We start from the raw sequence: 49,195 nt of genomic DNA, 5'->3' as shown, positions 1-49,195 counted from the left end.
GACCAGGGCTACGGTCAGCCCGGCGGCGGATACCCCCAGTCCGGCGGTTTCCCCGACCAGGGCTACGGCCAACAACCCCCCGGCTACGGCCAACCCCCCGGCTACGAGCAGGCCTACGCACAACCCCCCGGCTACGGGCAGCCGGGTGGCGGATACCCGCAGTCCGGTGGGTTCCCCGACCAGGGCTACGGCCAGCCCGGATACGACCAGGGCTACGGCCAGCAGCCCCCCGGCTACGGCCAACCCGGGTACCCACCGCCGGGAGCGCCGGGCGGTTATCCGCCGGACGCGGCTCCCAGGCAGTTGACCGCCACCCTCCAGCTCGACGACGGTTCCAACCGCTCGTACACCCTGCAGCACGGCAGCAACGTGATCGGGCGTGGCCAGGAAGGCCAGTTCCGACTGCCGGACACGGGGGTCTCCCGCAAGCACATCGAGATCCAGTGGGACGGTCAGGCGGCGATGCTCGCCGACCTGGGGTCGACGAACGGCACCACGGTCAACGGCACGCCGGTGCAGACCTGGCAGCTGGCCGATGGCGACGTCATTCGCGTCGGTCACTCGTCCCTGGTTTTCCGGGCTCAGGGCTGAGTCCTGCCCTACCAGCACGAGCCGACCAGCAAGCTAGGAGCGTCCCCAACAAGTGTCCGAGCTGGTGATTCAGCTGACCAGAGCAGGGTTTCTCGCCCTGCTCTGGTTGTTCGTACTCGTAGCGCTGCGTGTGGTGCGCTCCGACCTGCAGTCGGCTTCCGGACTGCGCATGTCGGTTCCGGGAGCGGGCAAGAAGTCCGGCAAGCAGTCACGCCCGAAAACGAAGTCACCACGGCAGCTCGTGGTCACCGGAGGGGCGCTGTCGGGAACCCGAATAACACTGGAGGGGCGTCCCATAATGATCGGTCGCGCCGATGACTCCACACTCGTCCTGGACGACGACTATGCTTCGACCCGACACGCGAAGCTGTCGATACGGGGCCAGGACTGGTACGTGGAAGATCTGGGCTCCACCAACGGCACATACCTCGATCGGACGAAGGTTACGGGGCCGACCAAGGTCCCGCTCGGAGCTCCGATCAAAATCGGCAAAACGGTGATCGAGCTGCGCTCATGACCCTCGTCCTGCACTACGCGGCCCGCAGTGATCGCGGCCTGGTCCGTTCCAACAACCAGGACTCGGTCTACGCCGGCCCCAGACTTCTCGCCCTCGCGGACGGCATGGGCGGCCACGCCGCCGGCGAGGTGGCAAGCAAGGTCGTCATAGCGGCGTTGTCCGCGCTCGACGACGACGAACCCGGTGACGACCTGCTGGGCCAGCTGCACGAAGCGATGCTGTCCGGCAACAACGCGATCTCGGAACTGGTCGCCAGCGACCCGGATCTGGACGGCATGGGCACCACGCTGACGGCCATGCTGTTCGCGGGAAGCAAACTCGGCCTGGTCCACATCGGTGACTCCCGGGCGTACCAGGTGCGCAACGGCGAGCTCTCCCAGATCACGCACGACGACACCTTCGTGCAGTCGCTGATCGACGAGGGAAGGATCACCGAGGAGGAGGCCGCCAACCACCCGCAGCGCTCGTTGCTGCTGCGCGCGCTGACCGGCCACGAGGTTGAACCCAGCCTCGCGGTGCGGGAAGCCAGAGCGGGCGATCGCTACCTGCTGTGCTCGGACGGTCTGTCCAGTGTGGTCAGCGAGGAGACGATAGCCGAGGCACTCGGGATATCCGATCCCCAGCAGTCCGCCGACCGGCTGATCGAGCTCGCCCTCAAGGGCGGTGGGCCGGACAACGTCACCGTGATCGTCGCCGACGTCGTCGACGTCGAATTCGGCGACGACGCGCCGATAGTCGCCGGAGCGGCCGGGTTCGACGACCAGGATCCCCGTCCACAGCCCGACTCCGCCGCGGCTCGCGCCTCGGCTGCCACCCGGAGCCGGCCGGCGCCGCAACAGCAGGAGTTCACGGCCCCACCCCCCGACCCACCACGCCGGAGACGCTGGTTACGAGGAATGCTCGTCGGCTTCGGCGTGCTGGTGGTGCTTGCGGGGCTGGTCTTCGCGGGGCGCTGGTGGCTGTTCAACCAGTACTACATCGGGGTGAACGGCTCCCAGAAAGTCGCGATCTTCCAGGGTGTGCAGGGCAGTGTGCTGGGGATGAGCATGCACCGGCAGCTGGAGCTGTCCTGCCCTCCCGGCGCGGCGGAGGGATGCACACCGATCGAGGTACAGGATCTCAAGGAAGCCCAGCGCGCCGACGTGCGCGACGGGATAACGCAGGTTTCCGATCTCGACGAGGCGCGGGAGACGATCCACCGACTGCGCCTGAGCGCGCTGCTGCCGATCTGCGACGACACGGAGCGGAACTCCGAGAACAACAGCCAGGGCGACACCGGCAACGACGGTTCCGGCAGCGGCAACACCCGTAACAACGGTTCCGGCAACGACGACGGAGAGCGGTCCCCCGCCACCGGCGCCTCCGCGCGGAACGATCCCGCCGACTCCAGCACCGGGCCGAGCGCGACGAACCAGAACTCGCAGCCCTCGCAGTCGTCCAGCGAAGGAACACCGCTGAGTTCTCCCGAGCAGGAACCGGGTGTCAACTGCCGGACGGTGAGTTGATGGCGGCCACCTCGACCAACCCGGACAACCGCGAGGCCCCGGGAGGACCGGGCAAGGGGACAGGCGCCGCGACCACCACACCGACCCGACGCGGTACGGAACTGGTGCTGCTGGCATTCGCCGCCGTGATCGTCACCTGCGCACTCACACTCGTCAATCTCAACCTGGAATCACAGCCCCCGAGCCAGATCCTCTACTACGGGCTGGCGTTCCTCGCGCTGTTCGGACTGGCACACCTGGCGGTGCGCCGTTGGGCCCCCTACGCCGATCCGCTGATCCTGCCGCTGGTCGCGTTCCTCAACGGGCTCGGCCTGGTGCTGATCCACCGGATAGACATCGGCAACGCCGCCGAGGCCGAACGCGCCGGAGACGCCTTCAGCCCCGCGGCGCCCTCGCAGGTGCTCTACACCGCGCTCGGTCTGGTGCTGCTGGCGCTGGTGCTGGTGTTCGTCAGGGACCACCGCACGCTGGCCAAGTACAGCTACACCTGCGGCCTGGTGGGCCTGGTGGCGTTGGCGCTGCCCGCCGTGCTGCCCAGCGTGATCGCGCCGAACATCAACGGGGCCAAGCTTTGGATCAAGCTCGGTCCGCTGTCGTTCCAGCCCGCCGAGCTGGCCAAGATCCTGCTGCTGATCTTCTTCGCCTCCTTCCTGGTGTCGAAGCGGGAGCTGTTCACCACGGCGGGACGCAGATTCCTCGGCATCGACCTCCCTCGCGCGCGGGATCTGGCTCCGGTGCTGGTCGCGTGGGCGGCCTCGATCGGGATCGTGGTGCTGGAACGCGATCTGGGGACCTCGCTGCTGTTCTTCGGCATCGTGCTGGTGATGATCTACATCGCCACCGAGCGGGCGGTGTGGATCGCGATCGGGATCTCGCTGTTCGCGGCTGGTTGCCTGGCCGCCTACTCGCTGTTCGGCCACGTGCAGCAGCGGGTCGACGCGTGGCTGAATCCCATGACCAGCGACTCCGGCTACCAGCTGAGCGAAGCGCTGTTCGGCATGGCCACCGGTGGCATCGGCGGTTCCGGCCTCGGCGGCGGACGTCCCGCGATCGTGCCCTACGCCAAGAACGACTTCATCCTCGCGGCCGCGGCCGAGGAGCTGGGGCTGCTCGGGCTCGCCGCGCTGCTGCTGGTGTACCTGTTGCTGACCGCGCGTGGGCTGCGGGCGGCGCTGGCGGTGCGGGACTCCTTCGGCAAGTTGCTGGCAGGCGGGCTGGGATTCGCGATGCTGCTGCAGGTCTTCGTCATCGCGGGCGGCGTGACCGGCCTGATCCCGCTGACGGGACTGACCACACCGTTCCTGGCGGCGGGTGGTTCGTCGCTGGTCGGCAACTACGTGCTGGTGGGACTGCTGCTTCGCATATCGGACGCCTCCAGACGCCCGCAGCAACCGAGTAAACCGCAGCCGCAACAGCCCCCGATCGCCGAAGCACATACCGAGCTGGTGGAGCGTCCACGATGAACAAGCCACTACGACGAGTGGCCATGGCCATGATGGCGATGATCGTGCTACTGCTGGCCAACGCTACTTATGTGCAGGTCATCAGGGCCGACGCGCTGCGCAACCACTCCGGCAACAGCAGAACGCTGTACCAGCAGTACTCCACGCCGCGCGGTCAGATCATCGCGAACGGCAAGCTGCTCGCCAGTTCCGAGGCCACCGACAGCGAACGGTTCAAGTACAAGCGCGAGTACGCCAACGGACCGGCCTTCGCACCCGCCACCGGCTACTTCTCGTTCGTCTACGGACGCGGCGGGATCGAGCGGGCCGAGAACGAGGTGCTCAGCGGTACCGCCGACTCGCTGGCGCTGAACCGGCTGCAGCGCATGTTCAGCGGCCAGAAGCAGCAGGGCGGCAACGTGGAGCTGACCCTGAACCCCGCCATGCAGCAGACCGCCTACGACCAGCTCGCGGGCAGCGGCGTGCGCGGTTCCGTGGTCGCGTTGAACCCGCAGGACGGCTCGATCCTGGCGATGGCCAACTCGCCCTCCTACGACCCGAACCGGCTGGCCAGCCTGTCATCGGACGAGCAGCAGAAGGCGTGGAACGAACTCAGCGAAGCACCTGACGACCCCCTGGTCGACCGGGCCACCTCGACGCTGTACCCGCCGGGCTCCACGTTCAAGCTGATCACCGCGGCCGCCGCGCTGGAGACCGGCAAGTACGACTACAACAGCGAGGTGACCGCGAAGTCTTCCATCAAGCTGCCGAAGGTCGACGCCCAGCTGCCCAACTACGGCGGCGCCACGTGCGGAACGATGCCCACGGCCCCGCTGTGGGAGGCGATGGCACGCTCGTGCAACACCGCCTTCGCCGAGGTCGCCGGTGACATCGGGGAGAAGAAGCTGCGGGAGACCGCGCGGAGCTTCGGGTTCGGCCAGGATCTCGACATCCCGATGGGCGTGGAACCGTCCTCGATCGGCGACATCGAGAACCAGGCGCAGCTCTACCAGAGCGGTATCGGGCAGTTCAACGTGCGCATGACCCCGATGCAGAACGCGATGGTGGCGGCGGCGATCGCCAACGACGGCAAGGTGATGAAGCCGCACCTGGTGGAGAAGACGCTGGCCCCGGACATGTCGGTGCTCGACCGCACCGACTCCGAGGAGCTGGGCCAGGCGGTCTCGCCCGATATCGCGCACACCATCCGGGACATGATGATCAAGGCCGAGCAGTACGCGGGCGACGAGGGCAAGATCAGCGGCGTGCAGATCGCCTCCAAGACCGGCACCGCCGAGCACGGCGAGGGCAAGGATCCGCACGGCTGGTACGTGGCCTTCGCACCGGCGGAGAACCCCCGGATCGCGGTCGCGGCCGTCGTGGAGGACGGCGGCAACGTGGGGGCGGACGCCACCGGCAGCAAGATCGCCGCACCGGTGGCGCGAGCCGTTATCCGCGCCGGCCTGCAGGGGGGTGGCTGACGGGTGCCCAACTCCGGCCAAACGCTCGCCGAGCGCTACCGGCTCGCCACGCGCATAGCCGTCGGCGGTATGGGCGAGGTGTGGCAGGCCGTGGACGTGCGGTTGGACCGCACGGTCGCGGTCAAGGTCCTCAAGCCCGAACTGTGCGGCGACGCCGAGTTCCTGCACCGGTTCCGCACCGAGGCACGCACCACTGCCTCGCTGAACCATCCGGGAATCGCCGCGGTGCACGACTACGGCGAGGCGGCGGCCGTCTCGGACGGACCGGAGGACACCGCCTACCTGGTGATGGAGCACGTCGAGGGCGAACCCCTCGCCGCCATTCTCGCCAGGGAGGGACGCATCACGGCCGAGCACACGCTGGAGATGCTCGAACAGGCCGGCAACGCGCTGCACGCCGCGCACGAACGCGGCTTGGTACATCGCGACGTCAAACCGGGAAACATCCTGGTCACACCGAACGGAACCATCAAGCTGACCGACTTCGGCATCGCCAAGGCAGCGGACGCGGCACCGGTGACCCGTTCGGGAATGGTGATGGGGACGGCGCACTACATCTCGCCCGAACAGGCTCTCGGCGGCGAGGCGACCCCGGCCAGCGATGTTTATTCGTTGGCGGTGGTGGGGTACGAGTGCCTGCGTGGCCACCGTCCCTTCCTCTCCGACAACGCCGTGACCGTCGCCATGATGCACATCCGCGACGTGGCGCAGCCGCTGCCGCCGGACGTTCCGCCGGGAGCCCGGGCCCTGATCGAAGCGACCCTGGTGAAGGACCCCCGCAGGCGTTACTCCGAGGGCGGCGAGTTCGCGAACGCGGTGGCCAGCGTGCGCGCGGGCAGACCCCTGCCCACCCCGGTGGCACTGACGGTTCCGCAGCAGCCGCCCCACACGTCCGGCCACGCTCCGGTACAGCAGTATCCGGGGCAGCCGACGACGGGACAGCCTGCGACGGGACAGGGGACAGCGGGCCAGGGTTCAACGGGACAGCACCCTCCCGTACCGCAACCGCCGCCCCCACAGCCACCGACCGGAGGCCAGCCACCCCACGGAGGACAGCAGAACGCCCCGCCGCCGACCGGGGGACACCTGACACCCACCACGTACGGCGCCAACCGACCACCGGGAAACCACCACGCGCCACCCGGGGGGACACCGCACCCGACGGGCAGCACCGTCCCCCCGGGTGTGATCCCGCCACAACCGGCACCACCCCCCGGCATCACGGGTGGCGGGAACAACGGCCCGGGGCACGTCCACCCACTTGGACATCCGGCATCGCGGCGCCTCCCGGGGCGACGGACCGCTCTGTTGGTGGTGCTCGGGGTGCTCGTGGTGCTGATACTGATCGCCGGTGGTTTCGCGTTGCTGCTGACGTACGATCGTTCGGCAGGCACGCGCGGCGCCGGACAGACCGCCCCGGAAGTCGCACCGAGTGTCCGCTCGGACGCCGACAGTCGTGTGAGATTGGCCGATTTCGCCTCTCCGGAGGCATTCAACGGCGGATCGATACGGCATCCTGAGGGACGGCTTTCGTCGATTCCGAGGCCGGTGGCGGAACGGGCGCCCGGCACGCGGGGAATCGACACACCGCGGCAGTACGCACTGCCACCGCGAATCGAAGGCACCGACACGATCTCGTCGATCGTGGACGAGACGCGTGGAGCCGGTAAGAACGAAGTCGGGGGAACCGCGCACCGCGCCCGGAACCGGTCGGCGACAGCCGTCACGACTTTCCGGGGCAACTTGATGGGACGCTCGTGGACACAGATCGGGACGACGCAGCGATGAGCTCACCGCGACTTCTCTCCAACCGCTACGAGATCGAGGACGCCCTCGGCTACGGGGGCATGTCCGAGGTACACCGTGGCCGTGACGTCCGGCTCAGCCGGGACGTCGCAGTGAAGGTGCTGCGCGCGGACCTCGCTCGGGATCCCACTTTCCAGTTGCGGTTCCGCAGGGAGGCACAGAACGCCGCCGCACTGAACCACCCGGCCATCGTCGCCGTCTACGACACCGGCGAGACCGACTCCGAGAACGGGCCGCTGCCGTACATCGTCATGGAGTACGTCAACGGCCGCACGCTTCGGGACATCGTCAAGACAGAGGGCCCCCTGGCACCGCGCCGCGCGATGGAGGTCATGGCCGACGCGTCCGCCGCGCTGGACTTCAGCCATCGGCACGGCATCGTGCACCGCGACGTGAAACCGGCCAACATCATGATCACCGACTCCGGCGCGGTGAAGGTGATGGACTTCGGGATCGCGCGGGCGGTGGCCGACGGGCAGGCGGCCGTCACGCAGACCGCCGCGGTCATCGGCACGGCGCAGTACCTCTCCCCCGAGCAGGCCCGCGGCGAGACCGTGGACGCCCGCAGCGACGTCTACGCGTCGGGCTGCGTGCTCTACGAGCTGCTGTGCGGGGAACCGCCGTTCACCGGTGACTCTCCGGTGGCCGTGGCCTACCAGCACGTCCGGGAACAGCCCGGCAAACCCTCCGACGTCAACCAGCAGGTCCCCGCCGAGCTGGACGCGGTGATCCTCAAGGCGCTGAGCAAGAACCCGGAGAACCGCTACGAGTCGGCGGCCGAGATGCGTACCGACCTGGTGCGGGTGCTCTCCGGTCAGCGCCCCAGGGCGCCGCTGGTGATGTCCGAGGAGGAGCAGAACGAACTCACCGCCGGAGAGACCGAAACCACCCGGGTGAGCAACGAACGCGAGCCCCGCACGGCGGCGGCTATGCCGCCGGACTACGACGGCGACGACGAGGATTACGACCGCAGACGGCGCAGGCGGTGGACGATCGGGTTGGTCACCGCCGCCTGCGTGGCGGTGTTCGCCCTGCTGGCCGGGCTGGCTCTGGTGATGTTCAACGGCGGCGGTTCCGAGGGGCCGAAACAGCTCCGGCTGAATGATCTGACCGGGATGGAGGTTTCGGAGGCCAAGCGGGAGATCAAGGCTGCCGGGTTCGAGAACGTCTCGTACCCGACTAGGGCGTCCTCCGCCAGCAGAGAGGGCACCATCATCGACCAGACTCCCGGGGCCGGGATGTACCCGCCCGACCAGAGGATAGAGCTGATTAAGGGGACCGGCCCCGACTCGGTGAAGGTCCCCGACCTGCGCGGGATGACGATCAGAGAGGCCCGGGCCGCGCTGGAGCAGAAGAACCTGGAGCTCGGGACCCGGCAGGAACGGGAAGTGCAGGACCAGTCGGACGTCGGCAAGATCATCGAACAGGACACCACCGGCCGGACCGAAGAGGACAGCGCGATCAACGTCGTGGTGGGCAAGGCCATCCCGAAGCAGCCGTTGTCCGACGTGACCGGGCTCCAGGTCCAAAAGGCCAAACAACTCCTGAGTTCGGCGGGCTTCGACGTTTCGACCGAGGAGGTCGCCTCGGCCGAGGACCAGGGCACCGTGGTCAGCCAGAACCCCTCCGGCGGGTCGAGCGTGGCCAAGGGCACCGAGGTCACGCTCTCCGTCTCGGACGGCTCGCAGATGTCGATGCCGGACCTGATCGGTTTCGACGAGTCCGAGGCCAAGTCCGCGCTGCGCGAGGCGGGCTTCAAGGGCACGGTCAGGACCGGCGAGAAGGCCGTTTCGGAATCCGCCAAGGAGGACACGGTGGTGGCCACCTCCCCCTCGGCCGGATCGAAGCTGGACCGCAACGGTGAGGTGACGCTGCGGATCGGCGTCGAGCGGAGCGAGGAGAATCCCTCCGGCACACCGTCCACGGATCCTCCCGGGGGAGGAGGCATCTTCGACTGAGCGTCGCGGCCCCGGCGCCCGTAATGAGTGGGAGCCACCGTCCCGGACGAATCGCACACGTCCGGGACCGGGCAACGCCCGTGACGTCTCGTGTCAGGCCCACCCAGGTGCGGGGCCCGGCGGAGGGTCAGCGCAGCGCGTTCGCGGCGAGTTCCCGCATGCCGCGTTCCAGCTTCTCGACCAGGTCCCAGTCCGGCGCGTACCCGGCGAGGTCCATCCAGTTGGCCAGCATGCGGTGCCCGCCCTCGGTCAGCACCGACTCGGGGTGGAACTGCACGCCCTCCAACGGCAACTCACGGTGCCGTAGCCCCATCACCACCCCGTCGGCGGTGCGTGCGGTGACGTCGAGCTCAGCGGGCACGCTGTCCGGGCGCAGTGTCAACGAGTGGTAGCGAGTCGCCACGAGCGGATGCGGCAACCCGGCGAACACACCGACTTCGCCGTGCTCGATCTCGCTGGTCTTGCCGTGCAGCAGCTCCGGTGCCCGCTCGACGACGCCCCCCAGCGCGGCCCCCAAGGCCTGGTGGCCGAGGCACACCCCCAGCAGCGGCCTGCTCTCGCGCACGCAGCCGGTGACGAGCTCCAGGGAACGCCCGGCACCCTCGGGTTTGCCCGGCCCGGGACTGAGCAGTACACCGTCGGACCATCGGACGTCCTCGTCGGTCACGACGTCGTTGCGACGAACCACGCACTCCACCCCGAGCTGAGCGAGGTACTGCACGAGGTTGTAAACGAAGCTGTCGTAGTTGTCGACCACCAGAACCCGCACGCCGGTCAGCCTACTTCGCCGGTCCCGTGCACGGCGAGCCCCGGGAGGACTCCGTCCCGGGGCGTGTCACCCGAATCACCCGATTCGCCCGCTGTACTGCGAAGACGCGGCGGGTCGCTCGTGATGGGCGAGGACGATGCGATAGCCTCCGCGTCTCGTGGACACGCCTAGCTCCTCGGCGCCGGGACCAGCGGTGGCGCCGTGACGACCAGCGGGAGACCGAACGGGATGCTGACCGCCGTGGTACGGCGGCCGGCGGCGTTGCTGCGACTGTTCCTCCGGGCCAGTCACCCGGCCAGGATGGTGGTCATCGGCTTCGCACTGGCCGTGCTCGTGGGAGCCGGACTGCTGATGCTGCCGCTCTCGACGGAGCAGGGCGGCACGACGGACTGGGTGACCGCACTGTTCACCGCGACCTCCGCGGTGTGCGTGACCGGCCTGGTGGTGGTCGACACCGCCGCGCACTGGTCCACCTTCGGCGAGGTGGTGATCCTCGGGCTCATCCAGGTGGGTGGCCTCGGCATCATGACGCTGGCGTCCCTGCTGGGCATGCTCGTGGTGCGCAGGCTGGGACTGCGAATGCGCCGCAGCGCCCAGACCGAGACGAAGAGCCTCGGCCTCGGTGATGTCCGCTCGGTGATCGCGGGAGTGATCACGCTGAGCCTCGCGATGGAGGCGATCACCGCGCTCGCGCTGACCCTCCGGTTCGTGCTCGGGTACGGCCAGCCGTGGGGGGAGGGCGCCTACTTCGGGGTGTTCCACGCCGTCTCCGCGTTCAACAACGCCGGATTCGCGCTGTATCCCGACAGCCTGCAGCGCTACGCCACCGATCCGCTGGTGTGCCTGCCGGTGCTGTTCGCCGTCGTGGTCGGCGGACTGGGGTTCCCGGTGCTGTTCGAGATCGGCCGCAGACTGCGCGGCAAACGACGCCGCTGGTCGCTGCACGCGCGGGTGACGCTGCTGGCCTACTCCGCACTGCTGCTGGTCGGCGTGCTGGCCTTCGGCGTGTTCGAGTGGAACAATCCGGAGACCCTGGGGCCGCTGAGCGTCGGGGGCAAACTGCTGGTCGGACTGTTCCACGGGACGACCCCGCGCACCGCGGGATTCACCACAGTGGACATCGGCGAGATCAACCCGACCACGATGCTGGTCAACGACGTGCTCATGTTCGTCGGCGGCGGCAGCGCGGGCACCGCTGGCGGTATCAAGGTCACCACCTTCGCGCTGCTGGCGTTCGTGATATTCACCGAGGTGCGGGGCGAAGCACAGGTACACGTGCTGGGGCGCAAACTACCGGTGGGGCTGCAGCGCCAGGCGCTTACCGTGGTGCTGGTGGCGGTGGGCATGGTGTTCACCGCGACGCTGCTGCTGCTCGTCATCACCCCCTTCGAACTGGACGTGACCCTGTTCGAATCGATCTCGGCCTTCGGCACCGTCGGTCTTTCCACCGGCATCACCGAACAGCTGCCGCGAGCGGGTGAGCTCGTACTGATCGTGCTGATGTTCACCGGCAGGCTGGGCCCGATCACCATGGCCTCCGCTCTGGCGTTGCGGGAGCGTGGCCGCCGTTACGACTTGCCGGAGGAGCGACCGATCGTTGGGTAGACAGAATCACGGTGCACGCCCGTCCCGCGTGGTGGTGATCGGACTGGGCCGCTTCGGCGGTTCACTCGCGATGGAGCTCGTCGAGGGCGGTTCGGAGGTACTCGCGCTGGACAACCGGCCCTACCTGGTCCAGCAGTTCTCGGATGTGGTCACCCACGCCGCGGTGGCCGACACCACCGACCCCGAGGTGCTGCGCCAACTCGACGTGCCCGACTTCCGGCGTGCCGTGGTGGCGATCGGGGACGACCTGGAGGCCAGCATCCTGACCACCTCGCTGCTGGCCGACTTCGAGATCCCCCACATCTGGGCGAAGGCGATCAGCAGGCAGCACGGCCGCATCCTCGAACGGGTCGGGGCCCACCGGGTCGTCCTACCGGAGCACGACATGGGTGAACGGGTGGCGCACCTGGTGACCGGCCGGATGCTGGACTACATCCAGTTCGAGGACGACTACGCGATCGTCAAGACCCGCGCCCCGGCGGTAGCGGTGGAACGCCCGCTGAGCGAGACCAAGGTGCGCAGCAAGTACGGGGTGACCGTGGTGGGGATCAAGCGCCCCGGTGAGGGGTTCACCTACGCCACGCAGGAAACCGTGCTGCACCACGGCGACATCCTGATCGTGTCCGGACGGTCCAGCGACGTCGAGCGGTTCGCCGACCTCACTTGACGGAAGCCTGAGCACCCAGGCTTGGCAGGGTGGTCACCTCGCGGAACCTCTCGGTGGGCTCTCGCTCCGGGAGACCCGACATCGGGTAGTTAACACAACGTCGGGCCTTCCGCGCGAGAGCCCGCCGAGAGAACCCGCGGTCGGTACCGCTGCGAGGGCGGTGGGAGCTCGGCCCGCGTCGAAGCCGCCCGGCGATTTCGCGAGAAATCGACGCCGGGGTGGGAGTGGTTCGGCACCGGGAACGCGGGCCGGAATGGGTGGGGCCACTGAGTCCCGCGAGGGTTCATTCCAGGGTGGGGTCGCCGAACGGCAGCAGCGGCTCGACCGCGGGAAAGACCACGAACAGCAGCAGCGCGATCACCCCGACCACCAGCAGCAGCGCCGTTACCGCCCGCACCGCGAGCGGCCCGGGAAGCCGGCGCCAGATCCATGCGTACATTCCACAACCCGCTCTCGTGTCGCGGTGCTCAGCCGCCCAGTTCCGGTGGCCGGAGATCCGGCCGGTCCGCCACCTTCGGATAACGCTTGGTCAGTACGCCGTGCACGATCATCCGCTTCTCGGCCGAGTAGCGCGGATGGCAGGTGGTGAGCGTGATCAGCCTGCTGCGCCACTGCTCCGGCACCGTCCCACGGGACACGCCGGGCACGGGGTGGATGACCTCGCGGCGTTGTGGCTCGACGATGTTCCTGCCGAAGACCTCGCGGTAGGGCCCCCCGATCGGTGCCGCACCGGCACAGCGTTCCGGAGCGGCTTCCGGGGCCCAGTCGGCGGCCTCGCCCCGCAGCGGGAGCACGCGGTAGACGTACCACTCGGTGGCCGTTTCGACGACCATCGCGTCGCAGGAGCCGAGCCGGTCGAGATCCCCGAACGGGGCCATGCGTCCGGAGCGGTGTCCGGCCAGGGCGAAGTTGCCCCGCTCCCCGGGAAGCGCCGTACCGGTGTAGTGCCCCGGTCCGGCGGCCAGGGTGTCCTGGTCGGTGCCCTCCAGGACGGTGAACGGGAAGCCCGAGTCGAGGGCCGGCACGTAGAGCCGGGCGAAGCCACGCCCGGGGATGGGCTCCGGTGCCCGATCCTCGGGGGAGACCTCCCGCCAGCGGTCACGCAACCGCTGCGTGGCATCGGCCTGCTGGCGTGCCGAGAACCAGCTGGTCACCTGCACCTCGTAGAACACGAAGAGCAGCACCACCAGCCCCAGTGTGATGAGCCCCTCCCCGAAGCCGCGCAGCACCGCGCGCGGCCGACCCGGCCGTCGCTCCGGCGGCGGTGCCTGCGGCGGCGTGTCGAGACTCACCATGACGCCCTCCCCGATCCCGATCGAGGGATATCGACAGCAGCATACGGGTTGTTCGGAAAATCGGGACATTGCGTTAACGTGTGAGTGGAGACAAGTCGCCTCGGGGCGGTTCGCCCGCAGCCGGTCGCCGGGCACCGACGGTGCCGGTCCGGTCGAACGTGCGGATCACCTCGCTGGGCGGCGTGTGGAACGTGTCGAGGAAGGTCCGTCTCACCGGGCGAGCAGCACGGTCGGGGCGGCCGAACCCACCTGGCGAGGACACCATGCCCAAGTCAAAGGTCCGCAAGAAGACCTCCTCACCCCCGCCAGTAGATCGCCGCACACCGGTGAAGGCGAAGTCAGCCGGACCCTCCCACCCCATCTACGTCGGCGTGATGCTCGGCATGATGGTGCTGGGCCTGCTGTGGCTGGTGGTCAACTATCTGGCGGGCCCCAAGATCCCGTTCATGGCCGATCTCGGGCCGTGGAACTTCGCCGTCGGCTTCGGATTCATGATCATCGGGTTGTTGATGACCATGAAATGGCGGTGAGAGCTGTCTGGGCCGGGACGCCGAATAACACGAATGTAAGTCATCCCCATGTGGACAACTCCTGTGGACAACTTCGTTCGGATAGCCGTTGAGCTGCGATGACGACTCCGGCGTTCCCGGCGCGGCGCGATCCCGAATCTGGTCCACACCGGTAGGCGCACTGGTGCTCTGCTGGGTGGTGGCCGTGGGACTGGTACCCGTGGTGTGGCTGGCCGGGAGCAGCCTCGACCGCGTCTTCCTCGGCGCCGCCCTGGCGGTGCTCGTGGTGGTCGCGGGATGTCTGACCTACCTGCGCCCCAGGCTCCGTGCCGACCCCGACGGGATAACCGTGCGCACGCTCGGTGGCAGCCACCGCTGGCCCTGGGCACGGCTCTCGCACCGCGTCACCACCAGCAGCCGGTTCGGTCGCACCGTACCGGTGCTGGAGATCGAGGTTCCCGAAGCGGATCTGACCGGTGGACTGCTGCTGTTGGGGCGGTTCGATCTGGGCGCGGAACCGGCCGAGGTGGCCGAGGATCTCGAAGCACTGCGGGACCGGGGAACGCTGCAGAGCTGAGGAACGCTGCGGCGCTGAGGATTCCACGGCTGATGTCACCGACATCCGACACCGCGCTCCCAGCACTCCCGAAGCGACGCTCGGCGCCCACGAACTCACACGGCTCCCGCCACGGGTGAGTCCCGTGCGGGGACGGGAGTCCGGATCAGTTCGTCCGCACGCAGAACTGCCTGCCCTGCAGCACGTCGCACACCGTGCCGCCGAGCATCACGTCGCGGGTGAACATCGCGGCCACGATCACCAGGAACACCGCGACCAGCCCGCCGGCCTGCCAGCGGTTGCGGCGCGCGGCGGGCGCGTAAAGCAGCGCGGCGGTGGACAGCGCACCCAGCACGAGTCCACCGAGGTGCCCGAACAGCGAGATGTTCGGGATGGTGATGGTTAGCACCACGTTGAGCCCGATCACCAGCAGGATGGGCCTTATGTTCAGCTTCAGGCGCCATGCGGCCACGGCCAGCCCACCGAACAGCCCGTACAACGCGGCCGAGGCACCGGCCGTCCGCGTGAACGGCGCGTCGAACAGGAAGACGAACATGCTGCCACCGAGCAGCGAGAGCAGGTAGACGGCGGCGAACCGGAGCCTGCCGAGCAACAACTCCAGATCACGACCGACCACCCACAGCGCGATCATGTTGATCAGCAGGTGAATCAGCCCGAAGTGCAGGAAGCCCGAGGTGAAAACCCGCCACCACTGGTCCCCCGCCACCTGTGCGGGCATCAACCACCACGCCTGGAACAGCGGGGCGGAGCTGTTGGCGGCGGCCGAACCGGCCTGGACCGCGGTGAGCACGTAGAGCAGCACGTTCACCGCGATCAACCCGGGAACCAACACGGGTTTGCTGCGCAGCGGAGCCCCCGCCACGGTCACCGGTTGGCGAACACCGCGCTGTCCCTGCTTGACGCAGTCCACGCAGTGCTGCCCCACCGAGGCGTCCCGCAGGCACTCCGGGCAAGCGGGGCGCCCGCAGCGCGTGCAGCTCAGCCCGGTCTGCCGGTCCGGGTGACGCGGACACGTCGGCATGTCCTGGGGACTGTTCGGGTCCCCGGCCTGTCCGGGTGGAACGTTCACCTCGATCCCCGCTCCACGTGCGAGGCGCGCGGCCGGCACCGGCCGCGTCGCCACGGCTCAGGCTTCGGCGGTCTCGCCACGTTCGATGGTCACCTTCTCGATGACGATGTCGTTGACAGGACGATCGCCCTGACCGGTGGCGGTGTTGGCGATCTCGTCCACCACGTTACGCGACTCCTGGTCGGCGACCTCGCCGAAAATGGTGTGCTTGTAGTTCAACCACGTGGTCGGCGCGACCGAGATGAAGAACTGCGAACCGTTGGTGTTCGGCCCCGCGTTGGCCATGGCCAACAGGTACGGCCGGTTGAACTGCAACTCGGGGTGGAACTCGTCGGAGAACTGGTAGCCGGGGCCGCCACGACCGGTACCGGTCGGATCCCCGGTCTGGATCATGAAACCGTCGATGACCCGGTGAAAGATCACACCGTCGTAGAACGGACCGGACCGTTCACCCCGCGCGTTGGGCTCCGTGTAGTCCGCGGTCCCCTCCGCGAGCCCGACGAAGTTGGACACGGTCTTTGGAGCCTGGTTCGGGAACAACTCGACTCGAATGTTGCCCTGCGTAGTATGCAGGGTCGCGGTCACCGTCGTTCCCACGAGCGATCCGTTGTCTGCCACCACCTCATCCTCGCATCGACGAGCGTACGAACCGCCACAGGGTGCAGTATGGGGTTTGATCGTCAAGGAGTGCGCGGTACCCGGTGAGCGTGAAGCGAGCACCGGGTCCACAGCCCGCTGATCACGGCGGCGACCCCGCGAAGGCCGGACGACCAGCGGTGCCACCCGGGCGAGGAGTCCGGCAGGGCCCAGGAATAGGAGGCAACAGCATGGACGAGGTCAAAGCGATGTCCCGCGCCGGCGAGAACGTGGGCAGGGCCGTCGGCACCGGAGTGAAGGGCGCCAAGCACGGTGCGGTCAAGGCCCGCACCGTGGGGTCGAAGGTGTCCAAGCAGGCCGCGGCACTGGCCGAACAGGAACTGGCCGCACGCGGCATCTCCACGGACGACCTGCAGGAACGCATCGCGCAGCGGGCCACCGGAATGTCCCGCAAGGAACTCGCCAAACGCGGCAAGAAGGCCCGCAAGGCGTGGGACAAGCGGACCGCCAAACAGCGCAAGCAGCTCGCCAAGAGCGCCGAGGTCGCGCGCAAGGAGCTCGCCGGTCGGATCGATCCGGGCAAGCCCAAGCGGCGCAAGTGGCCGTGGGTGGTGCTGATCCTCGCCGGAACCGCGGCAGCGGCGGCCGCCGCCCTCTCGCGCCGTCCCGAGGAACTGCCGATCGACGACGGGCAGTTCCCCCCGAACGAGCCGCAGGGCCAGAGCCCCGCGTCGACCGAGAACGGACAGGTTTCGGACAAGCAGCCGCACCAGGGGTCGCAGAATCACTGACCGAAGGTGAACGACAGCGGATGTGGGGGCCGGTGGATCTCGTACCGGCCCCCGCTTCCCGCACCGGCCCTCATGCCGAGAGCTCCGGGCGATTTGTCGGGGTGACTTGGCAGAGTACGCGCATGGCCGAGCCCGAGATCGACACGCGCTTCGAGCTGCACGCCGCCGTACACGTCCGCGCCGCTCCCCACACCGTCTACGACACCGTCAGCGATATCACCCGCATGGGCGAGTGGAGCCCCGAGAACACCGGTGGGGAATGGCTCACCGACCCACCCGGACAACCCGGCGCCCGCTTCCGCGGCCACAACAGGGGCGAGCAACGCGACTGGACCACCGAGTGCGAGGTCCTGGAGGCCGACCGGCCCCGCCTGTTCTCGTGGGGCGTCCACAGCAGCGTGCACGCGGCCGACACTTCGACCTGGTCGTTCGAGATCACCCCCGCCGAGAGCGGTTGTCTGCTGACCCAGCGGTACTTGATGAGTGAACTCCGCCACGGGCTGCGGGTGCAGCTCGCAGAGCTCTCCGAACAACAGGCGACGCTGTTCCTGGCCCGCCGCAGGTCACGACTGGAGGGCGGGATGCGTCACACCGTCCGCGCCGTGAAGCGAACCGTCGAGCAGGCACACGGCCTCGCCACGGCCGACCGAAGCACCCCGGCACGACGTCCCGTGCGGAGCCACGACGCCCCGTGCGGGGCGGAGACCGGGCTGTCCGACGTACCGACGGGCTCTCCGGCGAACCGGCCGCGACGCGGCTTCCCGAACCGGTCATAACGACCGGGTAGCGGAACGAAATCGGACGGATCTAGTCACGTCACGAGCGGGCGGGCCATGCGTCCCACGGACAACGGACGGCAACGGGGAGCCCCGCCGCCGAGGGCACGCGTCCGTGAACACCGCCCGGTCATCGGCGCTCACGGGGGAGGGACCGGGCGGTGCACCGGGGCCCGAACCGGGGAAGTTCGGGCCCCTCCCCACAACGACGACAACGCGACGACCGAGCCGAACGATCCGGAGAACAGGAGAGGAAACGATGTCCGACAACCTCACGAACGAGACGATGAACCCGATCTTCGCCGAACTGGCCCGCGAACTGTCCGATCCGATCGACTCCGAGATCGCCGTTTCCGAGCCGCCCGAGTTCGCGGACCTGCTGGTCGACTCGGCGCTCAGCGGCAGGCACCGCGACAGCGAGGAGGGCGGGACCGACGCCGTCGACACCGAGTCGGGCGGAACGGGCCGGTCGGATGTGGCGGTGCTGCAGACCGCCGGTCGGCACGCCCAGTCGAATTGAGCCCGTTCGGTACGCGTCCGGACCGACGGGCGTGGCGGGTTCATCGAGCGCGGGCTCGGCGAGTCCCGGGTCCGATGACTCACGGTTCGGCCGGCCCGCTTTCGACCGGGGAAACCTACCGGGCGTACCGCCGCGTCCACGGATCCGGCTGCGGTTCGATTCGGCCGGAGCGGCCGAATCGAACCGCAGCCGCTCCTGAGCGGACATGCGCTCGGAGTCCTGTTCGGGACCCCCTACCGCTTCCCCGGTTCGCGGGTCACGGCCGGCCCGCCGTCACCCCGAGCCGCTCGGCCTCCGCGGCGTGATGTCCGGTGTCACGGCGTGGACTTGCGGGCGACCAGACGCTCCACCACGCCGAGCTTGAACCTCTCGTGCCGCTGCAGCTCGAAACCGGCCGCGCGGACCAGCTCGATCGGACGACGCCGGAAGTGCTCCCCGGCGAGCGGAACCATGACCAGATCCAGCAGTCGCTGCGCCACCCGCACCGGCCGGGAGGTACTCACCACGTGGTCGGCCAACAACAGCAGCCCACCCGGCTTGAGCACACGGTCCATCTCGGAGAACGCGGCACGGACGTCGGGAACCGCGCACAACGAGAAGGTGCAGAGGACCGTGTCGAACGAGGAATCCGGGAAGGCCAATCGCTGCGCGTCACCGATGCCGAGTTCCACCGAACGCCCCGAGCTCTCGGCACGACGGCGCGCCTGGTCGAGCATCCCCGTGCTGATGTCCACCCCCGTCAACCGAATCCCGTCCGGATACCGGTCGAGGTTGAGCCCGGTGCCGATGGCCACCTCCAGCACCTCCCCCTCGGCCAGCCCGCACAACCACTGCCTGGTGTCACCGAAGAAGTGGCGCTCGATGCGCGCCATCTGCCGGTCGTAGCTCGGGGACTGCCGATCCCAGTGCCGCCGGGACCGCTCGAGTTTCGTTGCCTTCGTCCGCATTTCCCACCTGTGCTTCCCGCTTCGGCGCCTGTCGACCGGAGACGACATTCAAGTTACTCCCGAACGGCGGCGGCGTGCCGTTTCCGGAATTCGCGAGGCACCGAGGCACCCGAGGCGGTCACCGGCGAGGTGCCGCTCCCGTGCGCATGCGGAGCGACGTGCGTCACACGGAAACCCGGCTTCGTCCAACTCGGCGTGTCCACCGGACACGGACACACGGCGGGAATCTCAGCGGGTGGTTCGACGCTTCGCCACCCGATCCCGCCGAGCCGCGACCAACAGCGGCACCAACCCGGCGACGAAGAGCACGAGGAACACCGGGAGCGGCCACCAGCCGACCTCGGCCGTCCGCGTGGTGCGCCACTGGACGGCACACAGCGGCAGCAGCGCCATTCCCAGAGCGGCGTTGAGCACCAGGACCGCCTTTGCCTGCCGCGCCGCCGAGGCCCGGGTGGTGGGGCGCTTGACCGCGCCGGTGCGAGTGGCGGACGGCAGCTCGGGACACACCGTCGTCCCCCAAGCACTCGTGCCGACCAGGAGCACGAGACTCGGCACCAACCACGGCCACGGGAACCGTGGCCCGGTCTCCGGGGACATCGCGCATCACCTCGCTGAACCGTCCCGCCGCGGAACACCCCCGCACGGGACCGTGCGGGCAGTCGTGAAATCTCGTCGAGCTCAGCGAGACCCACCGCACGAAGAAACGGCCGCGCCGGGCACGCAGCGCTGTCAGAGCGGGTTGAGACGGGCCTTGAGCAAGCAGAACTCGTTGCCCTCGGGGTCGGCGAGGACGGTCCACTGCTCCTCGCCGGTCTGGCCGATGTCGGCCGGGCGTGCCCCGAGCTCGCGGAGGCGTGCGAGTTCGGCGTTCTGATCGCGATCAGTGGGGTTGAGGTCGATGTGCAGCCGAGATTTCCCCTGGTCCGGCTCGCTCCCGCTTCGCAGGATGATCGTCGGCTGCGGGCCGCCGAACCCTTCGCGCGGCCCGATCTCGATGGCGTAGTCCTCCCCGGCGTATTCGCGACCGAGCTCCACGAAGTCCAGGACCTCGCACCAGAACCTCGCCAGCACCTCGGGATCGCGGCAATCGAGCACGAGCTCACCGATACGACACGCCATCGACGAAACCTACTTTCGGCGCGGGAACCGCCGGGCGGCCACGCGCGGACCTCTCGGGCTCCCACCTTGGGAACCGCTCGAGATCGTAATGGGCGACCCGAACGGGCGCGAAGGGTTTTTCGAATCCGCGACCGACCGCGCGACGCACGTGACCGCGAGGTTTCAGCGGCTCCCGCTGCCGGGGAGTTCCGCTCGACGACGTGTCCCGAGCGTGCCCCGGACGGATCACACGGCGGAACACGAAAAAAGGACCAGGCCACATGACCTGGTCCTTCGTTGGTGGAGACGAGGGGAATCGAACCCCTAACCCCCGCCTTGCAAAAGCGGTGCTCTGCCGATTGAGCTACGTCCCCTCGCAGCGCCGAAGCACTGCCCACGGCCCGCGGACAACGTTGCCCGATCGGTGGTGTCGTAGTGAGACACCCCGAAGCGCGGCCGAACCGCGGTTCGCTCAGACCTCCGCGGTAGCCTCACGCCACAGGTCGGCCTCCGCCTTGGCCGCGGTCTTGCGACGCACGACGAACAGGACGGCACCGGCAACAGCAGCGAGAACGAGCAGCTTCTTCACTTCGGACGCCTCCTACTACGAACGTGTGCCGCCGCCGCGATAATCGCAGCGGCGGCACGTGTCACGTGGGCCTAGGAGGACTTGAACCTCCGACCTCTTCGTTATCAGCAAAGCGCTCTAACCGACTGAGCTATAGGCCCTGCGTGCGGTTATAGATACTACACACCCACGCGATCGTCTTCCAAAGGGGGGTCCCCTTCACCGCCCCGAGTGACGACCGCCCCCGGAGCGGACTCCCGGAACCCCAGGTCAACCGGGGAACCGGGAGTCAAGCGAAACCTCACTCCCGCTCGGAAAGGGTCACCTCGACCCCACCGACGAAGTCCGCCGCCACGTTGTAGATGAACCCGGCAACGGTGGCCAGGGCGGTGAACAGCACGATGTTGACCGCACCGATCATCGAGGCCACCGCGAACACCCGCACCGGGCTGATCAACGGCTGGCTCAACGAGTTCTCGGGCTGGGTCAGCTCGCTGAACGTCCCGTTGAGCTGCTCCCAGACCCCCATCCCGCCGAGCACCCCGTACAGCACCGCCACGGCGATCAACCACACGAAGAACAGCGTGACGCTGAGCATGAGTGCCAGCTTGAGCACCGACCACGGATCCACCCGCCGGATCTGCAGGCTCGCCCGCCGGGGGCCACGACTCGGCCGACGCGGCGCACCCTGGGTGGCCGCCCCACCGCGAGCGCCACCCCCCATGCCCAGCGAGATCCCCGCGCGGGCCGATTCCGCGGCACCGTCACCGGTGGAGTCCCCGGCGGACTGCGAACCGGCGGACTGGGAACCGGCGGACTGGGAGGCCGAACCCGCGGGATGCGGAATCCGGTGCGTTTCCTCCTCCTCGTATCCCGCCCCCGAGTCCGCGTCACGATGCCCGTCCGAGTCGTCCGAAACCTCCGCGGCGCCCGAGGAGGTGTCCGCCGAGGCGGCGGAAGTGCTCATCGAGCCACCCACTCGCTGCCAGGGAGGAGTGCCCCCGGAGCCGTCGGCCTCACTGCGGGAGCCCTTCGCGCCACCGGCCGAACCGTGCGAATCCCCACCGCTCTCGGCAGCGTCCGTGGACATCCCCTCGGAAACCGAGGTGGTCGCCTCCGCCGTCGTAGTGGTCGAGGTCGTTTCCTGCTCGCCGGTTGAACGGGACTCCGATTCCTGCGGCTTGTCCGAAGATGTCACGAGCGATCCTTCACTGATCGTCGGCTGCCTACCACGCGGGGTGCCCCGCGCCTACTTTCGTTGCTCCGGGCCGGCTGCGTCCGGATCGGCGGCTTCATCGGCGTTGCGCGCGATGGCCACCAGCGAGTTCCCCTCACCCAGATCCATCAGGCGCACCCCCTTCGTCTGCCTACCGGCCTTGCGCACCTCCTTGGCGGTGGTGCGAATGACCCCGCCCGTGGAGGTGATCGCGTAGAGCTCATCCTCCAGTTCGGCGATGAGCGCTGCCACTAGCCTGCCACGTTTCTGGTCGTGCTGAATGGTCAACACGCCCTTGCCGCCGCGTCCCTGCACCGGGTACTCGTCGATGGGCGTGCGTTTGGCGTACCCGCCCTGGGTCGCGACCAGCACGTAACGGTCCTCGTGGCAGACGCCCATGGCCAACAGCTCGTCACCGGAGTTGAACCGCATCCCCAACACGCCGGAGGTGGCACGTCCCATCGGACGCAGCACCTCGTCACTGGCGTTGAATCGGATGGACTGCCCCTCGGCCGAGACCAGCAGCAGGTCGTCCTCCGGCGAGCAGAGCACGGCACCGACCAGCTCGTCGCCGTCCTTGAGGTTGACGCCGATCAGCCCACCGGAGCGGTTGGAGTCGAAGTCGGTGAGCTTGGACTTCTTGACCAGCCCGTTCTTGGTGGCCAGCACCAGGTACGGGGAGACGGTGTAGTCCTTGATCTGCATCACCTGGGCGATGTGCTCGTCCGGCTGGAACGCGAGCAGGTTCGCCACGTGCTGGCCGCGGGCGGTGCGGTTCGCCTCCGGCAGCTCGTAGGCCTTGGCACGGTAGACCCGCCCCTTGTTGGTGAAGAACAGGATCCAGTCGTGCGTGGAGCACACGAAGAAGTGCGAGACGATGTCGTCCTGCTTCAGCGCGGCGCCCTGCACACCCTTGCCACCGCGCTTCTGGGCCCGGTAGAGATCGGTCCGGGTCCGCTTGGCGTAACCGGTTCGGGTGATGGTCACCACCACGTCCTCGTCCGCGATGAGGTCCTCCATGGAAACCTCGCCCTCGTACGGGACGATCCTGGTGCGCCGCTCCTCGCCGTGCTTGTGCACGATCTCCATCAGCTCGTCGCGCACGATCAGGCGCTGCCGCTCCGGCTTGACCAGGATGTCGTTGAGATCGGCGATCTGCGCCTCGATCTCGGCCAGCTCGTCCAGCAGCTTCTGCCGCTCCAGCGCGGCCAGCTTGCGCAGCTGCATGTCCAGGATCGCGGTGGCCTGGTCCTCGTCGATGCCGAGCAGCTCGATCAGCCCGGAACGGGCGTCGTCCACGGTCGACGAACCGCGGATCAGGTTGATGACCGCGTCCAACTGGTCCAGCGCCAGCGTCAACCCGCGCAGGATGTGGGCACGCCGTTCGGCGCGCTGCAGGCGGTGCCTGGTGCGCCGCACGATCACGTCGATCTGGTGCCGCACGTAGTAGCGGATCACCTGGTCCAGCCGCAGGGTGCGGGGCACGCCGTCGACCAGCGCCAGCATGTTGACGCCGAAGGTGGTCTGCAGCTGGGTGTGCTTGTAGAGGTTGTTGAGCACGACCTTGGGGATCGCGTCCCGCTTGAGCGTGACCACGATGCGCATCCCGCGCCGACTGTTGGACTCGTCGGCGATGTCGGTGATCCCCGAGATCTTGCCCTCACGATGCATCGTGGCGATGTTCTCGATCAGGTTGTCCGGGTTGACCTGGTACGGAAGCTCGGTGACCACCAGCGAGGTGCGCCCCTTGGCGTCCTCCTCCACGTCGACCACCGCGCGCATCCGGAGCGAGCCGCGGCCCGTGCGGTAGGCGTCGGCGATCGCGTTGGTGCCCATGATCATCGCGTGGGTCGGGAAGTCCGGCCCCTTGATGCGCTCGATCATGGCTTCGAGCAGCTCGTCGTCGGTGGCCTCGGGGTTGTCCAGCGCCCAGACCACGCCGTCGGCGACCTCGCGGAGGTTGTGCGGCGGGATGTTGGTCGCCATCCCCACCGCGATGCCGCCACCGCCGTTGACCAGCAGGTTGGGGATGCGCGAGGGCAGGACGTCCGGCTCCTGCGTGCGACCGTCGTAGTTGTCCGAGAACTCGACGGTGTCCTCTTCGATCTCGGCCAGCATGCTCATCGCCAGCGGCGCCAGCCGGGATTCGGTGTTGTGACTGACGAACCCGTTGGTGACGAAGGAGTGATCGTCACTGTCCACCCGGAGGCTGTAGACCGGCTGGGGTCCGACGTCGGTGACCGATTCGACCTCGGCGTAGTAGAACCTGCCGTCCACCAGGGGTTCGACAACGTCGAGAACCTCGGGGTCGGTGATCCGGCTCGTGATCTCGGCACGATCCGTTTCCCAGCGCTCGATGCGGTCCACGTTGTGCCGCCGCAGCCAGTCGCGCTCCGTCCAGCGTTCGGCGCCACGCTCCCTGATGTAGTCGGCGACGTACGGCACGTGGTCGTCCTCACCCTGCGAAAGTTCGCTCCGCTGCATGACGACGTGGTCGCCGGGGCCGATCTCCTCCAGCAGCTTCCACAGCAGGGTCGGAACGCCGAGCACCTTCGTAAGGCACAGCACCGGATGGTTGTACGTTCCGGTCAGCTCGTAGCCGCCCTTGGTGCGCAGCCTGAGAGTCGGGTGCTCACCCGAGTGGAAGAGCTTCTCGGCACGTACCGGATCGCCGGAACGTCCGAGCACCTTGAGATCGATGTCGTTGTCGCTGTTCGGCCGCGCGTCCGGCACGATGTCGCCGATGCGCGCCGACGAACCGTCGGCCAGTTTCACCAGGGTGTCACCGGTTACGCAGTAGCGCATGGCGGCGGCCGGATCGTTGCCGGGCGAGCCGAAGTTGCCCTGGCCGTCGATGAGCACGTTGCGCATCGACCACGGCTGGGCCATCCGCACCAGGGTGTCGTAGATCGCGGAGTCGCCGTGCGGGTGGTAGTTACCCATCACGTCGCCGACCACGCGGGAGCACTTCACGTAGGAGCGGTCGGGCCGGAACCCGGAGTCGTACATCGCGTACAGCACCCTGCGGTGCACCGGTTTGAGCCCGTCGCGCACGTCGGGCAGCGCCCGCGCCACGATGACGCTCATGGCGTAGTCGATGTAGGAGTTCTGCATCTCCTGCTGGAGATCGACCGGTTCGACTCGGCCACCCTCCGGGGGCAAGGTCTCGGTCATACCGTCCTTCTCTTCGCTGGGTTGGCGGTCGCGGTTCGCCCGGTGGCCCCGTCAGGTACGCGGCCACGGCCACGCCGGGCGATCTCGCGGGGTCGTGGGGATTCGGCGCGGGCGCCGATCAGACGTCGAGCAGTCGGACGCCCTTGGCGTTGCGGGTGATGAAGGAGCGGCGCGCTTCCACGTCCTCGCCCATCAACACGCTGAACAGCTCGTCGGCCGTGGCCGCGTCGTCCAGGCTGACCTGCATCAGCACGCGGTTGTCGGGATCCATGGTGGTCTCCCAGAGCTCGGGGGCGTTCATCTCGCCCAGCCCCTTGTACCGCTGGATGCCCTCCTCCTTGGGCAGCTTGCGCCCCTCCTCGGCGCCCTGCTGCAGCACCGCGTCGCGCTCGCGGTCGCTGTAGACGTACTGCGGCTGCGAACGCGGCCACTTGATCTTGTACAGCGGCGGGCTGGCCAGGTAGACGTGCCCGTTCTCGATCAGCGGCCGCATGAACCGGAACAGCAGCGTGAGCAGCAGCGTGCGGATGTGCTGCCCGTCCACGTCGGCGTCGGCCATCAGCACGATCTTGCTGTAGCGCAGCTTGGACAGGTCGAACTCGTCGTGGATGCCGGTGCCCAGAGCGGTGATGATCGACTGGACCTCGTTGTTCTTGAGGACCTTGTCGATCCGCGACTTCTCCACGTTGATGATCTTGCCCCGGATGGGCAGGATCGCCTGGTAGCGGGACTCCCTGCCCTCCTTGGCGGAGCCGCCCGCCGAGTCGCCCTCGACGATGTAGAGCTCGCACTCGTCGGGGTTGTTGGACTGGCAGTCCTTGAGCTTGCCGGGCAGCCCGCCGATGTCCATCGCCGACTTGCGCCGCACCAGGTCCTTGGCCTTGCGGGCGGCGACCCTGGCCTGCGCGGAGGAGACGGCCTTGTTGATGATGTTCTTGGCGTCGGCGGGGTTGCGCTCGAACCAGTCGTTGAGCCACTCGAACGCGGTGGTCTGCACGAAGGACTTGACCTCGGTGTTGCCCAGCTTGGTCTTGGTCTGGCCCTCGAACTGCGGTTCGGAGACCTTGACCGAGATGATCGCCGCGAGCCCCTCGCGGACGTCGTCGCCGGTCAGGCTGCCGTCCTTGTCCTTGAGGAGCTTCTTCTCCTTGGCGTAGGAGTTGACGACCCTGGTCAGCGCCGAGCGGAAGCCCTCCTCGTGAGTGCCGCCCTCGTGGGTGTTGATCGTGTTGGCGAAGGTGTAGACCGACTGGTTGAACCCCTCGTTCCACTGCATCGCGATCTCGACCTCGTGCCCCTCACCGGCGGCGCTGAAGCTCACGATCTTCTTGTGGATGGGGTCCTTGGTGTGGTTGATGTGCGCGACGAAGTCCTCCAGACCACCCGGGTAGTGGAACACCCGTTCGGCGGCGCGGGCGGACTCGCCGGAGGCGTCCTCACCCGAGCTGTCCTCGGCGGCGGCGCGCTCGTCCCGCAGCACGATGCGCAGTCCCTTGTTGAGGAATGCCATCTCCTGCAGCCGCCTGGCGATGGTCTCGGCGTCGAACCGCGTGGTCTCGAAGATCTCCGGATCGGCCCAGAAAGTGATGCTGGTACCGGTCTCTCCGGTGCGTTCGCCCCGTTCCGGGGACGAGACGGGTTTGGAGTCCTCGTAGCGCTGCCGCCACACGTGGCCGTCGCGGTGCACCTCGGCCTCGAGTCCGGTGGACAACGCGTTGACGACCGAGACGCCGACGCCGTGCAGCCCGCCGGAGACCGCATAGCTGTCGCCGCCGAACTTGCCGCCCGCGTGCAGCATCGTCAGCACGACTTCCAGCGTGGGTTTCTTCTCCACGGGGTGCTCGTCCACCGGGATACCGCGCCCGTCGTCGGTTACGCGGACGCCGCCGTCGGCGAGCAGTGTGACGGTGACCTCGCTGGCATGGCCTGCCATCGCCTCGTCCACCGAGTTGTCCACAACCTCCTGCACAAGATGGTGCAGGCCGCGCTCACCGGTCGAGCCGATGTACATGCCGGGACGCTTGCGGACTGCCTCAAGGCCCTCGAGAACGGTGATGGATGAAGCGCTGTATTCGTTCTTCTTCGCTGTCACGGGCCTCGGAGTCTCCTAGAGCCGAATCGCTTGAGTCTGCGGCCCGCACGGCGGGATCGGCGAAGCCGCCCCGCGGGCCGGGGCCGGTACGACCCCACCGCCGTCCGGTACTGGAACGCCACGACACCGACGAACGAACCGGACCCACCGCCATTCTACTGGTCGGCCCTGTCAGAAAGCCGCCAAGGACACCTCTGACTTGCTCACAGAGCCACCAAAACGGATCAGGACACCTTTAAAGGGCGGCGAACACGACATGGGGATTCTGACTTGTAGCCTGCCGTTCGGTACAACCCGGGTGCCCGAACCGCACGAACCTCACCTGAAAGCGGGACGATCCCGACTCCGCCAACCCGGTTCCGCCCGGTTCTCGGTGGTGCCTCACCGAATCCCGGTCCCCATTCGAGGAGCACCGTCCCCGACATTCCTTCCCGCCGGTGGTTCCCACCGATCCCCGAGGCGCCCCACGCGCCGGACACGCGCCGCCATCCCGCGAAGGGCTCACCCGTAGGTGTCGCGCGGTCCCCTCCCGGAGATGTGCCGGGGCCCGTGCCGCCAGCTGGGCGCCGCCGGACCGGACACCTTGATCCGCCGCACCACCCGGCTGCCGAGGCCGTCCGCGATCCGCTGCACGAGCTGGCGCTGCAACAACCGCAGCTCGGTGGCCCACGCCGTGGACTCCGCCCGCAGCGTGAGCACCCCCTCGCTCAGCTCGACCGGTTCGCTGTGCGCCGCGATCTCCTCCCCCACGAGTTCCGCCCAGCGCCCGAACAACTGGCCGCCGGTCAACCGCTCGGACCATCCCCTGGCGTCGACGACCCGCCGGAGGAGCCGCCCCAGCTCTTGCGGATCCCGGTCGTCGGCGTCGGGGCCGGACCAACCACGGCTGCGCCGAGTGCGGCCGGTCGGGCGTGCGCCCCGGCCACGGGGGCGTGCTTTGGACTTCTCGCGTGCCGCCTGCAACGCCGCGCGGGCCAGGTCCGAACCCGTCGTTCGCTCACCCGCCGCCCCAACCGGTTCGGGTCCCGTGGCCCGACGATCGGCAGATGTGGTGTCGCGGGAGCTCGACGCACCCTTCGAGTTGTCCACACTGTCCACAGTTCGATCCCCAACCGTGACCCCGTGCTCCGAGTCGGCACCGCCGGGTGAGGCGGGGGCCCCGCCCGGGGCCGGTCGTGCCGGACGCCAGGACGCGAACAACGCGTCGCGCTCGGCCGCGGACCTGGGGCGTCCTCCGAACTCATTCGGCACGCCGCACCTCCCCCTCGCGCACGTCGAACCGAACCCCCGACAGTTCGGCGGGAACGTCCTCTGCCACGGCCGCGGTCACCAGTACCTGTTCCGCCCCGGCCACCGACCGGGCCAACCGGGCGCGGCGCCGCGCGTCCAGCTCCGCGAAGACGTCGTCCAGGAGCAGCACGGGTTCGGCACCATCCTCGGACAGTAGGTGATACGAGGCCAGTCGCAACGCGAGCGCGAACGACCAGGACTCGCCGTGACTGGCATACCCCTTGGCCGGAGCCTGCCCCAGCACCAGCTCCAGGTCGTCGCGGTGCGGCCCCGACAGCGACACACCGCGCTCCAGCTCCTGCTGCCTGGACTCGCCGAGCCGCGTCAGCAGGGCGGACTCGATCGTGACGGGATCGGCCCGTGTGCCGTGCGGGGTGCCGTAGTCCTCGGGCAGCCCCGGCACGCTGCCGCGGTAGGCCAGCTCGGCCACCCGGGACGCGGGCCCCTCCTCCGGTTGCGACCCGTCAGCGGCGACCTCGGCGTAGCAACGCGTGACGTGCGGCATCAGGTCGGCGACCAGGTCCAACCTGCCCGCCAGGAGATCGGCGCCGTACTTGGCGAGGTGACCGTCCCAGACCTCGAGGGTGCGCAGGTCGGCCGGATCGGCGCCGCGCGCCGCGCCCGCCGACTTCAGCAGTGCGCTGCGCTGCTTGAGCACCTTCTCGTAGTCGGAACGCACCCCGGCGTAGCGCGGGGATCGGGCCACCAGCAGCTCGTCCAGGAAATCCCGCCGCTGACCTGGGTCACCCCGCACCAGCGCCAGGTCCTCCGGGGCGAACAGCACGGTGCGCAGGATGCCGAGGACGTCGCGCGGTTTCGTGGCCGAGCCGCGGTTGATCCGCGCGCGATTGGCCCGCCCCGGGGCGATCTCCAGTTCGACGAGCAGTTCCCTGTCCTGGTTCACCACTGCCGCACGCACCACCGCGCGCTGGGCACCGTGCCTGATCAGCGGGGCGTCGTTGGGCACGCGGTGCGAACCGAGGGTGGCCACGTAGCCGAGCGCCTCGACCAGGTTCGTCTTGCCCTGACCGTTGGCGCCGACCAGCGCCGTCGGCCCGGCGTCCAGCGGAAGGTCCACGTGCTGCCAGGACCGGAAATCGGTGAGTTGCAGGTGGCGTACGTACACGACGGTCCTAGGGGCGAGGAGGCACGAACCGGGTGGGGACGTGGTGACAGCGGCGCGGCCACCACCAGCGGCTCACTCGCCGTCGCTGGACTGCACCGCGTGACCGCCGAACTGGTTGCGCAACGCGGCCACCGCCTTCATGGCGGGTGAGTCGTCCTGCCGGGAAGCGAACCTGGCGAACAGCGCGGCGGTGATCGCCGGGGTGGGTACCGCGTGGTTGATGGATTCCTCGACGGTCCAGCGGCCCTCACCGGAGTCGGTGACATAGCCCTGCAACTGTTCCAGCTCCGGATCCTGCTCCATGGCGCGGACCAGCAGGTCCAGCAGCCAGGAACGCACCACGGTACCGTGGCTCCAGGCCTTGATCGTGCCCGCGACATCGGTGACCAGGTCCGATGCGGCGAGCAGTTCGAAGCCCTCGGCGTACGCCTGCATCAGGCCGTACTCGATGCCGTTGTGCACCATCTTGGCGTAGTGGCCCGCACCGACCGGGCCCGCGTGCACGAAGCCCTTGGCCCGCTCACCGGCGGGGCGCAGCGTGTCGAAGATCGGCATTGCGCGTTGCACGTCGGCGGTCTCGCCACCCGCCATCAAGCCGTAGCCGTTGTCGGCACCCCAGACTCCGCCGGAAACGCCCACATCGACGTAGGAGATTCCGGACTCGGCCAGCAACGCCGCGTTGTCCCGGTCGTCGGTGTAGCGCGAGTTGCCGCCCTCGATCACGAGATCGCCCGGTTCGAGCAGTCCGGCGAGCTCCCGGACGGTGCTGCTGGTTGGCTCGCCGTGCGGAACCATGACCCACACGGTGCGCGGCGCGGTGAGCTCGGCCACCATGGCGGTGATCGAGGACGCGTCGGCGACCTGCTGGTCACGGTCGTAGCCCACGACCTCGTGGCCGTCCGCGCGCAGCCGCTCGCGCATGTTGTAGCCCATCTTGCCGAGACCGACCAGACCCAGTTGCACCGAAACTCCCTTTCACACACTTCGCTGGCCTCGCCCCGGCGGATCACACCGGGGCGGGGTCACAGCAACGTCGTCGCAGCCGACGTCGCACCGCGTTGGGCCGCGTGAACGTGCTGCGTTTTCAGCCCGGCATCCGAACCGGCATGAGCAGGTACAAATACCCGGGAAGCACCTCGCCGTCCTCACCCGCCGGTTTGATCACGGCGGGACGGCTGGAAGTCGTGAAGAGCATGCGGGCCCGGTCCGCCTTGAGCGCGGACAACCCGTCCTGCAGGTAGCTCGGGTTGAAAGCGATGGTCAGCGGCTCGCCCTCGAACTCGACCGGGAGTTCCTCCTCGGCGCTTCCCTCGTCGTCACCGCCCGCGGTCAGGCGCAGCGCGTTCTCGGAGAACTCCAACCGCACCTGGGTGCCGCGCTCGGCGACCAGCGAGACACGCTTGATCGCGTCGGCGAGCGTCCCCACGTCGACCACGGCGGAGGTGGAGTACTCGTCGGGCAGCAGCTTGCGGTAGGGCGGGAACTCGGCGTCCAGCAGCCTGGTCGTGCTGCGGCGGGTGGTTCCGGACAGGCCGAGCAGCCCGTCGGAGGAGGCCAGCGAGAGTTCCACGGTGGTGCCCGCGCCGCCCAGCGTCTTGGCCGACTCGGACAGGGTGCGTGCGGGAACCAGCACCTCGGTGTCCTCGACGGACTCGGTGGGTTGCCAGGTGAGCTCGCGCATCGCGAGCCGGAACCGGTCGGTGGCGACCAGGGTCAGCTGATCGTTGTTGATCTCGATCCGCACGCCGGTGAGCATGGGCAGCGTCTCGTCCTTGCCCGCGGCCACGGCGACCTGGGCCACCGCCGAGCTGAACGAGTCGCCCTGCACGGAACCGGCGAGTTCGGGCATCCGCGGCAGCTGTGGGTAGTCCTCCACGGGCATGGTGGGGAGGCTGAAGCGGGAGCTGCCGCAGGTGATGCTCACCCGGGAGCCGTCGACGGTGATCTCGACTGGGCGCTGCGGCAGCGCCTTGGTGATGTCGGCGAGCAGCCTGCCGGATACCAGCGTCCTGCCACCGGTCTCCACCTCGGCGTCCACACCGACCTGCGCCGAGACCTCGTAGTCGAAACCGGAGATGGTCAGCTTGCCCTCGTCGGCATCCAGCAGCATCCCACCCAGCACCGGTACCGGCGGGCGTGAGGGCAGGCTACGAGCGACCCAGGCGACAGCATCGGCGAGACCGTCACGTTCCAGACGGATCTTCATGAGTGTCCTTTCGGTTCCGGTTCCACGACGTCTCGGTCGTGGAGAGCCTGGTCGAACGGGATGCGGGTGTGCTGTGCACCGCGAACCGAAGCGGGTACGGCGAATCGTGCTTCGAGCCCCCACCCAGCGCGGCGGAACCGCGGCGGCTCTCAAGCCCGATGGGTCTCCCACGGTAGAGCGTGCGCTCTGCGCCCATGACGTGGGTCCGGGGTTTCTCGGCTAGTCGAGCCCGGAGCTCCCGAGAAATTGATCTTGACTCGCGGCCCTACTTCGTTTCCCCTTGTCTTTAAGAGAAAAACCAAACAACGCAGGCGTAGTAGGGGCTGTGGACATTGGGGACAACCCGGTTTTTCGCTGCTGAGCGACCCTACCTGGCTGTGGAGAATCCTGTGGGCAACTTGGGGATGAATAAGCCTCAGTGTGGATCGATTTGTCCACAAGTCGAGTTGTCCACAGTTGTGGCATGTTGATCCACAGTCGATCCCCAAGATTTTCGCAGGTTGTCCCCAGTGCTTGTGGATATGCCATGATCGCTCGATCAGGTTGTGGATAAATCTGTGGACATCCTGTGGGCAACTTGAGGGTAGCTGTGGGCAAGTTCCCCGCTGTTGTGTACAGCCTGTGAGGCGATCGGGCGCTGTTCCAGCTCATCCTTGGGGATCCCGAAAGCTGTGCACAACCCCACTTCCGAGTGACTTTCAGCGGGGTTCAGATGTGGAAATTCACATTTGTGTGATCTTTGCCCACCCTGGGCACGCAACGTGATCAAGGTTGTGCACACTCCCGTTTTGCGCGATTTATCCGATTCGTCGGGCGAGGTGTCCCGGAGGCATCGGACCGCTCGGTCACGGCGGAGGGCGGCGTCAATTTCCCACGAAATCGCCGCGCCGCGGGTTCTCGCGTGCGGCTCTCGCGAGGAAGACCCGACGTTGTGTAGACCGCTACCCGAAGTCGGGCCTACCCGCAGCGAGAGCCGTGCCAGAGGCTCCGCCACCCGCGCCGCTACGCGGCCCGAGCCGACGAAACCCGCTCAGAGGAACGAGGCCTGCTGCTTGATCCTGGCGGTGAGTTCCTGCACGTGGTCGTAGACCCGGCGTCGCTCGGCCATCGCCTTGCGGATCTTCTTGTCGGCGTGCATCACCGTCGTGTGGTCCCGTCCACCGAAGCTCTGGCCGATCTTGGGCAGTGAGGAGTCGGTGAGTTCGCGGCAGAGGTACATGGCGATCTGCCTCGCCTGGGCGAGCGCCTTGGTCTTGCCCGGGCCGCACAGATCGTCCACCGTCACGCCGAAGAACTCGGCGGTCATGGACATGATGGTCTGCGTGCTGATCTCCGGGGGCTGGGCGTCGTCCGGAATCAGATCGCGCAGCACGATCTCGGCGAGCTGCACGTCCACCGGCTGTTGGTTCAGCGATGCGAACGCGGTCACCCGGATCAGCGCGCCCTCCAGCTCCCGGATGTTGCGCTCGATGCGTGCCGCGATGAACTCCAGCACCTCCGCGGGCGCGGCCAGCCGGTCCTGCGCCGCCTTCTTCCGCAGGATCGCGATGCGGGTCTCCAGTTCGGGGGGCTGGATATCGGTGATCAGTCCCCACTCGAACCGGGTGCGCAGCCGGTCCTCCAGTGTGTGCAGGCTCTTCGGCGGCCGGTCGGAGGAAACCACGATCTGCTTGTTCGAGTTGTGCAGCGTGTTGAAGGTGTGGAAGAACTCCTCCTGGGTTCCCTCCTTGCCCTCCAGGAACTGCACGTCGTCCACCAGCAGCACGTCCACGTCCCGGTAACGCCGCTGGAAGGCCACCTGCCGGTCGTCCCGCAGCGAGTTGATGAAGTCGTTGGTGAACTCCTCGGTGGAGACGTAGCGCACCCGCATTCCCGGGAAGAGCCGCTGGGTGTAGTGGCCGACCGCGTGCAGCAGGTGGGTTTTGCCCAATCCGGACTCCCCCCATATGAACAGCGGGTTGTAGGCGCGCGCCGGTGCCTCCGCCCCGGCGACGGCGGCCGCGTGCGCGAACCTGTTGGAGGAACCGATCACGAAGGTGTCGAAGGTGTACTTCGCGTTCAACCGGGTCTGGGAGGTGGGGGGACCGTTCTTGGGAGCCGTGTAGGGCTGTCCCTGCTGCTGCTCCGGTTTGTTGTCGCCGCCGAAGGTCGGCCAGATCTCGTTGGCCGCCCGCAGGGCCTCCCCCTCCTCGTCCTCCTCGGGCTCGGAGTCGCTCTCACCGTCGGTGTGCTGTTCGCCGGCCCGGTACTGCGGACCGAACGGCAGGGGGGTCATGCCCTGCCACGAGTAGTCCGAACCCGTACTCCCGGGGCGGTGCTGCTCCGGCGGGGCCGGGGGGAGCGCCCCGCTGATCGAACCCGTGTGCGCGGTGTTGCCGTAGTCCTCGGTCTCGTGCGTGGTTTGGGGGCGTTGCCGGTGCTCGCTCGGCCTGCCGTGCCATCCCTGCGCCTCGTCCGTGGGGATGTAGCCCACCGGCCCGTTCCCCGGTGTGGCGCCGTAGCCGGTTTCGTAGGGCAGCTCGACCTGACCGAACTGCCACCGGCCCTCGTCGACGGGCTCCGGGTCGGGGTCCGGATCGGCATCGACCGAACCGGGGACGTCCTCCCCGTCCTCCTCGCCCATGGACTGTGGGGTGACGGGGCGCGTCGGGGCGGGAACGGCGGTGTCCACTTTCACGGCCAGCGAGATCTCTCTGCCGAGCCTGCGCGAGAGCGCGTCGGTTATCGGGTCCCGCAGGGCGCGCTCGATGGCCTCTTTCGCGAAGTCGCTCGGGGCCGCCAGCAGGGCGGTCCCGTCCAGCAGCCCGATGGGACGTGTCACGCGCATCCACGCGCGCTGTTGGGGTGAGAGCGTTCCCGATGACAGCTCGTGCACCACCTCGTCCCAGACCCGGCCGAGATCGGCTTGGTGGTCCGACACCGCTGAGCTCCCCTCCCCTCGTTGCCGTGGGACTCCGGATGCCCCGGTGGCGGGCTCGTGAGTTCCGCTCGGCCGGTTCCGGGTCGAATCACCTGTGTACGACAAGGTGGAAACGAGGTATCCACAGAGTTGTCCACAGCTCTGCCGAAGGTACGACAGAGCCGGAGGCTCGTGACTGTCGGGGGCGTCCGTGGCGCTCCGCCCGCTCTTCGGGGCGGCCTTGATCGAGTACGGAGACCCCGGCACTATCCTGGTCGTGGCGCCGTTCCCCTCGCTGACCGGCACCCCGGCTACGCGGCTCGGCGTTCGAGTAAGTACCCTCGTTGGGTCTCCCGCTGTAATGCGGGCGTTCGACGGTTGTGTCGGTCGCGAAACCCGATCCGGCGCCCAACCTGGTTCGTCCGCACGGGATCGTGCGCGTACGACAGAGTGCGTGCGCCTGCCGCGGATAAAGCTCCAAAGCCGCTTCCGCTTTCCAGCGCGGGGACACTTGACCGAGCCACAGCGGCCATCTTGTGCCTTGTAAGGCGCATGGTTGGCCTGTAGTAACCGGGAGAGCCGACCGTGAGCAAGGGCAAGCGCACCTACCAGCCGAACAACCGCAAACGGGCCAGGACGCATGGCTTCCGGCAGCGGATGCACACCAGGGCCGGCCGCGCCATCGTGACCGCCCGGCGCCGCAGGGGCCGTAAGCGTCTGACCGCCTGATCGGGGCGGGCCGTGCTTCCAGCGGCAGCGCGGCTCAGGCGCAGCCAGGATTTCACCCGGGTCGTACGTCGTGGACGTCGAGCGGGCAGGCCACGGCTCGTGCTGCACGCACTGACGTGCGGGACGGTGGATGCCGAACCGGCCGTGAAGTCCCGGGCTGCCGGCGATGCCGTCGCTGAACCCGACGACGAGAATAAGCGCGGAACATCCGACAGTCCGCCCACCCTGGAAAAGCGGGAGCAACCCAGGGTGGGTTTCGTCGTGAGTAAGGCCGTCGGCAACGCGGTGGTCCGGCACAGGGTGTCGCGACAGCTGCGTCATCTGATGCGTGACCGCATTCCGGTGTTGCCCGCGGGCACAATGGTGGTGGTACGAGCGCTGCCGCCGGCGGCAGCGGCCACCAGTGCGGAACTCGGCCGGGACCTGGACAGGGCCGCTCGCAAGTTGGGCCTGCCGGTTCCGGGTGATCAATCGGACGGTGGTGCCCACTCCACCACGGATCCCGCGTAATGGCAGAGCAAGATCCCGGTTCGTCCGATGACTCGGCAGCGGCTCCCGTGACTCGCCCGGGGCCGATCGCCTGGCTGCTCTCGTTGCCGATCCACGTCTACCGCAAGGTCGTATCACCGATACTTCCGCCCACCTGCCGGTTCTATCCGAGTTGCAGTGCCTATGCCGTGGAGGCGCTGCGGGTCCACGGCGCTCTCAGGGGCGGTTGGCTGACGCTGCGGCGACTGTCGCGCTGTGGTCCCTGGCACCCGGGCGGGATAGATCCGGTTCCGCCGCCCCGTGACACGCGTCGCGCCACAGATCCTTCCACCGGCGAGGAGTAGCCCGAAGTGCTGGACTTCATCAATTACCCGGTCTCGTTCATCCTGTGGTTGTGGCATGCCGTGTTCGGGGCGCTGCTCGGTCCGGACAGTGGTTTCGCCTGGGCGCTGTCCGTGATGTTCCTGGTGTTCACATTGCGGACCCTGCTGTTCAAGCCCTTCGTGCACCAGGTCCGCTCCATGCGCAAGATGCAGGAGGTCGCGCCGCGGATACAGCAGCTGCAGCGGGACTACCCCGATGATCCGCAGCGTCTCACCGCCGAGATGCGCAAGCTGCAGTCCGAGCAGGGGTTCAATCCACTCGGTGGATGTCTGCCCATGATCGTGCAGGTGCCGGTCTTCATCGGGTTGTTCCGGGTGCTCAACGGTTTTCAGCCGAACGAGGAGAGCAACTACTTCTTCGGCGCGGAGGGGGTGCGTTCCTTCCTCGACGCCCACTTGTTCGGAGCGAGCCTTTCCGGCACGCTCACGGCTCCTGCCGAGACGCTGAGCACTTTCGGAACCGATCGGGTCTCGATGCTGTCGGTCGGAGTTCCATTGATGATAGCGGCGGGGGTCGCGACGCATTTCACCACCAGACATTCGATAGCCAGGCAGCGTGGCGAACGCACCCCCTCGCCCGCTCCGAACCAGCAGGCGATGATGAATCGGGTCATGCTGTGGCTCTTTCCGGCGTTCGCCGTGGTAGCCGGCCCGTTCCTGCCGTTGGCGATCCTGCTGTACTGGTTGGCGAACAACTTCTGGACCCTCGGGCAGCAGCGTATCGTGTTTCGACGTATCGACGAGGAGGAAGCACAGCGGCGGCAGACGCCGGACGCGGCGCCCGCGGTGATCGATTCCTCGCCGGTCGAGCGCGTGGACTCCCGTGCCCGACCGGAAGACGACGAGCGAGCCGAATTGCCCGGAATACCGGAAGACCGTTCCAGCGACACGGACAAGCCGGACGAGCACCGGTGAATCCGTAAGCAGCTCCAGAGAGGAGACACCCAGTGTCCGATACCGTGCAGGAGGCCGGCCAGGACGAGCAGTCCGTGGCAGTCAGTGGTTCCGAACAGGCCACTGATCGGGACAGTGGATCGACGGCCAGAAGCGAAGCCGATCTGGTGCGCGAAGGCGATATCGCCGGTGACTACCTGGAACGGCTGTTGGACCTGCTCGACTACGACGGCGACATCGATCTGGATGTGGAGTCGGGGCGTGCCGTGGTGAGCGTGGAAGGCGGCAAGGACCTCGAGAAGCTCGTCGGTTCGCAGGGCGAGGTACTCGAAGCCGTGCAGGAACTCACCCGGCTGGCCGTGCAGCAGGAAACCGGGGTGCGCAGCAGGCTGATGCTCGACATCGCCGATTGGCGCGCGAACCGGCGTGACGAACTCAGTGATCTCGGCCGTCGAACGGCCGAGAAGGTCGCGAGTACCGGTAAGACCCAGCGGCTGCGCCCGATGAGTCCGTTCGAGCGCAAGGTGGTGCACGACGCGGTCGCCGCCGTGTCGGGAGTTACCAGCGAGGGCGAGGGAGAGCCGCCCAGCAGGCGTGTGGTCGTTTACCGGGCCGGGTGATTCCTCGGCGTGTGGTCGTTCCGACCGGACCGGTTCGTTGTCATGCTGCCCCTGTGACACCGCGTCACAGGGGCAGCATTGTGTTCGGCGGGGTCTCTGGCTTCGCCGTGGGGCTTCGTCCTGTGGCTTCGCCGTGGGGTGGGCTCACACGGTCGCGGGGCGTTTCACGTGAAACAGTGCGGCGGTCTCGCTCGCGTGGTGATGTGCGGGGCGGCCCGGGGTCGTTGCCCGAGGGGCGCGGCGTGGCCGTTCGGCGGGGTGCACCCATGCGGAGTGAGAAGTATTCGTTTTTCGTGGGTGACTGTGTCGAAGCCTGCCTTCGGGGCGTGTTTCACGTGAAACAACTCTATGATGAACGGGATCGAAGCCGGGGTATCGAAGAGGCGGGTTGTTGGACGAAGAGAGTCCGGTCGGGCGGTTCCCGGCCGAGAATGATGCGGGTGAAGCTGTGCGAGGGGTTGAGGGAATGTCACCGGAGCGGATGATTTTCGGTGATCGGGCGCCATTGGCGAGCGAGTTCGCGGAACGCCTCTTGACGGATGGCGTGCAACGTGGCTTGATCGGTCCGAGGGAGGGAGACCGGCTCTGGGAACGCCACATCTACAACTCGGCAGTGTTGCGGGAGTTGTTGCCACGTGAAGCCACGGTGGTCGATGTCGGCTCCGGGGCGGGACTGCCCGGTATACCGCTCGCGATCGCTCGTCCCGATCTGACCGTCACATTGCTGGAACCGATGGCGCGTCGGGTCGCGTGGCTGGAGGAACTGTCGGATGATCTGGGACTGTCCGTGACGGTGGTGCGGGGACGAGCGGAGGAAAAACCTATCCGTGCCCGGCTGCACGATCAGGACTTCGTGGTCGCTCGGGCAGTGAGCTCGCTGGAGCGGCTCGCCGAATGGTGTCTGCCGCTGCTGCGTCCGGGCGGCCTGCTGCTCGCGCAGAAAGGTGCCAGCGCGTCCGAGGAGCTGGAGCGTGATCGTGCCGCGATAGCACGTCGTGGTGGTGTGTCGGCCGAGGTACGCCATTGCGGAGCGGATGTGCTCGAGACTCCCGCCAATGTCGTCGTGGTGCGGCGTTCGGATGCGGCTCCGTCGCGTTCCGCCGGCTCCGGAAGGCGAGCTCGTGGGGCGGGGACGCGTCGGCCGGACAAGCGGCCAAACAGAAAGGAACGGTGACGGTGACCCCGGAATCGAACCAGACCGATGGTGTTTCACGTGAAACAAAGGGTCGTTCCATGGGTGGGATGCGTTTCCCCGCCGTGGCCGGCGAGGGAGCGCAGGCGGAGGAAGCGAGTTCCGATTGGACCGCCTGGACTCCTCTCGTGGAGGAGGCGAAACGGAGCACCTCCTCCCCGGCGCCGGAATCGACCCGACTGCCCAAACCCGATGAGCGTCGGATCATGACCGTCGCCAACCAGAAAGGCGGCGTGGGAAAGACGACCAGCACGGTCAACCTGGCCACCGCGCTGGCAGTGCAGGGGCTGCGGGTTCTGGTCATAGATCTCGATCCGCAGGGAAACGCCAGTACCGCGTTGGGAGTCGATCACCAGGCGGGGGTTCCCTCGGTCTACCAACTCCTGCTCGGTGAGATCGGCGTCGCCGACGCCGCCGCCACCAGTACACAGTCGGAGAACCTCAGCTGTGTGCCCGCCACCATCGATCTGGCAGGCGCGGAGGTGGAGCTCGTCACGATGGTCGCTCGCGAGGCGAGACTGCGAGAGGCACTGCGACCGGCGGTACTCGACGAGCTGGACTACGACTACGTCTTCATCGACTGCCCGCCCTCGTTGGGACTGCTCACGGTGAACGCACTGGTGGGCGCGCACGAAGTGGTGATCCCGATCCAGTGCGAGTACTACGCACTGGAGGGGCTGGGGCAACTGATCAACAACATCGAGCTGGTGCAGTCGTACCTCAACCCCGGGCTCAACGTCTCCACCGTGTTGCTGACCATGTACGACGGACGCACGAAGCTCGCCGAACAGGTTACCGAGGAAGTCCGCAACTATTTCGGTGAGCGGGCACTGCGAACCGTCATCCCGCGTAGCGTCAAGATTTCCGAGGCTCCCGGCTTCGGGCAAACCGTGCTGAGTTACGACCCCGGCTCGCGGGGTTCCATGAGTTACTTGGATGCTGCTCGTGAGATCGCCGAGCGCGGTACGGAGAGGAAGACGTCATGACCGAGCGTCGTGGTGGTTTGGGCCGCGGGTTGGCCGCACTCATTCCGAGTGCTCCGGAATCGGAGGCGCCGCCGGAAGGGGATAATTTCGACACGGTGACGGTTTCGGGTGGAGCTGATACCGCTCCCCCGTCCGGTGGCTCCGCCGTGGAACCCGTTGTTTCACGTGAAACGAGCGACAGCGTCGCCGGAGCCGTCTACCGTGAGATCGAGATCTCGGCGATAGTTCCCAACCCGAGGCAGCCACGCCAGGTTTTCGACGAGGACGCACTCGCCGAGCTGGAACACTCCATCAAGGAGTTCGGTCTCATGCAGCCGATCGTGGTGCGTGAGCTCGACGATGGCGAGCAGTACGAACTCATCATGGGAGAGCGCCGTTGGCGAGCGGCGCAGCAGGCCGAATTGGCCACGCTTCCCGCGATCGTCCGGCAGACCAAGGACGACGCGTTGTTGCGGGACGCGTTGCTGGAGAACATCCACCGGGTGCAGCTCAATCCGCTGGAAGAGGCTTCCGCGTATCAGCAGCTGCTGGAGGAGTTCGAGGTCACCCACGACGAGCTGGCCGATCGGATCGGGCGCAGCAGGCCCGTGATCACCAACATGATTCGCCTGCTGCGACTGCCGTTGCCCGTGCAACGTCGAGTCGCCGCCGGGGTGCTCGCAGCCGGGCACGCCCGAGCGCTGCTCAGCCTGGACAACGCGCAGGATCAGGAGGAGATCGCCAACCGCATCGTGGCGGAAGGGCTCTCGGTGCGTGCCGCCGAAGAGCAGGTGACGCTCAAGAAGCGGGAACAGCCGGAGAAGCCGAAGTCCAAGCAACGTCCCAAGATGGAGCTCGCGGGAGCCGAGGAAGTGCAGGATCGCCTCGCCGACTGGCTGGATACCAAGGTGAAGGTGGAGTCCGGGCAACGGAAGGGGCGCATTGTCGTGGAGTTCGGTTCCTCCGACGATCTACGGCGACTCACCGAACTTTTGTTGGGGGACTGAGTGTCCACATCAGCACTTGTCCGCGTGGTCGGTTAGCCGGCACGTGAGTCGGCGCCTTGCGGCGTTGGGCCGGCTCTTGAGTAGCGACCTACGCGGCGAGCGGCCCTGCCTGGCAATGCATCCGACTCACGCACCGGGGACGATCCCGCTGTCTCGTTCATGGTGCGATACCGGGCCGGTGCCGGTTCGAACCAGTTACGGGTGCCCCGACATCGGGTAGCGACCTACACAACGTCTCCGGCGTCCTCGCGAGAGCCGCACGGGAGAACCCGCGGCGGTGCCGACTGCGTAAGTGGTGGGAGTTCGGCGCTATGTCGTAGCGGTGCGACGATTTCGTGGGAAATTTACGCCACCGGAGCCGCATGGGTTCGCCGGGGTGGTTTCCACTACGGGGCGAAGGCATCGCACAGCGGGGCAGTGCGACCACTGCCCCGGCGCACTCCAACCACGGACGGAATCGAAGGTCCTTGGGGACCGACATGGTTCCGTCACGGTGACATCCTGTTTCGGGCGGTGCTTTCGTGGCCGGAAGCGGTACTCGCGTTTCACGTGAAACGAAGCGAGCTCGGCGCCGCTAGTCTCGACCGTCGATCGCTCGTTCGATCAGTCCGTCGAAGACCTCACCGAGTCCGCGTCCCGCCGCCTCGATCCCCATCGGCATCAGCGAGGTCGCGGTCAGGCCGGGCGAAACGTTCACCTCGAGGAAGTGGACCTCGCCGGATTCGTCCACGATCGCGTCCGTACGCGAGAGGTCGCGCAGTCCCAACAGGCGATGCGCGGAAACGGCCAGTTCGGCCGCGCGTCGAGCCACGCCCTCCGAGAGCTCGGCGGGAGCCTGATAGCTCGTCAGCCCCGCTGTGTAGCGCGCCGTGTAATCGAAGATCCCCTTCGACGGTTCGATTCGTACGGCGGGGAGCGCGTGTGGCCCCTCGGAGTCCTCCAGCACCCCGATCGCCAGCTCGGTGCCCTCCACCAGCTTCTCGACCAGGACCGTGTCGCCGTAGGAGAACGCCCCCATCATCGCGGAGGGCAGCTCCGAGGACTCCCGCACCACTCGTGCGCCCAACGCGGAGCCGCCCTGAACCGGTTTGAGCATCAGGGGGAGACCGATCTTGTCCACCAGGGCGTCCAGCACCGGATGAGCACCGAGCTCGCGGAAGGTGGACTGCGGCAGCACCATCCACTCGGGAGTGGGCAACCCCGCCCTGGCGAGTTCGGCCTTGGCCGTCGGCTTGTCCCAGGCCCGGCGGCAGGCCCGGGGATCGGTGCCCGCATAGGGAATGTCGAGCAGCTCCAGGATGGACTGGATCGCGCCGTTCTCCCCCTCCCCACCGTGTAACGCGACCAGCACCGCTTCCGGCCGCTCGATGCTCAGGCGGTTGAGCAGTTCGTGGTCGGCGTCCAGCTCGGTCACGGTGAGCCCGGTGGAGCGAAGTGCGGCGGACAGTCTGCGGCCGGAACGCAGCGAGACGTCGCGCTCGTGCGACAGTCCTCCGGAAAGTACGGCAACCCAGCGATCGCTCAAGTGGACTCCTGCATGACGAAGTCCGTCACACCCTGCCGAGCGTGACGGACTTACCGGACCAGTACGAAAAACCTACCCGGACGACGTTATGCGGTTCGGCAACCGGTCGGTAGGGCTGCTCCGAGCGGGCTCGGAGCGCTCGCGGAAGACGGGGAAGACTCCGAACCGGGAACGCCTTGCGGCTCTCTCACCGACGATCAGGCGGTGTCCGGCGAGGGGGTCTGCGGCCCGGAGAGTTCGCGTCCGCCACCGGAACCGAAGGTTCGCAGCAGGTCCAGCTCCTCGTTGAGCGTGTTGGCCAGCCTGCGAACGCCCTCGTGAATCCGTTCCGGGGTGGGATAGCAGAACGACAGCCGCATCTGCCTGGTTCCCAGGCCGTCCCGGTAGAACCCGGTCCCGGAGGCGTAGGCCACCCGCTGGGTGACCGCCCGCGGCAGCATCGCCTTGGTGTCCACGCCCTCCGGGGCGGTGAGCCACACGAAGAAGCCGCCGTCGGGGCGGGTCCAGTCGCAGCCCGCGGGCATGTGCTGCTCCAGCGCGCTGAGCATCGCGTCGCGGCGTTCCCGGTACTGCTCCCGGAAGCTCTTGATCTGTCCCAGCCAGTCGTGCGTGCTCAGGTAGCGCGAGACGATCATCTGGTTCAGCGTCGGTGGGCACAGCGTCGCCGATTCGGCGGCGAGTACGAGTTTCTCCCGGACGGCGTGTGGTGCCAGCACCCAGCCGACCCGGAGTCCGGACGCGAAGGTCTTGGAGAACGAGCCCAGGTACACCACGTTGTCGGGATCCAGCGAACGCAGCGACGAGTAGGTCTGGCCCTCGAAGCCGAGCAGTCCGTAGGGATTGTCCTCCAGCACCATGATGCCGTGCCGGGAACAGATCTCCAGGATCTCCGGGCGTCGCTGCTCCGCCAGCGTGACACCGGCCGGATTGTGGAAGTTCGGGATCGTGTAGAGGAACTTGATGGTCCTGCCCTGCCCGTGGAGTTCCTCGATGGCAGCGCGCAGCGCGTCCGGCTGCAGCCCGTGCTCATCCATCGCCACGTGCACCACATCGGCCTGATAGGTGGAGAACGCGCCCATGGCGCCGACGTAGGAGGGCCCCTCGGCCAGTACCACGTCGCCCGGATCGCAGAAGATCCTGGTGACCAGGTCCAGCGCCATCTGCGAGCCCACGGTGACCATGATGTCGTCCGGCTGGCCCGAGATGCCCTCGAGTGCCATGATCTCGCAGATCTGCTCGCGCAACTCCGGAACGCCGTGCGCGGAGCCGTACTGCAGCGCCGCCTGTCCCTGTTCGGCGATCAGCCTGGCCACTTCCTCGGACAGCGAATCCAGCGGCAGCGCCGCCAGGTTGGGCATGCCACCCGCCAGCGAAACCACTTCCGGCCTGCTGGCCACCGCGAAGAGTGCCCTGATCTCCGATGCCGTCATCCCCGCCGTGCGCTCGGCATACCGTGCGGAGTGAGTGTCGAGGTTGCCCATCGCCGCCCCCGTCGCGGGAGTCGACGTGCCGGTTTTCTCCGGCTCGGCCTGCTCGTTCGGCTGGTTCGAATGATCGGACATTCCGCGCTCCAGGGTCGGTGGTGCGCCGTGTGATCGGCACCGGTCACGGGGAAGCGGGACCGGATTTGATCCGGCGATTCTAACCGGTTCATCGTGTGACGTTCGCGGTTGTGTAACGTCCGCCTCGTTCCATCCTGGCCAACAGTGAGCAAAATCACCAATTGGTTCTGGTGTGGTGGTGCCGATCGTAGCCGGCCTGTGACTGAGCGCGCCCGATGTCGTGTTTCAGTGGCTCGAAGAGGCGATGGTCGCGGACCAGTCACCGTCCGACGGAAGTTCCAGTCCGATGCTCATGGAGTCGCCGTTGGGAACAAGACGCCCCAACGCGGACTTGTCACCGCGGGAAGGCTGCTCGTTCATCGGTTCGTTCCTTCGGTGGAAAGGGAGGGATTCGCTGTCGGAAAGGCGGTTTCTTCATCAATTCGGTGCTTGTTTCGCATTTCCAACACGCCCGAAAGTGCCGTGAATCCCAAGCCGAGTGCGGCCATGGCGGCACCGACCCACGTCGGCGAAGTGTACCCGAAGCCGGCGTCGATGGTCAGACCACCGAAATACGCACCCAGCGATATGCCGAGATTGGCGCCGGATGCTCCCGCGGCCGAAGCGAGAGTGGGAGCGCCTTCGGCCTTGTCGATCACACGCGTCATGAAACCGGGGACCGTGGAGAACCCGGCACCACCCAGGAATACGAGTGTGAGCGCCGCTGGAATCTTGTACCCGGACGTGAAGGTGAAGGCGACCAGCACTACCAGCAACAGGGAGAGGCAGACGTACAGCGTCGGTAGCTGGGCGCGGTCGGCGTAGCGTCCACCGAGAAGGTTGCCCGCCACGAGTCCGACGCCGAACAGCACCAACAACGGGGTGAGCATGTTCGAGGCGAACCCCGTCACTTCTGTGAGCAGTGGCGCCACGTAGCTGAAGGAAGCGAAAAGTGCTCCGATGCTCATGGCCGCCGTCCCGAGGGCCAGCCACACCTGCGGGCGGGCGAACACTGCCAGCTCCCGTTTCAGACTCGCGTCCTCGGGCCTGGGCTGTTTGGGGACCAACCCCACGATTCCGAGCAGGCTGAACAGTCCAATACCCGTGATCATCCAGAATGTCGAGCGCCATCCCAGGCTCTGCCCGATGAATGTTCCGAACGGAGCTCCCACCACGTTGGCCACGGTCAGCCCGGTGAACACCAGCGAAATCGCGCGGGCCTTGCGCTCCGGAGCCACCAGGTCGGCCGCGACCACGGAAGCGATTCCGAAGAAGGCACCGTGGCAGACCGCGGCGAAGATGCGGCCGAGCATCAGTACCCAATAGCTGGGCGCCACCGCTGCCAGTACGTTTCCGGCGATGAACAGCAACATCAGGATCAGCAGCATCGCCTTGCGTGGCACCCGTGTTCCGGCGGCGGTCACCACCGGTCCTCCGATAACGACGCCGAGCGCGTAACCGGATATGAGCAGTCCCGCTGTCGGGACGCTCACCGAGAGATCACCCGCCACCTGGGGTAGCAGGCCCGTTATTACGAACTCGGTGGTTCCGATGCCGAAAGCACTGATCATCAGCGCTAGTAGGGCAAGGGGCATAGTGGTTGACCTCCCTCATAAGTATATGCATTGAAGTATATTGCATATACATATTAGTAGTGTCAAGACTATGCTCACACGGTGGTTGCATGGGCAGAGGGAATGTGAGCAGACTGCTGTCCAGGAGTCCTATGACGAAGGAACACGCTATGAGCTCGGAAACCGATACGTCCCCGAACATCGAGATGCCGACCGCTCTCGAGCATCGATGGCACCAGCTACGGTTGGTGGAGAGCCGAGTTTCCGAACAGCTGGAACACGCGTTGCAGCGTGAGCACGAACTCACGCTGTCCGAGTTCTGTGCGCTGGCCGCGCTGGCCTATTCCGACGACGGGGGCCACCTACGGCAACAGATCCTGGCGGAGGCGATACCGCTGAACCAGAGCTCGGTGAGCCGTCTGGTCGGTAGGTTGGAGAACGACGGCCTCACCGAGCGGTATCTGTGTCCCACTGATCGACGTGGGGTCTACACGCAGATAACGGACAGGGGGAGGAACAAGCTACTGCAGGCCAGACCCACGTATCTGCGTGTGCTGGAGTACGCGTTGGGAGAGATAGGGCGGGACGATTACCTGGGGAGGGTGTTGACCGGCCTTGTCGAGTGAGTCACGGCTCCTGGAAATGCTCGACTTATCCGGTCGCCGCACGGATACGCTCAGTCCGCGAGCGCCCCGCTCCGCCCGGTGGAATCGGGTACTCAGGCTCCCTCGGCGCGGGTGAGCTCGTAGCGCAGCAGATCGTCGAAGGTGAACGAGCCGGTGGGCCGGTCGTCCTCGCCCAGCAGGTAGAGCCGTTTGACGGCGACGAGCACCGCCTCGGCCACCACGTCGCGGAAGCCGGGGTCCAACAGCCGCGCCCGGTCCTCCGGGTTGCTCAGGTACCCGGCTTCGATGCGCACGGCGGGCATTTTCGTCCAGCGCAGGACTTCCCAGCTCTTCGGGTGGCTGCGGCAGTCCAGCATGGCGGTACGTGCCACCACTTCGCGCTGCAGGAAACCGGCGAGCGCCTCCCCCACGTTCGACGTGGTGCCGTTGCCGGTGCCGAAGTGGAAAGTGGCGACCCCCTGCGCCTGTGGTGAGCGATTGGCGTCCACGTGCAGCGACAGGAACAGGTCCGCGCCCGCCTCGTTGGCGAACGAGGCCCGGTCGGCCTCGGCGGGGCACGAGTTGGGGCCGCGGGAGATCAGCGCCTCCATACCGGTGGCGACCATGCGGCCCTCGAGTCTGCGGGCGAAGTCCCAGGCCAGGTCGGCCTCGGCCACACCGTTGATCACCACTCCCCGGTCACTGCCCCCGTGCCCCGGGTCGATGACGATGCGTTTGCCGCGCAGACGCGGTCCCGCTCGCCGCACCTTCTCCTGCTCCCGCAGGTAGACCGGGCGCCCGCCGCGCACCTTCGGGGCCAGCTGTCGCAGCGAACGCAGGGTCGCCGGTCCACAGATACCGTCCGAGTTCAACGCGTACTCGCGCTGGAAGTTCCGCAGCGCGTGCTCGGTCTGCCTGCCGAAGATCCCGTCTGGGCGGCCTGCGTCGTACCCCAGTTCGAGCAGCCGCTCCTGCAGGGCGAACACGTCGTCACCACTGATGGGACGGGACACGAAGTAAGCGAGCGAACGATCGCCCAGCCGCCACTTGGCGTCCGTGAGCGCTCGGTACGTGGCCGGACCGACGACGCCGTCGGTTATCAGACCTCGTTGCTGCTGAAAGGCGCGTACCGCGTGTTCCACCGACTCGTCGTAGGTGGCCGGTCCCACATGGCCGTTCGGTGGTGGTAAGAGCCCCAGCGCAACGAGAACGCCATGGATCTCGGTCACGGCCGGGCCGACGTCACCGCGGTGGAGCAGCTGCATGCACTCCTCGCTCGATTCAGGCACCGACCTCGGCCGGTGCTAACGACGTGTCATTACCCCCAAGTATCAGTTTATTCCGATGCGGTCCGCTGCGAAGTATTGTGCCTTGTCGCTGTGGAGTGTGGGCCATGGGCCGCACCGTCGTCGCTTCGGTACGTTCCGCTAGCCTGGTCGGCCCTGATCGTTGACCGTTCGAACACGAGATCCCACCGCCCCGGGGGACGGTGGGATCTCGTCGAGGTGCCACTCGGGCGTCGCCGCCCGGGTGTGACAGGTGTGGCCACCTGTCACAGGTAGTCGGAGATGTCCGAGAGCAACTGGTCCTTCGGCTTGGCACCGACGATCTGCTTGACCGGTTCCCCCTTGGAGAACAGCAGCAGGGTGGGAACCGACATCACCTGGTAGTCACGGGCGACACCGGGGTTCTGGTCGATGTCCAGCTTGGCGATGGTGATCTTGTCCTCGTGCTCCGAGGCGATCTCCTCCAGCACGGGGGCCACCATCTTGCAGGGGCCGCACCAGGTGGCCCAGAAGTCCACCAGGACGGGCTTGTCGCTGTTGAGGACGTCGTTCTTGAACGACTCGGAATCAACGGTAACCGGCTTGGCTGCCATCTTCGCTCCTTACTCGGTGCTCGGATCGGTACGGGACGGTGATCACCGGCCCCCTCGGCGCGGCGGGGCCACACCGGAAGCGGTCGGGTCTCCGCTCGCGGCCTTCAGTGGGCTGCCGCGGTGTCGGCCTCGGTGGTGGCTCCGTACCCACCACCGACGAGCTCCGGCGCGACCTCCGCCGCGTCGGAGGCCTCCTGCCCGGCCAGCCAACGCTCCGCGTCGATGGCCGCCTGACAGCCCGAACCGGCAGCCGTGACAGCCTGCCGGTACGTCTTGTCCACCAGATCACCCGCGGCGAACACACCCGGGACATCGGTGGCGGTCGAAGGATGGTGCACCCGCACATAGCCTTCCTCGTCCACCCCGACCTGGTCGGCGACGACCTTGCTGCGCGGATCGTGCCCGATCGCGACGAACATGCCCGTCACCGCCAGCTGCGACTCCTGCCCGGAGACGGTGTCCCGCACGGTCAACCCCGAGACGGTGCCCTCACCATTGACCTCGGTGACCACGCTGTTCGTGCGCCAGTGGATCTTCTCGTTCGCCCGCGCCCGCTCAAGCATGATCTTGGAAGCGCGGAACTCCTCACGGCGATGCAGGATCGTCACCGACCTCGCGAACCGGGTCAGGAAGGTCGCCTCCTCCATGGCGGAATCCCCACCACCGACCACGGCGATGTCCTGATCCCGGAAGAAGAAACC

General features: G+C 67.5%; 46 protein-coding genes, 2 tRNA genes and 1 pseudogene. 23 read left to right on the top strand and 26 right to left on the bottom strand.

Annotated elements, in window-relative coordinates:
• From BM150_RS06620 to pknB, 7 genes and pseudogenes are all read left to right on the top strand, one after another.
• The coding region (locus BM150_RS06620; protein WP_139219476.1) for an FHA domain-containing protein at positions 1-591 on the top strand (591 nt) is incomplete at its 5' end.
• 52 nt (positions 592-643) lie between these two features.
• On the top strand, positions 644-1,108 hold the full coding sequence (locus BM150_RS06615) for an FHA domain-containing protein FhaB/FipA (RefSeq protein WP_092925187.1): 465 nt from the start codon (positions 644-646) through the stop codon (positions 1,106-1,108).
• Positions 1,105-2,613: a PP2C family protein-serine/threonine phosphatase gene (locus BM150_RS06610; RefSeq protein WP_092925185.1), complete on the top strand. Its 1,509-nt coding sequence runs from the start codon at positions 1,105-1,107 to the stop codon at positions 2,611-2,613. Before BM150_RS06615 ends, BM150_RS06610 begins: the two co-directional genes overlap by 4 nt.
• On the top strand, positions 2,613-4,076 hold the full coding sequence (locus tag BM150_RS06605; RefSeq protein ID WP_092925183.1) for an FtsW/RodA/SpoVE family cell cycle protein: 1,464 nt from the start codon (positions 2,613-2,615) through the stop codon (positions 4,074-4,076). The genes BM150_RS06610 and BM150_RS06605 overlap by 1 nt, the downstream gene beginning before the upstream one ends.
• Positions 4,073-5,536, top strand: a complete 1,464-nt coding sequence (locus BM150_RS06600) for a peptidoglycan D,D-transpeptidase FtsI family protein (protein WP_092925182.1) — start codon at positions 4,073-4,075, stop codon at positions 5,534-5,536. The genes BM150_RS06605 and BM150_RS06600 overlap by 4 nt, the downstream gene beginning before the upstream one ends.
• A gap of 3 nt (positions 5,537-5,539) precedes the next feature.
• Positions 5,540-6,401 (top strand): annotated as a pseudogene (locus tag BM150_RS25230) (serine/threonine-protein kinase); the annotation flags it as partial.
• A gap of 919 nt (positions 6,402-7,320) precedes the next feature.
• Complete coding sequence (pknB, locus tag BM150_RS06590; RefSeq protein WP_092925178.1) at positions 7,321-9,300, top strand: Stk1 family PASTA domain-containing Ser/Thr kinase; 1,980 nt, start codon at positions 7,321-7,323, stop codon at positions 9,298-9,300.
• 127 nt (positions 9,301-9,427) lie between these two features.
• Here the strand turns inward: pknB and BM150_RS06585 are convergent, their stop codons facing one another.
• Positions 9,428-10,069: an aminodeoxychorismate/anthranilate synthase component II gene (locus BM150_RS06585; protein ID WP_092925176.1), complete on the bottom strand. Its 642-nt coding sequence runs from the start codon at positions 10,067-10,069 to the stop codon at positions 9,428-9,430.
• A gap of 228 nt (positions 10,070-10,297) precedes the next feature.
• Between BM150_RS06585 and BM150_RS06580 the strand changes: the two genes are divergently transcribed.
• Together BM150_RS06580 and BM150_RS06575 are read left to right on the top strand one after the other, a co-directional pair.
• On the top strand, positions 10,298-11,674 hold the full coding sequence (locus tag BM150_RS06580) for a TrkH family potassium uptake protein (protein ID WP_092925174.1): 1,377 nt from the start codon (positions 10,298-10,300) through the stop codon (positions 11,672-11,674).
• 28 nt (positions 11,675-11,702) lie between these two features.
• Positions 11,703-12,341: an NAD-binding protein gene (locus BM150_RS06575; protein ID WP_092925172.1), complete on the top strand. Its 639-nt coding sequence runs from the start codon at positions 11,703-11,705 to the stop codon at positions 12,339-12,341.
• A 283-nt stretch (positions 12,342-12,624) separates the two neighbouring features.
• On the opposite strand, the gene BM150_RS24045 is transcribed toward BM150_RS06575, so the two are convergent.
• Together BM150_RS24045 and BM150_RS06565 are read right to left on the bottom strand one after the other, a co-directional pair.
• Complete coding sequence (locus tag BM150_RS24045) at positions 12,625-12,780, bottom strand: hypothetical protein (protein WP_092925170.1); 156 nt, start codon at positions 12,778-12,780, stop codon at positions 12,625-12,627.
• Positions 12,781-12,808: 28 nt separating this feature from the next.
• Positions 12,809-13,636, bottom strand: a complete 828-nt coding sequence (locus tag BM150_RS06565) for a class E sortase (protein WP_092925168.1) — start codon at positions 13,634-13,636, stop codon at positions 12,809-12,811.
• A gap of 263 nt (positions 13,637-13,899) precedes the next feature.
• On the opposite strand from BM150_RS06565, the gene crgA reads away from it, so the two are divergent.
• Both crgA and BM150_RS06555 read left to right on the top strand, forming a co-directional pair.
• Entirely contained in the window at positions 13,900-14,166 is a 267-nt protein-coding gene (gene crgA / locus BM150_RS06560; RefSeq protein WP_092627966.1) for a cell division protein CrgA, read from the top strand.
• Positions 14,167-14,254: 88 nt separating this feature from the next.
• On the top strand, positions 14,255-14,722 hold the full coding sequence (locus BM150_RS06555; RefSeq protein WP_092925166.1) for a PH domain-containing protein: 468 nt from the start codon (positions 14,255-14,257) through the stop codon (positions 14,720-14,722).
• Positions 14,723-14,867: 145 nt separating this feature from the next.
• On the opposite strand, the gene BM150_RS06550 is transcribed toward BM150_RS06555, so the two are convergent.
• Both BM150_RS06550 and BM150_RS06545 read right to left on the bottom strand, forming a co-directional pair.
• Complete coding sequence (locus tag BM150_RS06550) at positions 14,868-15,791, bottom strand: rhomboid family intramembrane serine protease (protein WP_217641413.1); 924 nt, start codon at positions 15,789-15,791, stop codon at positions 14,868-14,870.
• A 57-nt stretch (positions 15,792-15,848) separates the two neighbouring features.
• Positions 15,849-16,412 carry a peptidylprolyl isomerase gene (locus tag BM150_RS06545; protein ID WP_175496715.1) on the bottom strand — a complete coding sequence of 188 codons (564 nt, stop codon included), beginning with the start codon at positions 16,410-16,412 and terminating at the stop codon, positions 15,849-15,851.
• Between the two features lie 206 nt (positions 16,413-16,618).
• Between BM150_RS06545 and BM150_RS06540 the strand changes: the two genes are divergently transcribed.
• From BM150_RS06540 to BM150_RS06530, 3 genes are all read left to right on the top strand, one after another.
• The gene (locus tag BM150_RS06540; protein WP_092925164.1) at positions 16,619-17,179 is read left to right on the top strand and encodes a hypothetical protein; all 561 of its coding nucleotides are present in this window, start codon (positions 16,619-16,621) and stop codon (positions 17,177-17,179) included.
• Positions 17,180-17,301: 122 nt separating this feature from the next.
• Entirely contained in the window at positions 17,302-17,955 is a 654-nt protein-coding gene (locus BM150_RS06535) for an SRPBCC family protein (RefSeq protein WP_175496714.1), read from the top strand.
• 259 nt (positions 17,956-18,214) lie between these two features.
• Complete coding sequence (locus BM150_RS06530; RefSeq protein ID WP_092925160.1) at positions 18,215-18,475, top strand: hypothetical protein; 261 nt, start codon at positions 18,215-18,217, stop codon at positions 18,473-18,475.
• A 314-nt stretch (positions 18,476-18,789) separates the two neighbouring features.
• Here BM150_RS06530 and BM150_RS06525 read toward each other — a convergent pair whose 3' ends face one another.
• The 14 genes from BM150_RS06525 to dnaA form a co-directional block, all read right to left on the bottom strand.
• Entirely contained in the window at positions 18,790-19,422 is a 633-nt protein-coding gene (locus BM150_RS06525) for a class I SAM-dependent methyltransferase (protein ID WP_092925158.1), read from the bottom strand.
• 228 nt (positions 19,423-19,650) lie between these two features.
• Complete coding sequence (locus BM150_RS06520) at positions 19,651-20,019, bottom strand: hypothetical protein (RefSeq protein ID WP_092925156.1); 369 nt, start codon at positions 20,017-20,019, stop codon at positions 19,651-19,653.
• Between the two features lie 132 nt (positions 20,020-20,151).
• Entirely contained in the window at positions 20,152-20,541 is a 390-nt protein-coding gene (locus BM150_RS06515) for a VOC family protein (RefSeq protein ID WP_092925154.1), read from the bottom strand.
• 277 nt (positions 20,542-20,818) lie between these two features.
• Positions 20,819-20,894: transfer RNA gene (locus BM150_RS06510), tRNA-Ala, on the bottom strand.
• A gap of 98 nt (positions 20,895-20,992) precedes the next feature.
• On the bottom strand, positions 20,993-21,109 hold the full coding sequence (locus tag BM150_RS24420) for a DLW-39 family protein (RefSeq protein ID WP_130468691.1): 117 nt from the start codon (positions 21,107-21,109) through the stop codon (positions 20,993-20,995).
• Between the two features lie 66 nt (positions 21,110-21,175).
• Positions 21,176-21,249: transfer RNA gene (locus BM150_RS06505), tRNA-Ile, on the bottom strand.
• 140 nt (positions 21,250-21,389) lie between these two features.
• On the bottom strand, positions 21,390-22,178 hold the full coding sequence (locus BM150_RS06500; protein ID WP_425427410.1) for a DUF3566 domain-containing protein: 789 nt from the start codon (positions 22,176-22,178) through the stop codon (positions 21,390-21,392).
• Positions 22,179-22,337: 159 nt separating this feature from the next.
• Positions 22,338-25,478: an intein-containing DNA gyrase subunit A gene (gene gyrA / locus BM150_RS06495; RefSeq protein ID WP_092925152.1), complete on the bottom strand. Its 3,141-nt coding sequence runs from the start codon at positions 25,476-25,478 to the stop codon at positions 22,338-22,340.
• A gap of 118 nt (positions 25,479-25,596) precedes the next feature.
• Complete coding sequence (gene gyrB, locus BM150_RS06490) at positions 25,597-27,570, bottom strand: DNA topoisomerase (ATP-hydrolyzing) subunit B (RefSeq protein WP_092925150.1); 1,974 nt, start codon at positions 27,568-27,570, stop codon at positions 25,597-25,599.
• 501 nt (positions 27,571-28,071) lie between these two features.
• A complete protein-coding gene (locus tag BM150_RS06485; protein WP_245755310.1) occupies positions 28,072-28,821 on the bottom strand; it encodes a DciA family protein in 750 nt (249 codons plus the stop codon).
• Entirely contained in the window at positions 28,811-29,986 is a 1,176-nt protein-coding gene (recF, locus tag BM150_RS06480) for a DNA replication/repair protein RecF (protein ID WP_092925148.1), read from the bottom strand. The genes BM150_RS06485 and recF overlap by 11 nt, the downstream gene beginning before the upstream one ends.
• 72 nt (positions 29,987-30,058) lie before the next feature.
• Entirely contained in the window at positions 30,059-30,949 is an 891-nt protein-coding gene (gene gnd, locus BM150_RS06475) for a phosphogluconate dehydrogenase (NAD(+)-dependent, decarboxylating) (protein ID WP_092925147.1), read from the bottom strand.
• Positions 30,950-31,070: 121 nt separating this feature from the next.
• The gene (dnaN, locus tag BM150_RS06470) at positions 31,071-32,192 is read right to left on the bottom strand and encodes a DNA polymerase III subunit beta (RefSeq protein ID WP_092925145.1); all 1,122 of its coding nucleotides are present in this window, start codon (positions 32,190-32,192) and stop codon (positions 31,071-31,073) included.
• 1,030 nt (positions 32,193-33,222) lie between these two features.
• The gene (gene dnaA, locus BM150_RS06465; RefSeq protein WP_092925143.1) at positions 33,223-35,112 is read right to left on the bottom strand and encodes a chromosomal replication initiator protein DnaA; all 1,890 of its coding nucleotides are present in this window, start codon (positions 35,110-35,112) and stop codon (positions 33,223-33,225) included.
• A gap of 564 nt (positions 35,113-35,676) precedes the next feature.
• On the opposite strand from dnaA, the gene rpmH reads away from it, so the two are divergent.
• The 8 genes from rpmH to BM150_RS06425 all read left to right on the top strand — a co-directional run bounded on the left by rpmH (position 35,677) and on the right by BM150_RS06425 (position 41,370).
• Positions 35,677-35,820: a 50S ribosomal protein L34 gene (rpmH, locus tag BM150_RS06460; protein WP_092627947.1), complete on the top strand. Its 144-nt coding sequence runs from the start codon at positions 35,677-35,679 to the stop codon at positions 35,818-35,820.
• A 12-nt stretch (positions 35,821-35,832) separates the two neighbouring features.
• Positions 35,833-36,330 (top strand): ribonuclease P protein component, encoded by a 498-nt coding sequence (rnpA, locus tag BM150_RS06455; RefSeq protein WP_092925141.1) that lies wholly within the window; start codon positions 35,833-35,835, stop codon positions 36,328-36,330.
• Positions 36,330-36,653, top strand: coding sequence for a membrane protein insertion efficiency factor YidD (gene yidD, locus BM150_RS06450; RefSeq protein WP_092925139.1), 324 nt, complete (start codon positions 36,330-36,332; stop codon positions 36,651-36,653). Before rnpA ends, yidD begins: the two co-directional genes overlap by 1 nt.
• 6 nt (positions 36,654-36,659) lie before the next feature.
• Positions 36,660-37,607 carry a membrane protein insertase YidC gene (gene yidC, locus BM150_RS06445; protein ID WP_092925137.1) on the top strand — a complete coding sequence of 316 codons (948 nt, stop codon included), beginning with the start codon at positions 36,660-36,662 and terminating at the stop codon, positions 37,605-37,607.
• A 32-nt stretch (positions 37,608-37,639) separates the two neighbouring features.
• On the top strand, positions 37,640-38,206 hold the full coding sequence (locus tag BM150_RS06440) for a Jag family protein (protein ID WP_092925135.1): 567 nt from the start codon (positions 37,640-37,642) through the stop codon (positions 38,204-38,206).
• Positions 38,207-38,672: 466 nt separating this feature from the next.
• Positions 38,673-39,380 carry a 16S rRNA (guanine(527)-N(7))-methyltransferase RsmG gene (gene rsmG / locus BM150_RS06435; RefSeq protein WP_092925133.1) on the top strand — a complete coding sequence of 236 codons (708 nt, stop codon included), beginning with the start codon at positions 38,673-38,675 and terminating at the stop codon, positions 39,378-39,380.
• A 68-nt stretch (positions 39,381-39,448) separates the two neighbouring features.
• Entirely contained in the window at positions 39,449-40,384 is a 936-nt protein-coding gene (locus BM150_RS06430) for an AAA family ATPase (RefSeq protein WP_092925610.1), read from the top strand.
• A complete protein-coding gene (locus tag BM150_RS06425; RefSeq protein WP_092925131.1) occupies positions 40,381-41,370 on the top strand; it encodes a ParB/RepB/Spo0J family partition protein in 990 nt (329 codons plus the stop codon). Before BM150_RS06430 ends, BM150_RS06425 begins: the two co-directional genes overlap by 4 nt.
• 574 nt (positions 41,371-41,944) lie before the next feature.
• On the opposite strand, the gene BM150_RS06420 is transcribed toward BM150_RS06425, so the two are convergent.
• The 4 genes from BM150_RS06420 to BM150_RS06410 form a co-directional block, all read right to left on the bottom strand.
• Positions 41,945-42,895, bottom strand: coding sequence for a D-alanine--D-alanine ligase family protein (locus BM150_RS06420; RefSeq protein WP_092925129.1), 951 nt, complete (start codon positions 42,893-42,895; stop codon positions 41,945-41,947).
• Between the two features lie 197 nt (positions 42,896-43,092).
• The gene (locus BM150_RS06415) at positions 43,093-44,457 is read right to left on the bottom strand and encodes an aminotransferase-like domain-containing protein (protein WP_092925127.1); all 1,365 of its coding nucleotides are present in this window, start codon (positions 44,455-44,457) and stop codon (positions 43,093-43,095) included.
• A gap of 225 nt (positions 44,458-44,682) precedes the next feature.
• Positions 44,683-44,817: a hypothetical protein gene (locus BM150_RS24890; RefSeq protein WP_281243658.1), complete on the bottom strand. Its 135-nt coding sequence runs from the start codon at positions 44,815-44,817 to the stop codon at positions 44,683-44,685.
• On the bottom strand, positions 44,814-46,031 hold the full coding sequence (locus BM150_RS06410) for an MFS transporter (RefSeq protein ID WP_092925125.1): 1,218 nt from the start codon (positions 46,029-46,031) through the stop codon (positions 44,814-44,816). Before BM150_RS06410 ends, BM150_RS24890 begins: the two co-directional genes overlap by 4 nt.
• A 149-nt stretch (positions 46,032-46,180) precedes the next feature.
• Between BM150_RS06410 and BM150_RS06405 the strand changes: the two genes are divergently transcribed.
• The gene (locus tag BM150_RS06405) at positions 46,181-46,636 is read left to right on the top strand and encodes a MarR family winged helix-turn-helix transcriptional regulator (RefSeq protein WP_092925123.1); all 456 of its coding nucleotides are present in this window, start codon (positions 46,181-46,183) and stop codon (positions 46,634-46,636) included.
• 92 nt (positions 46,637-46,728) lie between these two features.
• Here BM150_RS06405 and BM150_RS06400 read toward each other — a convergent pair whose 3' ends face one another.
• The 3 genes from BM150_RS06400 to BM150_RS06390 form a co-directional block, all read right to left on the bottom strand.
• Positions 46,729-47,880, bottom strand: coding sequence for an N-acetylmuramoyl-L-alanine amidase (locus tag BM150_RS06400; protein ID WP_092925121.1), 1,152 nt, complete (start codon positions 47,878-47,880; stop codon positions 46,729-46,731).
• 287 nt (positions 47,881-48,167) lie between these two features.
• Complete coding sequence (gene trxA / locus BM150_RS06395; RefSeq protein WP_092925119.1) at positions 48,168-48,494, bottom strand: thioredoxin; 327 nt, start codon at positions 48,492-48,494, stop codon at positions 48,168-48,170.
• Between the two features lie 104 nt (positions 48,495-48,598).
• Positions 48,599-49,195: NAD(P)/FAD-dependent oxidoreductase (locus tag BM150_RS06390; protein ID WP_175496712.1), on the bottom strand; the 597-nt coding region annotated here is incomplete at its 5' end.

The organism is Actinopolyspora alba (genome assembly GCF_900112765.1).
Lineage (GTDB): Bacteria > Actinomycetota > Actinomycetes > Mycobacteriales > Pseudonocardiaceae > Actinopolyspora > Actinopolyspora alba.
Note: the sequence above shows the minus strand (reverse complement) of the source record. Positions and strands in the feature narration are given on the sequence as shown.

Bases quoted from the DNA above. Each gene is read 5' to 3' on its own strand.
- BM150_RS06610 (WP_092925185.1), top strand. From the start codon at position 1,105: ATGACCCTCGTCCTGCACTACGCGGCCCGCAGTGATCGCGGCCTGGTC.
- BM150_RS06605 (WP_092925183.1), top strand. From the start codon at position 2,613: ATGGCGGCCACCTCGACCAACCCGGACAACCGCGAGGCCCCGGGAGGA.
- BM150_RS06600 (WP_092925182.1), top strand. From the start codon at position 4,073: ATGAACAAGCCACTACGACGAGTGGCCATGGCCATGATGGCGATGATC.
- pknB (WP_092925178.1), top strand. From the start codon at position 7,321: ATGAGCTCACCGCGACTTCTCTCCAACCGCTACGAGATCGAGGACGCC.
- BM150_RS06580 (WP_092925174.1), top strand. From the start codon at position 10,298: ATGCTGACCGCCGTGGTACGGCGGCCGGCGGCGTTGCTGCGACTGTTC.
- BM150_RS24045 (WP_092925170.1), bottom strand. From the start codon at position 12,780: ATGTACGCATGGATCTGGCGCCGGCTTCCCGGGCCGCTCGCGGTGCGG.
- BM150_RS06565 (WP_092925168.1), bottom strand. From the start codon at position 13,636: ATGGTGAGTCTCGACACGCCGCCGCAGGCACCGCCGCCGGAGCGACGG.
- crgA (WP_092627966.1), top strand. From the start codon at position 13,900: ATGCCCAAGTCAAAGGTCCGCAAGAAGACCTCCTCACCCCCGCCAGTA.
- BM150_RS06540 (WP_092925164.1), top strand. From the start codon at position 16,619: ATGGACGAGGTCAAAGCGATGTCCCGCGCCGGCGAGAACGTGGGCAGG.
- BM150_RS06535 (WP_175496714.1), top strand. From the start codon at position 17,302: ATGGCCGAGCCCGAGATCGACACGCGCTTCGAGCTGCACGCCGCCGTA.
- BM150_RS06530 (WP_092925160.1), top strand. From the start codon at position 18,215: ATGTCCGACAACCTCACGAACGAGACGATGAACCCGATCTTCGCCGAA.
- BM150_RS06525 (WP_092925158.1), bottom strand. From the start codon at position 19,422: ATGCGGACGAAGGCAACGAAACTCGAGCGGTCCCGGCGGCACTGGGAT.
- BM150_RS06520 (WP_092925156.1), bottom strand. From the start codon at position 20,019: ATGTCCCCGGAGACCGGGCCACGGTTCCCGTGGCCGTGGTTGGTGCCG.
- BM150_RS06515 (WP_092925154.1), bottom strand. From the start codon at position 20,541: ATGGCGTGTCGTATCGGTGAGCTCGTGCTCGATTGCCGCGATCCCGAG.
- BM150_RS06500 (WP_425427410.1), bottom strand. From the start codon at position 22,178: ATGTCCACGGACGCTGCCGAGAGCGGTGGGGATTCGCACGGTTCGGCC.
- gyrA (WP_092925152.1), bottom strand. From the start codon at position 25,478: ATGACCGAGACCTTGCCCCCGGAGGGTGGCCGAGTCGAACCGGTCGAT.
- dnaN (WP_092925145.1), bottom strand. From the start codon at position 32,192: ATGAAGATCCGTCTGGAACGTGACGGTCTCGCCGATGCTGTCGCCTGG.
- yidD (WP_092925139.1), top strand. From the start codon at position 36,330: ATGGCAGAGCAAGATCCCGGTTCGTCCGATGACTCGGCAGCGGCTCCC.
- rsmG (WP_092925133.1), top strand. From the start codon at position 38,673: ATGTCACCGGAGCGGATGATTTTCGGTGATCGGGCGCCATTGGCGAGC.
- BM150_RS06430 (WP_092925610.1), top strand. From the start codon at position 39,449: ATGCGTTTCCCCGCCGTGGCCGGCGAGGGAGCGCAGGCGGAGGAAGCG.
- BM150_RS06425 (WP_092925131.1), top strand. From the start codon at position 40,381: ATGACCGAGCGTCGTGGTGGTTTGGGCCGCGGGTTGGCCGCACTCATT.
- BM150_RS06415 (WP_092925127.1), bottom strand. From the start codon at position 44,457: ATGTCCGATCATTCGAACCAGCCGAACGAGCAGGCCGAGCCGGAGAAA.
- BM150_RS24890 (WP_281243658.1), bottom strand. From the start codon at position 44,817: ATGAACGAGCAGCCTTCCCGCGGTGACAAGTCCGCGTTGGGGCGTCTT.
- BM150_RS06410 (WP_092925125.1), bottom strand. From the start codon at position 46,031: ATGCCCCTTGCCCTACTAGCGCTGATGATCAGTGCTTTCGGCATCGGA.
- BM150_RS06405 (WP_092925123.1), top strand. From the start codon at position 46,181: ATGAGCTCGGAAACCGATACGTCCCCGAACATCGAGATGCCGACCGCT.
- BM150_RS06400 (WP_092925121.1), bottom strand. From the start codon at position 47,880: ATGCAGCTGCTCCACCGCGGTGACGTCGGCCCGGCCGTGACCGAGATC.
- trxA (WP_092925119.1), bottom strand. From the start codon at position 48,494: ATGGCAGCCAAGCCGGTTACCGTTGATTCCGAGTCGTTCAAGAACGAC.